The organism is Klebsiella sp. EMBS2024 (assembly GCF_036233805.1).
GTDB classification, from domain to species: domain Bacteria; phylum Pseudomonadota; class Gammaproteobacteria; order Enterobacterales; family Enterobacteriaceae; genus Klebsiella; species Klebsiella pneumoniae.
In genome coordinates, this window is record NZ_JAZARW010000001.1 from 2783895 (window position 1) to 2841117 (window position 57223).

48 protein-coding genes, 3 pseudogenes and 1 riboswitch (1 of these 52 running past the window's edge) are annotated in these 57223 nt (G+C 59.2%); of the genes and pseudogenes, 19 read left to right on the forward strand and 32 right to left on the reverse strand.

The window, feature by feature from the left end; genetic code table 11:
- From VZP09_RS12830 to dalD, 4 genes are all read right to left on the reverse strand, one after another.
- Positions 1 to 506 (reverse strand): HAD family hydrolase (locus tag VZP09_RS12830; protein ID WP_328795191.1); only part of this gene is annotated, 506 nt, incomplete at its 3' end.
- A 48-nt stretch (positions 507 to 554) separates the two neighbouring features.
- A complete protein-coding gene (dalT, locus tag VZP09_RS12835) occupies positions 555 to 1832 on the reverse strand; it encodes a D-arabinitol transporter (protein ID WP_002912654.1) in 1278 nt (425 codons plus the stop codon).
- 70 nt (positions 1833 to 1902) lie between these two features.
- Positions 1903 to 3366: a xylulokinase gene (gene xylB, locus VZP09_RS12840; protein ID WP_032415246.1), complete on the reverse strand. Its 1464-nt coding sequence runs from the start codon at positions 3364 to 3366 to the stop codon at positions 1903 to 1905.
- A gap of 9 nt (positions 3367 to 3375) precedes the next feature.
- Positions 3376 to 4743 (reverse strand): D-arabinitol 4-dehydrogenase, encoded by a 1368-nt coding sequence (gene dalD / locus VZP09_RS12845; protein WP_032104264.1) that lies wholly within the window; start codon positions 4741 to 4743, stop codon positions 3376 to 3378.
- A 206-nt stretch (positions 4744 to 4949) separates the two neighbouring features.
- Between dalD and VZP09_RS12850 the strand changes: the two genes are divergently transcribed.
- Positions 4950 to 5891: a sugar-binding transcriptional regulator gene (locus VZP09_RS12850; RefSeq protein WP_032415247.1), complete on the forward strand. Its 942-nt coding sequence runs from the start codon at positions 4950 to 4952 to the stop codon at positions 5889 to 5891.
- A gap of 22 nt (positions 5892 to 5913) precedes the next feature.
- On the opposite strand, the gene VZP09_RS12855 is transcribed toward VZP09_RS12850, so the two are convergent.
- Entirely contained in the window at positions 5914 to 6915 is a 1002-nt protein-coding gene (locus tag VZP09_RS12855) for a LacI family DNA-binding transcriptional regulator (RefSeq protein WP_029884347.1), read from the reverse strand.
- Between the two features lie 254 nt (positions 6916 to 7169).
- Between VZP09_RS12855 and VZP09_RS12860 the strand changes: the two genes are divergently transcribed.
- The 3 genes from VZP09_RS12860 (at position 7170) to VZP09_RS12870 (ending at position 10918) form a co-directional block, all read left to right on the forward strand.
- Positions 7170 to 7919 carry an SDR family oxidoreductase gene (locus VZP09_RS12860; protein WP_328795192.1) on the forward strand — a complete coding sequence of 250 codons (750 nt, stop codon included), beginning with the start codon at positions 7170 to 7172 and terminating at the stop codon, positions 7917 to 7919.
- A 26-nt stretch (positions 7920 to 7945) separates the two neighbouring features.
- Positions 7946 to 9553, forward strand: coding sequence for an FGGY-family carbohydrate kinase (locus tag VZP09_RS12865; RefSeq protein ID WP_048332205.1), 1608 nt, complete (start codon positions 7946 to 7948; stop codon positions 9551 to 9553).
- A gap of 81 nt (positions 9554 to 9634) precedes the next feature.
- Positions 9635 to 10918, forward strand: coding sequence for an RbtT/DalT/CsbX family MFS transporter (locus VZP09_RS12870; RefSeq protein WP_328795193.1), 1284 nt, complete (start codon positions 9635 to 9637; stop codon positions 10916 to 10918).
- A 58-nt stretch (positions 10919 to 10976) separates the two neighbouring features.
- Here VZP09_RS12870 and fbaB read toward each other — a convergent pair whose 3' ends face one another.
- The 3 genes from fbaB to thiM form a co-directional block, all read right to left on the reverse strand.
- Positions 10977 to 12029 (reverse strand): class I fructose-bisphosphate aldolase, encoded by a 1053-nt coding sequence (gene fbaB, locus VZP09_RS12875; protein ID WP_002912704.1) that lies wholly within the window; start codon positions 12027 to 12029, stop codon positions 10977 to 10979.
- A 147-nt stretch (positions 12030 to 12176) separates the two neighbouring features.
- Positions 12177 to 12977, reverse strand: a complete 801-nt coding sequence (gene thiD / locus VZP09_RS12880) for a bifunctional hydroxymethylpyrimidine kinase/phosphomethylpyrimidine kinase (RefSeq protein WP_002912707.1) — start codon at positions 12975 to 12977, stop codon at positions 12177 to 12179.
- A complete protein-coding gene (gene thiM, locus VZP09_RS12885) occupies positions 12974 to 13747 on the reverse strand; it encodes a hydroxyethylthiazole kinase (protein WP_032415249.1) in 774 nt (257 codons plus the stop codon). The genes thiD and thiM overlap by 4 nt, the downstream gene beginning before the upstream one ends.
- Before the next feature lie 34 nt (positions 13748 to 13781).
- Positions 13782 to 13879, reverse strand: a riboswitch (TPP riboswitch).
- 185 nt (positions 13880 to 14064) lie between these two features.
- On the opposite strand from thiM, the gene VZP09_RS12890 reads away from it, so the two are divergent.
- On the forward strand, positions 14065 to 14487 hold the full coding sequence (locus VZP09_RS12890) for a universal stress protein (RefSeq protein WP_004189084.1): 423 nt from the start codon (positions 14065 to 14067) through the stop codon (positions 14485 to 14487).
- Here the strand turns inward: VZP09_RS12890 and VZP09_RS12895 are convergent.
- Entirely contained in the window at positions 14484 to 15398 is a 915-nt protein-coding gene (locus VZP09_RS12895; protein WP_004175111.1) for a LysR family transcriptional regulator, read from the reverse strand. The genes VZP09_RS12890 and VZP09_RS12895 overlap by 4 nt on opposite strands.
- A 120-nt stretch (positions 15399 to 15518) precedes the next feature.
- On the opposite strand from VZP09_RS12895, the gene VZP09_RS12900 reads away from it, so the two are divergent.
- A complete protein-coding gene (locus tag VZP09_RS12900) occupies positions 15519 to 17330 on the forward strand; it encodes an adenine deaminase (protein ID WP_032415250.1) in 1812 nt (603 codons plus the stop codon).
- A 2-nt stretch (positions 17331 to 17332) separates the two neighbouring features.
- Complete coding sequence (locus tag VZP09_RS12905; protein WP_002912743.1) at positions 17333 to 18676, forward strand: NCS2 family permease; 1344 nt, start codon at positions 17333 to 17335, stop codon at positions 18674 to 18676.
- Here the strand turns inward: VZP09_RS12905 and VZP09_RS12910 are convergent.
- Positions 18666 to 19565, reverse strand: a complete 900-nt coding sequence (locus VZP09_RS12910; RefSeq protein ID WP_004149074.1) for a LysR family transcriptional regulator — start codon at positions 19563 to 19565, stop codon at positions 18666 to 18668. The two genes, VZP09_RS12905 and VZP09_RS12910, sit on opposite strands and share 11 nt — an antisense overlap.
- A 183-nt stretch (positions 19566 to 19748) precedes the next feature.
- On the opposite strand from VZP09_RS12910, the gene VZP09_RS12915 reads away from it, so the two are divergent.
- Both VZP09_RS12915 and VZP09_RS12920 read left to right on the forward strand, forming a co-directional pair.
- Positions 19749 to 20066, forward strand: coding sequence for an RcnB family protein (locus tag VZP09_RS12915; protein WP_032104243.1), 318 nt, complete (start codon positions 19749 to 19751; stop codon positions 20064 to 20066).
- Positions 20038 to 20502: pseudogene (locus VZP09_RS12920) on the forward strand (GNAT family N-acetyltransferase). Before VZP09_RS12915 ends, VZP09_RS12920 begins: the two are co-directional and overlap by 29 nt.
- Here VZP09_RS12920 and apbC read toward each other — a convergent pair.
- Positions 20499 to 21608 (reverse strand): iron-sulfur cluster carrier protein ApbC, encoded by a 1110-nt coding sequence (apbC, locus tag VZP09_RS12925; protein ID WP_328795194.1) that lies wholly within the window; start codon positions 21606 to 21608, stop codon positions 20499 to 20501. The pseudogene VZP09_RS12920 and the gene apbC sit on opposite strands and share 4 nt — an antisense overlap.
- Positions 21609 to 21761: 153 nt before the next feature.
- Here apbC and metG point away from each other — a divergent pair, with 153 nt between their 5' ends.
- Positions 21762 to 23795, forward strand: coding sequence for a methionine--tRNA ligase (gene metG / locus VZP09_RS12930; RefSeq protein ID WP_328795490.1), 2034 nt, complete (start codon positions 21762 to 21764; stop codon positions 23793 to 23795).
- A 114-nt stretch (positions 23796 to 23909) separates the two neighbouring features.
- Here the strand turns inward: metG and VZP09_RS12935 are convergent, their stop codons facing one another.
- From VZP09_RS12935 to VZP09_RS12945, 3 genes are read right to left on the reverse strand one after another with little or no spacing between them, the layout of a single operon-like run.
- The gene (locus VZP09_RS12935) at positions 23910 to 24380 is read right to left on the reverse strand and encodes a DUF1456 family protein (RefSeq protein WP_002912756.1); all 471 of its coding nucleotides are present in this window, start codon (positions 24378 to 24380) and stop codon (positions 23910 to 23912) included.
- A gap of 47 nt (positions 24381 to 24427) precedes the next feature.
- The gene (btsR, locus tag VZP09_RS12940; protein WP_004144215.1) at positions 24428 to 25147 is read right to left on the reverse strand and encodes a two-component system response regulator BtsR; all 720 of its coding nucleotides are present in this window, start codon (positions 25145 to 25147) and stop codon (positions 24428 to 24430) included.
- Positions 25141 to 26829 carry a sensor histidine kinase gene (locus VZP09_RS12945; RefSeq protein ID WP_328795195.1) on the reverse strand — a complete coding sequence of 563 codons (1689 nt, stop codon included), beginning with the start codon at positions 26827 to 26829 and terminating at the stop codon, positions 25141 to 25143. The genes btsR and VZP09_RS12945 overlap by 7 nt, the downstream gene beginning before the upstream one ends.
- A 229-nt stretch (positions 26830 to 27058) precedes the next feature.
- Between VZP09_RS12945 and VZP09_RS12950 the strand changes: the two genes are divergently transcribed.
- Entirely contained in the window at positions 27059 to 27172 is a 114-nt protein-coding gene (locus VZP09_RS12950; RefSeq protein ID WP_002912762.1) for a protein YohO, read from the forward strand.
- On the opposite strand, the gene VZP09_RS12955 is transcribed toward VZP09_RS12950, so the two are convergent.
- The 5 genes from VZP09_RS12955 to bglX form a co-directional block, all read right to left on the reverse strand.
- Positions 27147 to 27884, reverse strand: a complete 738-nt coding sequence (locus VZP09_RS12955; protein ID WP_004180609.1) for an ABC transporter permease — start codon at positions 27882 to 27884, stop codon at positions 27147 to 27149. The two genes, VZP09_RS12950 and VZP09_RS12955, sit on opposite strands and share 26 nt — an antisense overlap.
- The gene (locus VZP09_RS12960; RefSeq protein ID WP_004149083.1) at positions 27868 to 28815 is read right to left on the reverse strand and encodes an ABC transporter ATP-binding protein; all 948 of its coding nucleotides are present in this window, start codon (positions 28813 to 28815) and stop codon (positions 27868 to 27870) included. The genes VZP09_RS12955 and VZP09_RS12960 overlap by 17 nt, the downstream gene beginning before the upstream one ends.
- Positions 28808 to 29965, reverse strand: a complete 1158-nt coding sequence (locus tag VZP09_RS12965; RefSeq protein WP_104457069.1) for an ABC transporter permease — start codon at positions 29963 to 29965, stop codon at positions 28808 to 28810. Before VZP09_RS12965 ends, VZP09_RS12960 begins: the two co-directional genes overlap by 8 nt.
- A gap of 7 nt (positions 29966 to 29972) precedes the next feature.
- Entirely contained in the window at positions 29973 to 30890 is a 918-nt protein-coding gene (gene osmF, locus VZP09_RS12970) for a glycine betaine ABC transporter substrate-binding protein OsmF (RefSeq protein WP_328795196.1), read from the reverse strand.
- A 136-nt stretch (positions 30891 to 31026) separates the two neighbouring features.
- Positions 31027 to 33324 (reverse strand): beta-glucosidase BglX, encoded by a 2298-nt coding sequence (gene bglX / locus VZP09_RS12975; protein WP_004890744.1) that lies wholly within the window; start codon positions 33322 to 33324, stop codon positions 31027 to 31029.
- A 194-nt stretch (positions 33325 to 33518) separates the two neighbouring features.
- On the opposite strand from bglX, the gene dld reads away from it, so the two are divergent.
- Both dld and VZP09_RS12985 read left to right on the forward strand, forming a co-directional pair.
- Positions 33519 to 35264, forward strand: coding sequence for a D-lactate dehydrogenase (gene dld, locus VZP09_RS12980; RefSeq protein WP_002912827.1), 1746 nt, complete (start codon positions 33519 to 33521; stop codon positions 35262 to 35264).
- 85 nt (positions 35265 to 35349) lie between these two features.
- Complete coding sequence (locus VZP09_RS12985) at positions 35350 to 35904, forward strand: GNAT family N-acetyltransferase (RefSeq protein WP_002912829.1); 555 nt, start codon at positions 35350 to 35352, stop codon at positions 35902 to 35904.
- 164 nt (positions 35905 to 36068) lie between these two features.
- Here the strand turns inward: VZP09_RS12985 and VZP09_RS12990 are convergent.
- The 3 genes from VZP09_RS12990 to VZP09_RS13000 form a co-directional block, all read right to left on the reverse strand.
- A protein-coding gene (locus tag VZP09_RS12990; protein WP_328795197.1) for an IS3-like element ISKpn1 family transposase occupies positions 36069 to 37432 on the reverse strand; the annotation gives its coding sequence in 2 pieces (ribosomal slippage) (positions 36069 to 36964 and positions 36964 to 37432; 1365 coding nt in all).
- A gap of 259 nt (positions 37433 to 37691) precedes the next feature.
- Positions 37692 to 38642 (reverse strand): D-alanyl-D-alanine endopeptidase, encoded by a 951-nt coding sequence (gene pbpG, locus VZP09_RS12995; protein ID WP_004180615.1) that lies wholly within the window; start codon positions 38640 to 38642, stop codon positions 37692 to 37694.
- A gap of 188 nt (positions 38643 to 38830) precedes the next feature.
- The gene (locus VZP09_RS13000) at positions 38831 to 39418 is read right to left on the reverse strand and encodes a Yip1 family protein (protein WP_002912831.1); all 588 of its coding nucleotides are present in this window, start codon (positions 39416 to 39418) and stop codon (positions 38831 to 38833) included.
- Between the two features lie 154 nt (positions 39419 to 39572).
- On the opposite strand from VZP09_RS13000, the gene VZP09_RS13005 reads away from it, so the two are divergent.
- Positions 39573 to 40142 (forward strand): DedA family protein, encoded by a 570-nt coding sequence (locus VZP09_RS13005; RefSeq protein WP_002912833.1) that lies wholly within the window; start codon positions 39573 to 39575, stop codon positions 40140 to 40142.
- Positions 40143 to 40175: 33 nt separating this feature from the next.
- On the opposite strand, the gene mdtQ is transcribed toward VZP09_RS13005, so the two are convergent.
- Positions 40176 to 41615: a multidrug resistance outer membrane protein MdtQ gene (gene mdtQ, locus VZP09_RS13010; RefSeq protein WP_004149095.1), complete on the reverse strand. Its 1440-nt coding sequence runs from the start codon at positions 41613 to 41615 to the stop codon at positions 40176 to 40178.
- A 169-nt stretch (positions 41616 to 41784) separates the two neighbouring features.
- On the opposite strand from mdtQ, the pseudogene VZP09_RS13015 reads away from it, so the two are divergent.
- Positions 41785 to 41889: pseudogene (locus VZP09_RS13015) on the forward strand (SAM-dependent methyltransferase); the annotation flags it as partial.
- Here VZP09_RS13015 and VZP09_RS13020 read toward each other — a convergent pair.
- The 5 genes and pseudogenes from VZP09_RS13020 to dusC all read right to left on the reverse strand — a co-directional run bounded on the left by VZP09_RS13020 (position 41886) and on the right by dusC (position 48943).
- Positions 41886 to 43280, reverse strand: a complete 1395-nt coding sequence (locus VZP09_RS13020; RefSeq protein WP_023301154.1) for a glycoside hydrolase family 1 protein — start codon at positions 43278 to 43280, stop codon at positions 41886 to 41888. The pseudogene VZP09_RS13015 and the gene VZP09_RS13020 sit on opposite strands and share 4 nt — an antisense overlap.
- A gap of 15 nt (positions 43281 to 43295) precedes the next feature.
- Positions 43296 to 45270 (reverse strand): annotated as a pseudogene (gene bglF, locus VZP09_RS13025) (PTS beta-glucoside transporter subunit IIABC).
- 30 nt (positions 45271 to 45300) lie between these two features.
- Entirely contained in the window at positions 45301 to 46134 is an 834-nt protein-coding gene (bglG, locus tag VZP09_RS13030; protein WP_002912842.1) for a transcriptional antiterminator BglG, read from the reverse strand.
- Between the two features lie 155 nt (positions 46135 to 46289).
- On the reverse strand, positions 46290 to 47654 hold the full coding sequence (locus tag VZP09_RS13035) for a carbohydrate porin (protein ID WP_004175080.1): 1365 nt from the start codon (positions 47652 to 47654) through the stop codon (positions 46290 to 46292).
- A 356-nt stretch (positions 47655 to 48010) separates the two neighbouring features.
- Positions 48011 to 48943 carry a tRNA dihydrouridine(16) synthase DusC gene (dusC, locus tag VZP09_RS13040; protein WP_002912862.1) on the reverse strand — a complete coding sequence of 311 codons (933 nt, stop codon included), beginning with the start codon at positions 48941 to 48943 and terminating at the stop codon, positions 48011 to 48013.
- A 357-nt stretch (positions 48944 to 49300) separates the two neighbouring features.
- Between dusC and VZP09_RS13045 the strand changes: the two genes are divergently transcribed.
- The 4 genes from VZP09_RS13045 to sanA all read left to right on the forward strand — a co-directional run bounded on the left by VZP09_RS13045 (position 49301) and on the right by sanA (position 52395).
- Positions 49301 to 49699 (forward strand): CidA/LrgA family protein, encoded by a 399-nt coding sequence (locus tag VZP09_RS13045; protein ID WP_002912865.1) that lies wholly within the window; start codon positions 49301 to 49303, stop codon positions 49697 to 49699.
- Positions 49696 to 50391: a CidB/LrgB family autolysis modulator gene (locus VZP09_RS13050; RefSeq protein ID WP_002912867.1), complete on the forward strand. Its 696-nt coding sequence runs from the start codon at positions 49696 to 49698 to the stop codon at positions 50389 to 50391. Before VZP09_RS13045 ends, VZP09_RS13050 begins: the two co-directional genes overlap by 4 nt.
- Before the next feature lie 127 nt (positions 50392 to 50518).
- Entirely contained in the window at positions 50519 to 51403 is an 885-nt protein-coding gene (gene cdd, locus VZP09_RS13055) for a cytidine deaminase (RefSeq protein ID WP_002912869.1), read from the forward strand.
- A gap of 275 nt (positions 51404 to 51678) precedes the next feature.
- Positions 51679 to 52395 (forward strand): outer membrane permeability protein SanA, encoded by a 717-nt coding sequence (gene sanA, locus VZP09_RS13060; protein WP_004211527.1) that lies wholly within the window; start codon positions 51679 to 51681, stop codon positions 52393 to 52395.
- A gap of 70 nt (positions 52396 to 52465) precedes the next feature.
- Here sanA and mglC read toward each other — a convergent pair whose 3' ends face one another.
- The 4 genes from mglC to galS all read right to left on the reverse strand — a co-directional run.
- On the reverse strand, positions 52466 to 53476 hold the full coding sequence (gene mglC / locus VZP09_RS13065) for a galactose/methyl galactoside ABC transporter permease MglC (RefSeq protein ID WP_002912871.1): 1011 nt from the start codon (positions 53474 to 53476) through the stop codon (positions 52466 to 52468).
- Between the two features lie 15 nt (positions 53477 to 53491).
- On the reverse strand, positions 53492 to 55012 hold the full coding sequence (gene mglA / locus VZP09_RS13070) for a galactose/methyl galactoside ABC transporter ATP-binding protein MglA (RefSeq protein WP_002912876.1): 1521 nt from the start codon (positions 55010 to 55012) through the stop codon (positions 53492 to 53494).
- A gap of 118 nt (positions 55013 to 55130) precedes the next feature.
- Positions 55131 to 56129: a galactose/glucose ABC transporter substrate-binding protein MglB gene (gene mglB / locus VZP09_RS13075; protein ID WP_002912878.1), complete on the reverse strand. Its 999-nt coding sequence runs from the start codon at positions 56127 to 56129 to the stop codon at positions 55131 to 55133.
- 296 nt (positions 56130 to 56425) lie between these two features.
- On the reverse strand, positions 56426 to 57223 hold the 3' portion of the coding sequence (gene galS / locus VZP09_RS13080) for an HTH-type transcriptional regulator GalS (protein WP_002912919.1). 225 nt of this gene lie beyond the right edge of the window; the window shows 798 of its 1023 coding nt (coding positions 226–1023); the start codon falls outside the window, past its right edge; the stop codon is at positions 56426 to 56428.

Below are 57223 nucleotides of genomic sequence, written 5' to 3' on the forward strand. Positions count from 1 at the left end.
CTATCCTCAATCACCAGACACTGGCTGGCGTTGAGATTGAGCTTCCGCAGCGTCGTGAGGTACACCGCCGGGTGCGGTTTGCCGCGTGGTTCATCATCCGCGCTGGAGATCGCGTCAAAAAAGTGCCAGAGCGAAAGCTTGTTCAGCACAGCGGCAATAACCTGACGAGATGATGACGTGGCGAGCGCAATCTTATAACCCGCTTCGCGAAAATAGCGTAACGCCTCCTGCACCCCGCGCATCGGTTCGCCTTTCGCGGCAATCAGGCGGGTGATGCGCTGCAGGATGGCGTCTTCAAGCCGCTGCGGAGCGAGATCAAGCTGAAAATAGCGGCACCAGGTGCCGGCAATGTCGTCGAGGCGTTTGCCTTTGGTGAGGGTTTCACACTCATCCACGCTCGCCGTTGCGCCCCACTGCGCGAGGGCGTCAATCTGCGCCTGGCGCCACAGCGCCTCGGAATCAATAATCACGCCATCCATGTCAAAAATAACCGCCTGCATACTCATTCGTTCACCTCATTAAGGCTGGCATNNNNCGNATGCCAGCCGCATCACCTAAGAGAATTCAACCTGCTCGCGGGCGGTTGCTTCCTTGTGGGAGAACCCCGGCTGCTCCACGCGGATAAAGGCGCAGAGGAAAAAGGCCACCACGTACAATGCGGTATAGGCGATCACCACCCCGATGGTGCTGAAGAACGGCAGCAGCACCACGGCAATCGCCGGCGCGAGAAAGTTCGACATCCCCGCCGACAGGTTATAGACCGAAATGGCCGCGCCTTTATGCTTCGGCTCCAGCGCCGGGAACACGGCCGCCAGCGGCACGAAGGCGGCGACAAAGATCCCGAGGGCGATGGCGGGGATCAGCGCCATCGCAAAGCTATGGCCAAAGTGCTGAGGAATGTAGTAAAACGCCAGGCTGGAGAGCGCCATCCCGATGCAGCCGAACCAGCGCACCACCTTCATCCAGCCCAGTTTTTCCCCGAGGATCCCCCACAGCACGTTAGAGAAAATGGTGGTGAAGAAGAAGACTGCCCATACCTGGAGCCATTCTGAAGTGCTGAAGCCCAGCTCATCGACAAACATCATCGGCATAATCACCGCAAAGCCGAACAGCGAGAGGGTATTGATAATCCTCACCATGCTCGACAGCAGAATATTGCGGTTGGTATAGAGCAGCGTCGCGGCGCGTCCCAGCTCGGAAAACTTCTCACGGGTGGTGAGATTCTGCATATGCTGCGGCGTTTGAATATGGCGCAGGGAAACCAGGGCAATCACGCCCCCGGTAAGGCAGAAGGCCAGCGCCAGCCACAGGGTGCCCATTTCGCCAATGTGCGGAATGGTAAAGCTCGGAATATAGCTGCCGAAGACCCCGATGCCGATGGAATACACCGCCCAGAACCAGCCGATGGCCGAGCTGGCGTTGTCGCTTTTGACGTTATGGACAATCGCCACGATAAACGAGTAGAGGAACAGCGGATAGGCGAAGCCGCGGATGCCGTAGAAAAGCAGGATCAGCGCATAGTTGGCGTGACCGAGGCCGAAAACGAGGAACAGCACGTGGAATACGCACCACAGCACGAAGCCAATCATCATCGTTTTCAGCGGGGTGATAATTTCCGCCACCACCCCGGAAATCCACGCCGACAGCGCAGCGGCCAGGCCGTAGAGGGTAAAGGCAAAGGAGGCCTCCGCCGGAGAGAAGCCGAGCGCTTTGATATAGTGCGACAGAAAGGCTAATTCAAAACCGTCGCCGGTCATAAATACGGCAATGGCGATGTATCCCCAGAGCAGGTTCAGGGGTAAACCGAGCCACTGTTTATTATTGATAGACATAATGACCTCGTTTTCAGGGTACAGGGTGGCCGCTCCGCGACGTGCAACGAAGCGGCGGTTATGATGAAAATCAGTGCTGTCGATAGTGCAGATCGTTTAAATACAGGGCCTTAAACTGCGCGTAGCGTTGCATCAGGGTGTGGTGGCGAATGGGATCCGCACGCCAGGTCTGCCAGACTTCCGGTTTTTCACACACCGCGGCAATGGGTTTGCCCGCCGCCAGGCAGGCCAGCCGCGCCGCGCCCAGCGCGCCTCCGGTCTCTCCGCCTTTGTGGGTCACCACCGGCATAGCGAGAATATCGGCCAGCAGCTGGGCCCAGAACGGGCTGCGGGCGCCCCCGCCCACCAGCGAGCACTGCGCGATCGGCGTCCCGCTCTCTTTCAATGCCTGCAGGCCGTCGTTGATCCCAAAGCTCACCCCCTCCAGCACCGCGTAGCCGAGCTGCGCGCGCAGGCTGGCGTGGGTCATGCCCCAGAAGATGCCGCGGGCGTCAGGATCGTTATGCGGGGTTCGTTCCCCGGAGAGATAGGGCAGGAAGAACGGCGCGTTGGCTTTATCCTCCTCGCTTAGCTCGGCAATCTCCGCCAGCAGCGCCACCTCCGTGGTGCCGGTCAGGCGGCAGAACCACTGCAAACAGCTGGCGGCGCTCAGCATGACGCTCATCTGGTGCCACAGGTTCGGCAGCACGTGACAAAACGCATGTACCGCCGACTGCGGCGCCGGACGATAGGCATCGGTCACCACAAACAGCACCCCGGAGGTGCCGAGCGAAATAAACGCATCTCCCGGCGAGACCGCGCCGACGCCAATGGCGCTGACCGCGTTATCCCCCCCGCCCCCGGCCACCATTACCGAGGCGTTCAGCCCCCAGCGCGCAGCCACCTGCGGGTCAAGGGTGGCGGAAACCTCGCAGCCTTCGACCAGCTTCGGCATTTGGCTACGCGACAAGCCGCACTTGTCCAGCAGAGCGTCGGACCAGTCGCGCTTCGCCACGTCCAGCCACAGCGTCCCGGCGGCGTCCGACATATCGGAGACTTTCTTCCCGGTCATCCGGTAGCGCAGATAATCCTTGGGCAACAGCACCGTGGCGGTGCGCTGAAAGTGTTCCGGCTCATGACGGCGCACCCACAACAGCTTCGGCGCGGTAAAGCCCGGCATCGCCAGGTTGCCCGCCACCTGATGCAGCTCCGGCGCCATCGCCTCCAGCTCGGCGCACTCTGCGGCGCAGCGGGTGTCGTTCCACAGAATGGCCGGACGGATCGTCTCCCCCTCTGCATCCAGCAACACCGCGCCGTGCATCTGCCCGGAGAGGCCAATCGCCTTAATGGCCGGCCAATGCTGCGCGCATTTTTCCCGTAGCGTGGCCATCAGGTACTCCGTCGCCTCCCACCATAGCTCCGGCGCTTGTTCTGACCAGTGCGGATGAGGCCGCTGAATACTCAGCGGCGCGCTATGGCTGGCGATAACCTCATGGTTCTCATCAATGACCAGCGCTTTGACTTCCGATGTGCCGAGATCGATACCCAGATACATAGCCACCTCTTAATTAATCAGCGTGTAAACGGCGGCGACTTTCTCGCGCATCAGCGCCAGGAAATCCGCGTTGTTGGCGAGATCACCAAACAGGGCTTTATCACGGGCGTAGACAGCCACCGGATCCTGAGCCTCGAACATCTCATGCACCGCCTGCGCATCCAGGATGCCGTCCTGGTACTGATATGGCAGAGTTCCCTTGTGCCACTGCTCCATAAAGACGAAGAACAGCGCCGGCAGCATGGCGGTCGCTTCCGGGCGGACGCCGCGCTGGTAGCACTCCTGCAAGGTTGGCGCGATCATCGCCGGAATTTTCGAGAAACCGTCGGCGGCGACGCGCTGGTTGGTGTCCTGGATATAGGGGTTGGTAAAGCGCTTAAGCACCACATCCCGGTAGGTCGGCAGATCAATGCCGTTATCGCCGAGACACGGAATAACGTCCTCCGTAACGTAGCGGTCGGCAATGGCGTAGATAACATCGGTCAGCGTGCTTTCATGAATATACTGCTGGCCGATTAAGGTTCCCGCCCAGGCAATGCAGCTGTGCGACGCGTTCAGAATGCGAATTTTCGCCTCTTCATACGGGATGACCGACTCCACCATCTCCACGCCGACCGCCTCCAGATTCGGGCGGGCATCGCGGAAGTTGTTCTCCACTACCCACTGGATAAAGGTCTCCCCCATCACCGGCGCTTTGTCATCAATTCCGGTTTGCGCTTTGATGCGGGCCGGCAGATCGGCCGCCGGACGCGGGGTGATGCGGTCCACCATGGTGTTCGGACAGGTGGTATTGGCCGCCATCCAGTCAATCACCGCCTGTCTGCCGGTGAGCTGCAGGAACTCGACCATACCGTCGTGGAAACGCTCGCCGTTATGACGCACGTTATCGCAGTTGAGCAGGGTCAGCGGCCCGGCGTTGTCGGCCATGCGCTTTTCCAGGATCCGCGCGAGGGTGCCGTAAATGGTTTTGCACTCGCCTTGCAGGTCGGCCTGCAGATCGGGGTTGCTGGTTTCCAGCCGATGGCGAGTGTTCAGGTAGTACCCCCCTTCCGTCACGGTAAAGGCGATAACTTTGGTCTGCGGGTTTGCCCCTTCGTTAATCAGCGGCTGTAGCCCGGCCTGCCACGGCAGCAGTTTCTGGATTGAGGTGATCTCTTCATATTCGCGCTCCCCTTCCGGGCTGACGGTCTCGAGGACGTAACGTCCTCCCTGCGCCGCCAGCGCCTGGACCACCTGCTCGGCGTCGTTGCGAATATTCCCCGCCGCGATGCGCCAGCGATTATCCCCGGAAGCAATCAGACGATGCAGATACCACGCCTGATGCGCGCGATGAAAAGAACCCAGACCGATATGAAGCCATGTGAATTGATTGTTCATGTTCTGCTCTCCTTGAGTTGATGGCGCCACTGTAATTGATCATTTGACCCAAATAAGAGCCATAGATCACAAAAGAGCAATTACCCAATTAAATTACAAATGACCAGAAAAGAGCAAAAGCTTGCCAGTTATGCCAACCACGGCGAGAATGCGGGTATTCGCCGGGCCAATTGCGTGCCCTGGCCAGCAACTTAGGGCGGGAAACCATGAGTAAAGAAGACGATATCCGGTTGGATCAGAAGGTGCGTGCCGCATGGATGTACTACATCGCCGGCCAGAATCAGAGCGAGATTGCCAGCCAGCTGGGCACCTCCAGACCGGTGGTGCAACGGCTGATCGCCGCCGCGAAAGAAGAAGGGATTGTGTCGATTAATCTGCACCATCCGGTAGCGAACTGCCTCGATTATGCGCAGTTGCTGCAGGAAAAATACCGCTTGATCGAGTGCAATGTGGTCCCCGCCTTTAGCGAAGAAAGCACCCTCGACAGTGTGTCATTTGGCTGCTATCAGCTGATGGCTCGCTATCTGCAGGATGATAAAGAGAAAATCATCGGTCTGGGCTCGGGCCTGACCCTGAAAAAAGCGCTGCAGCGCATCGATTTTGACAGCCTGAATACCCGCTGCGTGGCGTTGATCAGCGCCATGAACGCCAACGGGCAGTGCAATTATTACGATGACGTGCCCCTGCTGCTGACCCGCAAAATTAAGGCCAAGTACTATCAGTGGCCGGCGCCGCGCTACGCCCAAAGCGCGGATGAGTATGAAATGTGGTGCACCAATCGCTTATTCCGCAGCGTCTCCGGCGTCGCCCGCGAGGCGGACGTGATTTTTGTCGGCATTGGTCCGCTGGGCACGCAAAGTCCGATCTTTAAAGATGGCTTTATCAATCAGGCGCAGATGGATGAGCTAACCGCCCGCGGCGGCATTGGGGAGATCCTCGGGCGGTTTATTGATGCGCAAGGCGACGTGGTAGACAGCGAGATCAACCGCATGATCACCAGCTATGATATCCGCCAGAGCCACTGCCCGCGGATTGCCGCTGCCTGTGGAGAACATAAACGACCGGCGATCCTGGCCGCCCTTAAAGGCGGCTGGATTAATGGCCTGGTGACCGATGAGCATACCGCCCGCTGGCTGCTGACGCGGTAACGTCGAACAGCCAGACAGCGACTCAGCTGCTGCTCATCAGTCGCGGGGGAATTTCAATCCGCTGCTGGCTGGCTTCGCCGGCGTCAATAATCGAAAAAACAGCGTCCAGCATCGCCGGCACGTCCTGCTGCACCATGTCGATATCGTGCCCCAGCAGATAGACAAACGGATCCCAGTCGAAGCAGCCCATCGGTGGCTGCTCGCTGCCGGTCAGACCCACCTGCGACAGCCAGCGCACAACCCCTTCCAGGGATATCGTCGAGTTAACAAATATCCCCTGCAACAGCGTCTTCGCGCTGCTAAACCGCTCCTGCAGACAGGCCTCAACGTGGCCTTTCGAATAGCCGGGAGCCAGAATATTCTCCTGCGGCACGCTAAGCCCCAGCTCGCGATGCGCATCGTGGAAGCCGCGTAAACGCTCGCTGGTGTTATGGTCGCTGCTGCGCCCGCCGATAAAGGTCAGCGGCGCCAGCTCTCCGCGGCGGCGGGCGCTATTAGCCAGGATCTTATGAGTCAGCGCTTTCGCGCCGCCGTAGTTATCCGAAATCACCGACGGCGAGAGAGAGCCCGGCAGGTCGAGATTGACCGTTGGCACGCCCGCCTGCTGGCATAGCGCGGAAATTTTATCCGGATTGGTCGCCCCGGTCGCGACCACCCAGTCAACCTGCCAGGAGAGCATCGCCTTTACCGCTTCGATCTCCAGTTCCGGACGCCGGCGCGTACAGGTGATAATCGGCAGCAGGCCGCGCTCGCGGGCCATCTCCTCAAAGCGTTCGGCGATGGAACCGAAGTAGCGGTTATCATATTTGGGGATAATCATACCGATGACGTGTGATTTTTTACTGCGCAGCATGCTGGCCTGACGGTTAATCGCATAGCCCTGCTCCTCGGCAATCCGCGTCACCTTTTCCGCAAGCTTGGCGCTGATGCGGCGCTTTTTCCAGTTACCGTTGAGGATAGCGCTCACCGCGCTCGCCGAAACGCCGGAAAGTTCCGCCAGGTCGTAAATCGTTATCTTCTTCATTTTTCCAACTTGCGTCACAAAATCATGTCGCTGTTAATTTCCCCACTTGCTCAATCGATGAAGCGAGAGCAACATAGCTTCATCGATTGAGCATCCTTTTCACGCCAGGAAGTACGCGCGCATACCGCCTCAACATGCCAGCAAGCCTGAATTAAGATGCTGATATTCAATATGTTACCAGGTTTAGTCTATCACCTCGAACGTGATGCCCTCGCGTTCGATAGTTTTAACCAGACACGGCAAAGGATTATAAAATGAAGCACTCTGTCTCCTCTATGAATACTTCCCTCAGCGGTAAAGTCGCCGCGATCACCGGCGCGGCGTCCGGTATCGGCCTCGAGTGCGCGAGGACCCTGCTGGGAGCTGGCGCAAAAGTGGTACTGATCGACCGCGAAGGCGAAAAGCTCAACAAACTGCTCGCCGAACTTGGCGAAAACGCCTTCGCCCTGCAGGTCGACCTGATGCAGGCGGACCAGGTCGATAACCTACTGCAGGGCATTTTGCAGCTTACCGGGCGTCTCGATATCTTCCACGCCAACGCCGGCGCCTATATCGGCGGGCCGGTGGCCGAGGGCGACCCGGACGTCTGGGACCGCGTGCTGCACCTTAATATCAACGCCGCCTTCCGCTGCGTGCGCAGCGTCCTGCCGCATCTGATCGCGCAAAAATCCGGGGATATTATCTTCACCAGCTCGATCGCGGGCGTGGTGCCGGTGATCTGGGAGCCTGTCTATACCGCGTCGAAATTCGCGGTGCAGGCATTTGTGCACACCACTCGTCGCCAGGTGGCGCAGTATGGCGTGCGCGTCGGCGCCGTACTGCCGGGCCCGGTGGTTACCGCTCTGCTGGACGACTGGCCAAAAGCCAAAATGGACGAAGCGCTGGCCAACGGCAGCCTGATGCAGCCGATTGAAGTGGCGGAGTCGGTGCTGTTTATGGTGACGCGTTCGAAAAACGTCACCGTGCGCGACATTGTGATCCTGCCGAACAGCGTGGATCTCTGACCCTGGCCAACCTGTGAGAGGATGTGATGCAAAACGATACGCAAAACATTATTGGCGTGGATGTCGGTTCGGGCAGCGTGCGCGCCGGGGTATTCAATCTGCGGGGCGAGCTCCTCGCCCACGCGACCCGGGAAATAACCCTGTTTCGCAGCGCCGGAAACAAGGTCGAGCAGTCGAGCCGTGAGATCTGGCAGGCGGTGTGCTACTGCATTAAAACGGCGGTGGCCAACGCCGGCGTTTCGCCGTCGTCGATAGCCGGGATCGGCTTCGATGCCACCTGCTCGCTGGTGGTGATTGGCGATAACGATGCGCCGCTGGCGGTCGGGCCTTCGGGCGATGCGGACCGCAACATTATTGTCTGGATGGATCATCGCGCCACCGGGCAGGCGGAAAAGATCAATGCCACGGGCCACCCAGTACTGCGGTACGTTGGCGGCAAAATCTCGCCGGAGATGCAAACGCCGAAAATTTTGTGGCTGAAAGAGAATCGCCCGCACATCTATCAGCAGGCGCGCCACTTCTTCGACCTCGCCGATTACCTCACCTGGCGCTCAACCGGCGATGAAGCCCGCTCGGTCTGCACGGTGACCTGTAAATGGACCTACCTGGCGCATGAACAACGCTGGGATGCCGGTTACTTCCGCCAGATTGGCCTCGCAGAGCTGGCGGATGAAGATTTTGTCCGCATCGGCCAGCGGATTGTCGATCCAGGCACCCCCTGCGGCGAGGGCCTTTGCGCCACGGCGGCAGAGGAGATGGGCCTGCCGATCGGTACGCCGGTGGCGGTGGGGATGATTGACGCCCACGCGGGCGGCATCGGTACCGTCGGCGTGCTTAACGGCGCGGTCAACAATATGGCCTATGTCTTCGGCACTTCTTCCTGCACCATGACCACCACTCAGGAAGCGGTATTCGTCCCGGGCGTCTGGGGCCCTTACTATTCGGCGATGGTGCCGGGCTACTGGCTAAGTGAAGGCGGGCAAAGCGCCGCCGGCGCGGCTATCGACCAGCTGCTGAGCTTCCATCCGGCGGCGGCGCAAGCGCGCGAGCAAGCGAAAGCCGCAGGCGTCCCTCTACCGGTCTGGCTGGCGGATCGCGTTCTGACGCAAGTTGCTTCCCCTTCTGAGGCGGTAACGCTGGCCGCCGGTCTGCACGTCGTTCCGGAGTTTCTCGGTAATCGCGCGCCGCTTGCCGATCCCCACGCGAAAGCGCTGATTGCCGGGCTGGGGATGGAGCGGGACCTGGATAACCTGACCGCGCTGTACGTTGCCGGGCTATGCGGGATTGGCTATGGTCTGCGACAGATCATTGACGCCCAGCGCGCCTGCGGAATTGAGAGTGAAAATATCGTCATCAGCGGCGGAGCCGGGCAGCATCCGCTGGTGCGTCAGCTGTTGGCCGACGCCTGCGGCGTTAGCATCGTGAGCACCGCCAGCCGCGAGCCGGTGCTGTTAGGTTCCGCCATCCTCGGCGCGGTGGCGGGCAGAGTCGCGGCTTCGCTGCCGGAGGCCATGAAGCAGTTTACTCAGGTGGATGCCACCTATCACAGCGAGACGGCGTTTAGCCCGCTTCATCAGCGCAGGTATGCGGCCTATAAGGCGCTACAACAGGCCGGCAGGCTGATTCGCGAATAACATACCTCCTTATTTTATAACAATAATGCTCCGCTGCTGTGCAGCGGAGACACTCATCTGCACTCTGAAATCGAGGTCAACATGTCCGTTAATAACAAACAGTGGTACGGTCTACCGCTCAACCTCATCTGGGGATATGTCGCCATCGCCGTGTTTATGACCGGCGACGGCTTTGAGCTGGCTTTTCTGTCGCACTACATCAAAGCACTCGGATTCACCCCGGCGCAGGCTTCCTTTGCCTTTACTCTCTACGGTCTGGCTGCCGCCCTGTCGGCGTGGGTCTCCGGCGTGGTGGCGGAAATCATTACCCCACGTAAAGCTATGCTGATTGGCTTCGTGCTGTGGTGTGTATTCCACGTACTGTTCCTCGTCTTCGGCCTCGGTCGCGCCAACTATGCGCTGATCCTGCTGTTTTATGGCATCCGCGGCCTGGCCTACCCGCTGTTCCTCTACTCCTTTATCGTCGCCATTATCCACAACGTCCGCAGCGACAGTTCCAGCTCCGCGCTGGGCTGGTTCTGGGCGGTCTACTCGGTGGGTATCGGCGTGTTCGGCAGCTATATTCCGAGTTTTACCATTCCCCACATTGGCGAAATGGGCACCCTGTGGCTGGCGCTGCTCTTCAGCGCCACCGGCGGCATTATTGCGCTGGTGTCGATGCGTCATACCGAAACGCCGCGCCATATGCAGAACCTGACCACTCGTGAAAAATTCGCCGAACTGGGGCGCGCCGCGACGCTGCTCTATACCAACCGCAGCATTCTGTTCTCGAGCATTGTGCGCATTATCAACACCCTGTCGCTGTTTGGTTTTGCGGTGATCATGCCGATGATGTTTGTTGATGAGCTGGGATTTACCACCTCGGAATGGCTGCAGGTATGGGCGGCATTCTTCTTCACCACGATCTTTTCGAACGTTTTCTGGGGGATTGTGGCGGAGAAAATGGGCTGGATGAAGGTTATCCGCTGGTTCGGCTGCATCGGGATGGCGCTTTCCAGCCTGGCGTTCTATTACCTGCCCCAGCACTTCGGCCATAATTTTGCCATGGCGCTGGTACCGGCTATTGCCCTGGGGATTTTTGTCGCCGCGTTTGTGCCGATGGCGGCGGTGTTCCCGGCGCTGGAGCCGAACCATAAAGGCGCGGCGATTTCGGTCTATAACCTGTCAGCCGGGCTGTCGAACTTTCTGGCGCCGGCGATTGCCGTGGTACTGCTGCCCTATTTCAGCACTATCGGCGTGGTAATAGCCTATACCGCCTTATATATTCTGGCCTTCTTCCTGTGCCCGTTAATCCGCGTTGAACAGCCTGGCTTTACCAGCGATCAGCATGCGAAACCGTTTACCGCCAACGCGGCAGAGTCTTAATAAACCGCATCTGGTACAAACAACGAGCAATCCGGGCGGTGCCGCCCGGATTTTTGCCTTATGCGATAGTCACTTTGCCATCCAGATAAACATCCTGCACGGCATTGATCAGCTTCACACCGTCGGCCATCGATTTCTTAAACGCTTTGCGGCCCAGGATCAGCCCCATGCCGCCGGCGCGTTTATTGATCACCGCCGTGCGCACCGCGTCGGCAAGGTCGGTCTCCCCGCCCGCCGCGCCGCCGGAGTTGATCAGCCCGGCGCGGCCCATATAGCAGTTGGCCAGCTGGTAGCGCACCAGATCGATGGGGTTATCGCTGGTCAGTTTGCTGTATACCCGATCGTCGGTATAGCCGAAGTTAACCGCTTTGTAGCCGCCGTTATTCTCCGCCATCTTTTGCTTAACGATATCGGCGCCGATGGTGGCCGCCAGGTGGTTGGCCTGACCGGTCAGGTCAGCGGAAACATGATAGTCGACGCCGTCTTTCTTGAACGCCGAATTGCGCAGATAGGCCCACAGCACGGTGACCAGGCCCAGCTCATGGGCCCGCTCAAAGGCGGCGGAAATCTCTTCTATCTGACGACGCGATTGTTCCGAGCCGAAATAGATCGTCGCTCCCACGGCCACCGCCCCCATATTGAACGCCTGCTCAACGCTGGCGTAGAGGGTCTGGTCGTATTCGGTGGGATAGCTCAGCGTTTCGTTATGGTTGAGCTTCACCAGGAAAGGGATGCGATGCGCGTAGCGGCGCGACACCGAGGCCAGCACGCCGTAGGTCGACGCCACGCAGTTACAGCCGGCTTCGATCGCCAGCTCGACGATATTTTTCGGATCAAAGTACAGCGGGTTGGCGGCAAAGGAGGCGCCCGCCGAGTGCTCCACGCCCTGGTCAACCGGCAGAATGGAAAGGTAGCCGGTTCCCCCCAGGCGTCCGGTATTGTACAGGGTCTGCATATTGCGTAGCACCGCCGGTGGTCGGTTGTTATCCACCATCACCCGATCAACATAATCTGCGCCAGGCAGATACAGCTGGTCGGACGGAATGGTTATACAACGGTGCTGCAACAGGCTCTCGGCATCTTTGCCCAGCAACTGCGTAATATCAGTCATAGCAATCTCCCGTAAGGCCGGCCGAAGCCGGCATGCATTATCCCAACCCAATTTTTTTGGGCAGGTTAAGCCTGGTACCGACTTAGCCTATTTTCCAGCCGGGGGGCCATTTTTTCAGGAGATTCTGCTGTCCCGTTGCGCTGCCATTTACCACCAGGCGTGGAAATGGTGCACCGGCCCGATACCGTGGCCCACCTCCAGAGAGTCGGCCTGCGCCAGAGCCGCCGACAGCCAGGCCTTCGCCTCGATAACGGTGGCCGCCCAGTCCGCGTGACGCGGGCGCAGCGCCGCCAGCGCGGCGGAGAGCGTACAGCCGGTGCCGTGGGTATTTTTGGTCTGCACTCGCGGCGCGGTGAACCGCTGTTCCCCTTCTCGGGTGAAGAGCCAGTCCGGGCTTTCGGCATCGTCGAGATGGCCGCCCTTCATCAATACCGCGCCGCAGCCCAGCGCCAGCAGCGCCCGCCCCTGCTCCAGCATTTCCCGTTCGTTACGCGCATGGGGGGCATCGAGTAGCGCGGCCGCTTCCGGCAGGTTCGGGGTGATCAATGACACCTGCGGCAACAATCGTTGACGCAGGGTCTCCACCGCCGAAGCCGACAGCAGCGGATCGCCGCTTTTCGCCAGCATGACGGTATCCAGCACCACGTTGGCCACCCGGTAGCGCGCCAGCCGCTCGGCCACGGCTTCCACAATATCGGTCTCCGCCAGCATGCCGATTTTGGTGGTATCGATACGCACATCGCTGAACACCGAGTCGAGCTGCGCGGCCACAAAATCCGGTTCGATGCGATAGACCGACTGTACGCCGCGGGTATTCTGCGCCACCAGGGCGGTGATCGCCGAGCAGCCATAGGCCCCCAGCGCGGAGAAGGTTTTCAGATCGGCCTGGATACCGGCCCCGCCGCTGGGATCGGTGCCGGCGATGGTCAGGGCGTTGATGCGTTTCATCCCTGCACCTCCTGATACAGCGCGTCGAGAAACGCCGGAATAAAGCTGCCTGGGCCTCCCTGACGGGCGGCGATCTCCCCGGCCTGCTTCATCAGCCCGCAGGCGGCGGCCACGTTTTCCAGCCGGTCTCCCGGCAGCGCCGCGCTCGCCGCCACCACCGCCGACAGCGCGCAGCCGGTGCCCACCACCCGGGTCATCAGCGGATTGCCCCCCGCCACGCTGAGCACCCGCTCGCCGTCGGTGACGTAGTCCACCTCGCCAGTGACCGCCACTACGGTGGCCAGCCGACGAGCCAGCGCCTGGGCCGCCGGCAGCGCCGCGGCGGCCGTATCGGTGGTATCCACCCCGCGCCCGCCGGCGCTCATCCCGGCCAGCGCCAGAATTTCAGAGGCATTGCCGCGAATGGCCGCCGGCTGGAGGGCCAGCAGCTCGTGACAAAAGGCCGTGCGCACGGTCAGGGCGCCGACCGCCACCGGATCCAGCGTCCAGGGCTTGCCGGCCTGACGGGCGTGCTCCACCGCAGCACGCATCGCCACGGCGCGATCTTCGGTCAGGGTACCGACGTTAATTAACAGCGCATCGGCGATAGCGGCAAACTGCGCCGCTTCGCTGGGATCGATCACCATCGCCGGCGAGGCGCCGACGGCCAGCAGAACATTGGCGGTAAAGGTCTGCACCACGTCATTGGTCATGCAGTGCACAAGGGGGGAATGGGCGCGCAGCAGATGGCGCAGGTGCGCGACAGGCGCGGGATTCAACAGCTCAGGCATAGTTTGCTCCCGCCAGACGAGGTAGAAGCAATGACCCTGCGGTCTCTGACTTCCCTACGCTGGCATTATCCAGATCAGGTGGTACGGGTATTTCTCAGCCTTCAACGAAGAAGGGCACCCCGAGTCAAAATAGTGAAATTGTTAAGCGTTGTGGAATTTACCGCAACTCACCGGTTCATACAACAAGCCTTTAGCCCTGGATACGACACCTTCGCGGCCATCATGCTCATCAGGCGACCGGGCGGGATTGCATTCCGCTGCTGGCGGGCGGAAAATAATGACATCATGCGCTATTTAGCCTACCGAGGATATACGCCATGGCCGTTTATCACCATGCGCTGGTACTGATTAACAGCAGTCAGGACGGCGTCCCGCTGCTCCAGCATGCCGCCAGAATGGCAGAAGAGAACGGCATGCGCATCACCATCGCCCACATCAGCACCGATTACCGGGCGCTGAACTATGTTTCCGACAGCCTGCGCGACGATCGGGTCTCGCAGGAGGTGATCCAGGCCAAAGCCCTGCTCAACGAGCTGGCCTGCACCGTCTCCCTGCCGGTGGATACCCTCTCGCTGGTGACCACCCGCCGGTTTGAAGACGTGGAAACCTGCGTTCGGCAGCGGCAGATCGATTTAATTATTGCCGGGCACCATAACCGGCTGCTGGGCGTCCTCTCCTCACACTCGCTGGAGTACATCAACCACTTAACCGTAGACGTGCTGATCAAGCACCTGCCCTAGCGCAAGGCGGCCTGCAGCAGAGAAAAACAGTCTTCAATAAGCGGGGGCAGCGCCTGCGGGCCGCGCATCAGGGCCACTGTGCGGGCGAGCGCCGGCTGCTGCAGGTGGGCGACCCTGAGCGCCGGGTCCTGCAGATGGGTGGTGTACAGCGCCGGCAGAATCGCCACCGCTAAGCGCGAGCGCACCAGACCATACAGGGTTTCGATATAGTCCACCTGGTAGCGGGTGGTCAGCGTCAGGCGATGGCTCTCCACTAATGCCGCCACCAGCCGCTGGATATTGCCCTTCGAGAACACAGCAATATCCCGCCCCACCAGCTGTTTCCACGGCAGATGTGCCTGCGCGGCCAGCGGATCGTCGCGGTGCAGCACCGCCACGAAGGGATCTTCGCGCAGCGGATAGACCAGCAGTTCTGCGGGCAGTGAGCTGTCGATCGCCCCGATGCCGAAATCAATCTCGCCGCGCTGCAGCGCCTGGATAAGCGCATCGTTGGTCTGATCGTGAAATTCAATGCGCAGACGCGGAAAGGCCTCAGCCAGGGTCTGCGGCAGCAGCGGAAACAGCAGCGAACTGACCGACGGCACCAGACCGATACGCACCGTCCCGTCGCCACCCGCCTCGACAATCTGCTGCATATCGGAAAAGGCCGCCTGCGCCACGCTGAGGATCCGCTGGGCGTGGGGTAAAATCGCCGCCCCCAGTTCAGTCAGAGTGACCGTCGCAGCGGTACGGTTGACCAGCTTACCGCCGAGTACCGTTTCAATCTGCCGCAGGGCGCTGCTCAGCGCCGGCTGGCTAATCGCCAGCCGACTGGCGGTATCGGTAAAATGGCGCAGCTGGGCCAGGGTGACGAAATACTGAAGCTGTTTAAGAGAGAGCGCGGGCAGCCGCTGCCAGGGTTCGTTCATCATCGGGTTCGCTACGGTGGTCCTGCACAATAACCCGAGCTTATCGGGTGATAAATTTATTCATCTGGGCAAACGTTTGCTGTGCCCCTAGAGTATCCGCATTATCCTTGTGCCGGAGTGGTTATGTCCAGCAATGCTCAAGTCCGCCGTCGCGCCGTGCAGGCCGCGCGCGGTGAATCCCCGTTTGATCTGCTGCTGATCGATGCGCAGATCATCGATATGGCCACGGGCGAAATTCGCCCCGCTGACGTCGGTATCGTCGGCGAGATGATCGCCAGCGTCCACCCGCGCGGCAGTCGCGAAGACGCCCATGAAGTGCGTTCCCTGGCCGGTGGCTACCTGTCCCCCGGCCTGATGGACACCCACGTGCACCTCGAAAGCTCGCACCTGCCACCGGAGCGCTATGCGGAAATCGTCCTCACCCAGGGCACCACCGCGGTGTTCTGGGATCCGCATGAGCTGGCCAACGTCCTCGGCGTCGCTGGCGTGCGCTATGCGGTGGACGCCAGCCGCCATCTGCCGCTGCAGGTGATGGTCGCCGCGCCGTCCAGCGTTCCCTCCACGCCGGGTCTCGAAATGTCCGGCGCCGATTTTGCCGGCGCGGAGATGGAGACCATGCTCGGCTGGCCGGAAGTGCGCGGCGTGGCGGAGGTGATGGATATGCACGGCGTGCTGCACGGTAGCGAGCGGATGCAGGAGATTGTCCAGGCCGGTCTCAACAGCGGCAAACTGATTGAAGGCCACGCCCGCGGCCTGAGCGGCGCTGACCTGCAGGCCTACCTCGCCGCCGGCGTCACCTCCGATCACGAACTTACCTCGGCGGACGACGCGCTGGAAAAACTGCGCGCCGGGCTGACGATCGAGATCCGCGGCTCGCACCCCTATCTGCTGCCAGATATCGTCGCGGCGTTAAAAACGCTGCCGCACCTCTCCTCGCAGATCACCGTCTGCACCGATGACGTGCCGCCGGATATGCTGCTGGAGAAAGGCGGCATCATCGCCCTGCTTAACCTGCTGATCGAGCACGGTTTACCGGCGGTCGATGCGCTGCGATTCGCCACCCTCAACGCCGCTATTCGCCTGCAGCGCCACGATCTCGGGCTGATTGCCGCCGGGCGGCGCGCCGATCTGGTGGTGTTTGATTCCCTGGAGAAACTGGTGGCCCGCGAAGTCTACATAGGCGGTAAGCTGCTGGCCCGCGCGGGCAACCTGCTGACACCGATCGCGCCCGCCGCGGGCGTCACGCCGCCGCGCGATACTTTGCAGATCGCCCCCCTCCGCGCCGATGACTTTATTCTGCGCGTCCAGGGCATTCGTCACGGCATCGCCCGCCTGCGCCATATCCGCGGCGCGCGCTTCACCCAGTGGGGCGAAGTGGAAGTGCAGGTTCGTGACGGGATAGTCCAGCTGCCCGCCGGCTTCAGTCTGATCTGGGTCAAGCACCGCCACGGCCGCCATCAGGCGACGCCGCAAATCGCCCTGCTTGAAGGCTGGGGTGAGCTGCGCGGCGCCATCGCCACCAGCTACTCCCACGACTCGCATAATCTGGTGGTGCTCGGGCGCGACGCTAATGATATGGCGCTGGCGGCCAACCAGCTTATCGCCTCCGGCGGCGGGATGGCGCTGGCGCAACAGGGCGAGATCCTCGCCCATGTGGCGATGCCGATTGCCGGCATGCTGTCGGATCTCCCGGCCGCGGAACTGGCGCGTCAGTTCCGCGAGCTGCGCGATCTGAGCAGCCAAGTCGCCGACTGGGAGCCGCCGTACCGGGTCTTCAAGGCCATTGAAGGCACCTGCCTTGCCTGTAACGCCGGGCCGCATTTAACCGATTTGGGTCTGACCGACGGCGGCAGCCGCCAGATAGTCGACCCGTTGATAGCCTGCCGGGAGATCCCGGAGCCAACCGATCACAACAATAATCCTCAGGGAGCCTGAGCATGGCCGATAACACACTTCACTCTTCCGCCCGCGCTAACTGGCTGGAGCGCCGCTTTGCGCTGCGCTCGCGCGGCGGCACGCTACGCACCGAATGCCTGGCCGGGATCACCGGCTTTCTCGCCGCCGCCTATTTACTGGTGGTTATCCCGGGGCTGCTGGCGATCGGCGGGATGGATAAAGGCGCCGCCACCACCGGCACCATTCTGGTCTTCGTCGTCGGCTCGCTGCTGATGGCGTTTTATGCCAACCTGCCGTTTATCGTCGGCCCGGGCATTGGCGGCTCGGTGCTGGTGGGGGTGACGCTGGCCGGTAGCGAAGGGATTGGCTGGCAGACTGGCCTCGGAATTGCCTGCTGGTCGGGGATCCTCTTCTTCCTGCTGACCCGCTTTGGCCTGCGCGAAGTGGTCACCCGCTCGGTGCCGCAGTCGATCAAGCTGGGATTGACGGCCTCCATCGGCCTGTTTGTCGCCGTCCTCGGTTTTCGCAATGCCGGGCTGGTGCTGGCCAATGCGAAAACCAACGCCCTGATGCTCGGCGACTTTCTCGCCCCCGGCGCGCTGGTGGCGCTGTGCGGCCTGTTCCTGGCGATAGCCCTGCAGGCGCGTAAGGTACCGGGCGCCATTTTGTGGGCTATTTTGTGCGCCACGCTGGTGGGTATCCCGTTCGGCGTGACTAAACTGCCGACGCATTTTATCGATGCCCCCCACTCGCTGGCGCCGGTGCTGGGACAGGTTGACCTGCTGGGGGCGTTAAACATCGCCTTCCTGCCGTTCCTGTTCGTCTTTTTCGCATCTGAGTTTTTCTCCACCATGGGGACAACGCTGGCGGTGGGCGGCGAGGCGGGTCTGCTGGATGAAGAAGGCAACATGCCGCAGATTAATCGCCCGTTCATGGTCGATTCGATTGCCGCCGCGCTCGGCCCGTGGGTGGGCATTCCGGCGGCGACGGCGCTGATTGAATCTTCGGCGGCAGCGGAAGCGGGCGGCAAAACCGGCCTCACCGCGCTGTCAGCGGCGGTAATGTTCCTGCTGATGTTGCTGTTCACGCCGGTGGCGTTAATGATCCCGAAAGAAGCCACCGCCCCGGCGCTGATCCTGATTGGCCTGAACATGTTCAGCGGCCTGCGCAAAGTGGATCTTGCCAACTTCACCGACGGGCTGCCGGTGCTGATGATGGTGATGATCACCCTTATCGCCAACAGCTTTGGCACCGGGATTGCCGGCGGGCTGCTGTTTTACATTGTGATCAAGGCTATCGCCGGTAAGTGGCGGGAGATCCCGATTGGCCTGTGGGTATTGGCCGTCCCGCTGGTGTATTACTTCGCGACCTTAGTCAGGCATTAAGCCCTTCACAATGTGATTTCACCTCTTCATATAACAAACGCACCGCGGCAGAGAGCTGTTTGCGGTGCGGACAAATCAGATTCAACGGCACTACATCCCCCTGATAACGCGGCAGCAGGCGCCGCAGGCGCCCCGCCCGCAGATCGTCGCTGACGTCGAGCATCGATTTATAGGCAATGCCCTCCCCGGCGATCGCCAGCCGACGGATCACCTCGGCGTCGTCGCTCATCACCGTGCCGGAAACCTTCTGCTGCTGAACCACGCCGTCGAGGCTCAGCGACCAGCGGTCGAACGGACGGCCGCGCAAAATGTAGATCAACGCATTGTGCTGGCTGAGTTCCTCGAGGGTCTGCGGTTCGCCATGGCGGGCGATCCACTCAGGCGAGGCCACCAGCACCCGACGATTTTCCGGCGCCACCGGCAGCGAGATAAACGAGGCATCGTCGTTATTGCCATAGCGAAACGCAACGTCCACCGGATCTTTAAACACGTCGGTCAGCTGATCGGAAAAGAGCAGCCGCAGGCGCAGCGCCGGGTGGCGTTGGCGGAAATCGCGGAACAGGGTCAGGAGCAGGTTACGCCCGAGGTCCGACGGCACGGCAATCTGCAACATGCCGCGAACTTCATCATCCGGGGTCTGGATCTTCTGCAGACCGGCCTCGAGGGTATCGAGCATCTGGGTGGCGTAGGGCAGCCAGGTCTCCCCCTCCGGCGTCAGGCGCAGGCTGCGGGTCGAACGGGCAAACAGGCGAATATTGAGGATCGTCTCCAGACGCTTAATTGCCGCGCTGACCTGCGCCGGCTGCTGCCCGGCCTCGCGCGCCGCGTCGCTAAAACTGCCCAGCGCCGCGGCGCGGACAAATAAGGTCAGATCTTCCAGCCTGAACATGCTGATTCTCCCCTGCTTCAGATTGCTCCCAAAATACGCATCACCGTCGCTGCAACGCAAGCGGCACAAGACTTGCGCCGCGTTTTGCTTACACTTTTTAAAAATCCAGTGCTTGCCATTTCAGCAACGCATCAGGAATGATACGAGGCTGCTATTTTGAGTCCAGGTAATATTGAGGAAACTATGCGTAAAACAAAAATGATGCTTCTGGGCGTACTTCTTGCCACCGCTGGCGCCAACTGGACGGCTACTGCCGCGGGGATCGATCAGTATGCGCTGAAAGAATTCACCGCCGATTTCACCCAGTTTCACATCGGCGACACCGTTCCGGCGATGTACCTCACCCCGGAATACAACATTAAACAGTGGCAGCAGCGTAACCTGCCTGCGCCGGACGCCGGCAGCCACTGGACCTATATGGGCGGTAACTACGTGCTGATTACCGATACCGAAGGCAAAATCCTCAAAGTGTATGATGGCGAGATCTTCTACCATCGTTGATCCGCGCAATCTCCACGTCCGCCCCGGCGAGCCAGCGGACTCTCCGGCGCTGCGCCAGATCTTCCTGCGGGCGCGCAGTTTATCGTGGACCTGGCTTCCCGCCGCGGCGTGGCGGCTGGAAGATTTCGATGCCGCCACCGCGGATGAACAGCTGTGAGTCGCGGAATGCGACGGCCAGCCGGTGGGCTTTGCCGCCGTATGGACCGCCGATAATTTCCTTCACCATCTGTTTGTCGACCCCGACTGGCAGGGCAAACATATCGGCAGCGCGCTGCTGGCGCAGGTCGAACGGACCTTTACCGCCAGCGGAACGCTGAAGTGCCTGATGGAAAATAAAAACGCCCTGCGCTTCTACCAGCGTCATGGCTGGACCATCGAAGCACAGGGCGCGTCGCCCAAGGGCAGATACTGGCTGATGCGCTCGCCGCGGCCTTAAAAGGCGCGGAAGGCAATCTCACCCGGGATCACTTCTCCCTGCCAGTACATCTGGGCCGCCACCCGGCCCGCCAGCTGGCGGTAGATGTCGGTAAATTCGCTGTCCGGACGCGCCACCACCGTCGGCGTGCCGTTATCCAGATCTTCCCGCAGCGTAATATGCAGCGGCAGCTGGCCCAGCAGCTGGGTGTGGTATTTCTCGGCCAGTTTTTGCGCACCGCCGGTGCCGAAGATAGGCTCGTGGTGCCCGCAGTTGCTGCAGATATGCATGCTCATGTTTTCCACGATCCCCAGCACCGGCACTTCCACTTTCTCGAACATCACGATGCCTTTTTTGGCGTCGATCAGCGCGATGTCCTGCGGCGTGGTGACCACCACCGCGCCGGTCACCGGAATGTTCTGCGCCAGGGTCAGCTGGATGTCGCCGGTGCCCGGCGGCATATCCAGCACCAGGTAATCAAGATCCGGCCACAGCGTCTCCTGCAGCATCTGCATCAGCGCCTTGCTGGCCATCGGCCCACGCCAGACCATGGCGTTGTCGTCGGTCACCAGGTAGCCGATGGAGTTGGTTGCCAGACCATATTTCATGATCGGCGCCATATGAGTGCCGTCCGGCGAGGTCGGGCGGCTGTCTTCCGCACCCAGCATGGTCGGAATCGACGGACCATAGATATCGGCATCCAGAATGCCCACCTTCGCCCCTTCCGCCGCCAGGGCCAGCGCCAGGTTTACGGCAGTAGAAGATTTACCGACGCCGCCTTTGCCGGAGCTGATGGCGATAATGTTTTTCACGCCGTTGACCCCGGGCTGGTTTTTCACCCGCTTGAGGGTCGCGATGCTGTGGGTCAGCTTCCAGTCGATGGCCTTCGCGCCGGTGATGCGCAGCAGTTCGGCACTGCACTGCTCTTTCAGCGCTTCGAAAGCGCTGCTCCAGACGAACGGCATTTGCAGTTCAATATGGACGGTATCGTCCAGCCAGGCGACATGGTGCAGCGCCTTAAGGGCGGTGAGATTATGCTTCAGGGTTGGGTGCTGGAAATTGGCCAGCGTCCCGGCGACCATCGCACGTAGGCGCTCAGGGGATTTGGCCTGGGATTGCGAATTCATCCCGACTCCTTTGTTGTTTTGAGATGCTTTCAGTAATCACAGAGTTTATCACAGGTAACGATTATCCATATATGGGCAGCCATTTATGGCGCACCCACAGCCCTTTTGGTAATATCGGAAGCCCTTTTTACAACAGAAGATGTAATGCTCACTATGACTCAAGTCGCGAAGAAAATTCTGGTAACGTGCGCCCTGCCGTACGCCAACGGCTCCATCCACCTCGGCCACATGCTGGAGCACATCCAGGCTGATGTCTGGGTCCGTTACCAGCGAATGCGCGGCCACGAGGTCAACTTCATCTGCGCCGACGACNCCCACGGCACGCCGATCATGCTCAAAGCGCAGCAGCTCGGTATCACACCGGAGCAGATGATTGGCGAAATGAGTCAGGAGCATCAGACCGATTTCGCCGGCTTCGACATCAGCTATGATAACTATCACTCGACGCACAGCGACGAGAACCGCGAGCTGTCGGAGCTTATCTACACCCGCCTGAAAGAGAACGGTTTTATTAAAAACCGCACCATCTCTCAGCTCTACGATCCGGAAAAAGGCATGTTCCTGCCGGACCGTTTTGTGAAAGGCACCTGTCCGAAGTGCAAATCTCCGGACCAGTATGGCGATAACTGCGAAGTGTGCGGCGCGACCTACAGCCCTACCGAGCTTATCGACCCGAAATCGGTGGTCTCCGGCGCCACGCCGGTGATGCGTGACTCCGAGCACTTTTTCTTCGACCTGCCGTCGTTCAGCGAAATGCTGCAGGCGTGGACCCGCAGCGGCGCGCTGCAGGAGCAGGTCGCGAACAAGATGCAGGAGTGGTTCGAATCCGGCCTGCAGCAGTGGGACATCTCCCGCGATGCGCCGTACTTCGGCTTCGAAATTCCCAACGCGCCGGGCAAATATTTCTACGTCTGGCTGGACGCGCCGATCGGCTACATGGGCTCCTTCAAGAACCTGTGCGACAAGCGCGGCGACACCACCAGCTTCGACGAATACTGGAAGAAAGATTCTACGGCCGAGCTGTATCACTTTATCGGCAAAGACATTGTCTACTTCCACAGCCTGTTCTGGCCGGCGATGCTGGAAGGCAGCAACTTCCGTAAGCCGACTAACCTGTTCGTGCACGGCTACGTGACGGTTAACGGCGCCAAGATGTCCAAGTCGCGCGGCACCTTTATCAAGGCCAGCACCTGGTTAAATCATTTCGATGCCGACAGCCTGCGCTACTACTACACCGCCAAGCTCTCTTCACGCATCGATGACATCGACCTGAACCTGGAAGATTTCGTGCAGCGCGTGAACGCCGACATCGTCAACAAGGTGGTTAACCTCGCCTCACGCAACGCCGGCTTTATCAGCAAGCGTTTCGACGGCGTGCTGGCCGCTGAGCTGGCCGACCCGGCGCTGTACAAAACCTTCACCGACGCGGCGGAAAGCATCGGCGAAGCGTGGGACAGCCGCGAGTTCGGTAAGGCCATCCGCGAAATCATGGCCCTCGCCGACGTGGCCAACCGCTATGTCGATGAGCAGGCGCCGTGGGTGGTGGCGAAACAGGAAGGCCGCGACGCCGACCTGCAGGCCATCTGCACTATGGGCCTGAATATGTTCCGCGTGCTGATGACCTGGCTGAAGCCGGTCCTGCCGCAGTTGGCCGCGCGTGCGGAGGCATTCCTCAACAGCGAACTGAGCTGGGACGCCATTCAGCAGCCGCTGCTGGCGCATAAGGTGAATCCGTTCAAGGCGCTGTACAACCGCATCGAGATGAAACAGGTGGAAGCCCTGGTGGAAGCCTCTAAAGAAGAGGTGAAAGCCACCGCGGGGCCGGTCATCGGTCCGCTGGCGGACGATCCGATTCAGGAGACCATCACCTTTGACGATTTCGCCAAAGTCGATCTGCGCGTGGCGCTGATTGAAAACGCGGAATTCGTCGAGGGCTCCGACAAGCTGCTGCGCCTGACGCTGGATCTCGGCGGCGAAAAACGCAATGTCTTCTCCGGCATCCGCTCCGCTTACCCGGATCCGCAGCCGCTGATTGGTCGCCTGACGGTGATGGTCGCCAACCTGGCGCCGCGCAAAATGCGCTTCGGCATCTCCGAGGGCATGGTGATGGCCGCCGGCCCTGGCGGGAAGGATATCTTCCTGTTAAGCCCTGACGACGGCGCCAAGCCGGGTCAGCAGGTGAAATAGCAAAAAAGCCGGAGAGTATCTCCGGCTTTTTTTTGCCCGGCGGCGCTATGCTAGCACGCGCCCGGGGGCAGTCGTTGTAGGCCGGGTCAGGCGAAGCCGCCACCCGGCAAAAAATCATGCCTTCGGGTTATGCACCCGCTGGGTCAGTCCGCGCAGGAAATTGCGCAGAAACTGGTCGCCGCACTCGCGGTAGTTTTTGTGGTCAGGCGAGCGCATCATGGCGGTGATCTCCGGCACCGACACCCGGTATTTCTGCTCGCTCATAATCGCCTGGATATCGTCCGTTTTCAGCGAGAAGGCGATCCGCAGCTTTTTCAGCACCGTGTTGTTATTCACCCGACGCTCCAGCGCCAGCTCCGGGGCCGAATCATCTTTGCCGCGCTTGTCATAGATAAGGCCGTTAAGGAAACCCGACAGGATAATGTCCGGGCAGCGAACAAAGCCCTCTTCATCCTCTTTCGTCGTCCAGGTGTCGAAACTGGCGGCGGTGGATTCCATAGCGGAGAGCGCGAGAATGCGCACCATATCGTTATTATTGACTTTCAGGGTGTAGCGCAGGCTACGAAGAATATCATTACTGAGCATGAGGGCCTTTTACTGTCGATGATGCAATGGGGCGCAGTGTACCAGCTTTACAGGCCAATCGCCTCTTTCAGGCTTTTTAAATAGCGTCGGCTCACCGGCACCGTTTGCCCGGCGCGCATCAGCAGCTCCGCCTGGCCATTCTCCTCCAGGCGAATCTCCTTCAGGTGCGCCATATTCACCAGATACTGGCGATGGCAGCGCAGCAACGGCGTGCGGCTCTCAAGGGTGCGCAGGGTCAGTTCGGTAAAGCCCTCCTTGCCCTCGCGGTCGGTCACGTAGATGCCGCTCATCCGGCTGCTGACGAAGGCCACATCCTCCATCTGCAGCAGCCAGATACGACTGTGGCCGGTACAGGGAATGTATTTCAGCGTCTGCTGAGCATCATCCAGCAGCGACACATCCTGCAGATTACGCTCCTGGCGCAGGCGGGCGAGGGTTTTCTCCAGCCGGGCAGCTTCAATCGGCTTCAGCAGATAGTCAAAGGCATGCTCCTCAAAGGCTTTCACCGCGTATTCATCAAAGGCGGTGAGAAACACGATATAGGGGCGGTGCTCCGGGTCGAGCATCCCGACCATCTCCAGACCGCTGATGCGCGGCATCTGGATGTCGAGAAACAGCACATCGGGACGCAGCTTATGCACCGCGCCAATGGCCTCCACCGCGTTGCCGCACTCGCCGACGATCTCGATATCGCGCTGTGTCTCCAGCAAAATGCGCAGGTTTTCCCGCGCCAGCGGCTCATCATCGACGATCAATACTCTCAGCATGCATTCTCCTCCAGGGGCAGACGTAGGGTGACACGGGTAAAGCGCTCCGGCTNGCAGGTGACGCTGATGCCGCAGTCGGCGCCAAAACGCGCCCGCAGCCGCCTGTCCACCAGATTCATCCCCAGCCCGCTGGCCTGGGGGTTGGCCCGGTACAGCCCGGCGTTATCTTCGATATCCAGCTGCAGCCAGCGATCGTCCTGGCTGGCGCGGATGGTAATTTCGCCGACGCCAAGATGTTGCGATGTACCATGCTTAATGGCGTTCTCCACGATCGGCTGCAGGGTAAAAGCCGGCAGCTGGTGATGCGCCAGCCCTTCCGGCACCGCCATCTGGATCTGCAGGTTAGCCTGAAAGCGAGCCTTCTCAATCTGCAGATAGGCGTTAACATGCTCGATCTCATCGGCAAGAGTGACAATTTCCGTCGGCCGTTTCAGGTTCTTGCGAAAGAAGGTCGACAGATACTGCACCAGCTGGCCGGCCTGATCGCTGTCGCGGCGGATCACCGCCTTCAGCGTGTTAAGCGCGTTAAACAGGAAGTGCGGGTTGACCTGGGCGTGCAGGAGCTTGATTTCGGATTGCGTCAGCAGCGCCTTCTGCCGCTCGTACTGTCCGGCGAGGATCTGCGCCGACAGCAGCTGGGCAATCCCCTCCCCGAGGGTGCGGTTGATCGAACTGAACAGGCGATTTTTCGCCTCATACAGTTTAATGGTGCCTATCACCCGTTGGTTCTCGCCGCGCAGGGGGATCACCAGCGTCGACCCCAGCTTACAGTGCGGATGAATCGAGCAGCGGTAAGGCACCTCGTTGCCGTCGGCGTAGACCACCTCCCCGGTCTCAATCGCCCGTTGCGTATACGAGGAGGAAATAGGCTTGCCCGGCAGATGGTGGTCGTCGCCGATGCCGGTAAACGCCAGCAGCTTGTCGCGATCGGTGATCGCCACCGCGCCGATGTCCAGCTCCTGGATCAGCACCTGGGCCACCTTCATGCTATTCTCTTCGTTGAATCCCTGACGCAGGATCCCCTCGGTGGACGCCGCCACCTTCAGCGCCGTGGCGGAAAAGGCGGAGGTGTACTTCTCAAACATCGCCCGTTTATCCAGCAGAATGCGCATAAACAGCGCCGCTCCGACGGTATTGGTGACCATCATCGGCGCGGCAATGCTCTGCACCAGATGCAGGGCGTCCTGGAACGGGCGGGCAATCAGCAGAATGATCATCATCTGCACCAGCTCGGCCACGAAGGTGATCGCCCCGGCGGTCAGCGGGCTAAAGACTTTGTCCGGCCGGCCGCGTTTTACCAGCACGCTGTGCACCAGACCGCCCAGCAGCCCCTCAACGATGGTGGAGACCATGCAGCTTAAGGCGGTCATTCCCCCCAGCGAGTAGCGGTGCAGGCCGCCGGTGAGCCCTACCAGCCCGCCGACCACCGGCCCGCCGAGCAGGCCGCCCATCACGGCGCCGATGGCGCGGGTGTTGGCGATGGAGTCTTCGATATGCAGACCGAAATAGGTCCCCATAATGCAGAAAATGGAGAAGGTGACGTAGCACAGCAGCTTGTGCGGCAGGCGAACGGTGACTTGCATCAGGGGGATAAACAGTCGGGTTTTGCTCATCAACCACGCGATGACCAAAAATACGCACATCTGCTGAAGCAGCAGCAACACCAGATCAAACTCGTACATACCCGCAAACCACACATGCCTGAAAGCGCGTACCATACCCTGCCTGGCGAAAACTTTCTTTGAAGCCCTGCATAAAAATGAAAAATGACGGCCAGGATCACACTTTTTTGCGGCGCGTTGCGCAGCAAACGCGGCAAAAAGCCCGGCGCGGCGCGCTAAACCGCAATTAATGTTTCATTAACACCTGCGCTTCACCGTATAATCCCCCTGTTAACATCAGGAGCCTATTATGAAGCCAGCGAAAATCGCGGTCGTCACTCTCTTCTTACTTATGGCCATCGGCGGGATCAGCGGCGTAATGCTGGCCGGCTATTCCTTTATTGTGCGTGGCGGTGTCGGCTGATCCAGCGGGTCAGACGCTCAAACGCGCGGTCGACGATAATCGCCGCCAGGGCCACCAGCAGCGCCCCCTGAACAATATAGGCGGTATTAAAGCCGCTCAGGCCGATGATGATCGGCGTCCCGAGCGTACTGGCCCCAACCGTCGAGGCAATGGTCGCGGTACCAATATTGACGATGACCGAGGTGCGGATCCCCGCCAGGATCACCGGGGCCGCCAGCGGTAGCTCCACCTTATACAGACGCTGCCAGCCGGTCATTCCCATCCCTTCAGCCACACCTGACACCCCCGGCGGTATCGAACCCAGCCCGGCCAGCGTCCCCTGCAGCACCGGCAGTATGCCATACAACGCGAGGGCTATCAGCGCCGGCAGCCAGCCAAAGCCCAGCACCGGCACCGCCATCGCCAGCACCGCCACCGGCGGAAAGGTCTGCCCGATAGCGGCGATGGTCTCCACCAGCGGACGAAACGCGCCGCCGGCGGGCCGGGTGACCGCCACCCCAGCCCCCAGCCCGATTGCCGTTGCCGCGAGGCTGGACGCCACCACCAGCCAGCCGTGATCGAGAGTGAGCGCCCAGAAGCTCTCCTGCTGGTAGACCGGCCGCGGCAGCTCCGGGAACAGCCGACTGAACAGCGGCGCGCTGTAGGGCAGCCCTGCCAGCAGGCCGATAAACAGCGCGATAAGCCACCACAGCGGCTCACGAAGCGCCTTCATGGCTCATCTCCTGACGCAGCAGATCGGCAAAATGCAGCGTACCGCAGGGCCTGCCTTCGGCATCGACCACCGGCAGCGTCTCGCAGCGCCGGGCGACAAACTGCGACAGCGCTTCCCGCAGGGTCATGGTGACGGTCAGCCCCTCGCCCGCCAGCCGTTCGTCGGGACGCAAATAGTCCCCTACCTCGCGCAGCGACAGCAGGCGCACGCCCAGCTCGCTGCGGCCAAAAAAGGTCTGTACAAAGCTATTTTTCGGTCGCAGGAGCATCTCCAGCGGCGCCCCCTGCTGGACCACCTCGCCCCCGTCCATCAGCACCAGGTGGTCCGCCAGACGCAGCGCTTCGTCAATATCATGGGTCACCAGCACAATCGTCCGTCCCAGCAGACGGTGGATGCGCAGCATCTCCTGCTGCAGCGCCTCGCGGGTCACCGGGTCGAGGGCGCCGAAGGGCTCATCCATCAACAGCACCTCCGGATCTGCCGCCAGCGCCCGCGCCACCCCCACCCGCTGCTGCTGGCCGCCGGAGAGCTGATGCGGGTAACGGTCGCGCAGCGTCGCCTCCAGCCCCAGCAGCGCCATCAGCTCGTCGATCCGGTCGGCGATCCTTGCCCGCGGCCATCTTTGCAACTGCGGCACGGTGGCGATATTCTGCGCCACCGTCCAGTGGGGAAACAGGCCGATGGACTGGATGGCATAGCCCATCCGCCGCCGCAGGGTCAGGACCGGCTGCTGGCGAATGTCCTCGCCGGCAAAGCGAATGGTGCCCCGGTCCGGCTCCAGCAGACGGTTGATCATCTTCAGCGTCGTCGACTTGCCCGAGCCGGAAGTCCCCACCAGCACCGAGAAAGCGCCTTCGCGCAGCTCCAGGGTCAGGTCCTTCACCGCCGGGTGGCCGGCAAACACTTTGCTGACCCCTTGAAATTCAATCATTGGCCTCTCCTTTTAGCCAGGCGCCCCACAGGGCGAACAGGGCATCCAGCACCACCGCCAGGGCAATGGTCGGCACCACGCCCAGCAGCACCAGATCCAGCGCACTGCTCAGCAGCCCCTGAAAAACCAGCGCGCCAAAGCCGCCGGCGCCGATCAGCGCGGCCACTACCGCCATGCCGACGGTTTGCACGCTGACCACCCGCAGGCTGCGCAGCAGTACCGGCATCGCCAGCGGAAGCTGCACCTGACGAAAGCGCTGCCCGGCGCTCATGCCCATTGCCGTCGCGCTTTCCAGGGCATCCTGCGGCACCTGCTGCAGGCCGGTCACCACCCCGCGCACCAGCGGCAGCAGCGCATAGAGAGTGAGAGCGATCAGGGCTGGCGCCACGCCGGTCCCGGAGACGCCCAGCTCGCCCAGCGTCGGGAAATAACGCGCCAGACCGGCAAGCGGCGCAATCAGCAGGCCAAAAAGCGCTACCGACGGAATAGTCTGGATCACATTGAGCGCGGTGAAAGCCGGCGCCTGCCAGCGCGGACGCCGCCACAGCCATACCCCCAGCGGCAGGCCAATCAGCAGGCCCGGCAGAAGGGTGCCGAACAGCAGAAGCAGATGCTGGCGCAGGGCGTCATCAAATACCTCCTGACGGTTGGCATACTCCTTCAGCAAGGAGAGCTGATCGAGCGCCCCGATAGCGAGCAGGATGATCGGCAACAGCCAGACTTGCGCATTGAGCAGCCAGCGCCAGAGCGGCCGGACGGTAAGATGACGGATGGCCTCGCTGGCCAGCAGCAGACAAAGCGCCAGCGACAGCCACAGGCCGCTGCCGGGCGAGGTGCGCGCCAGCGGCGAGCCGTGGCGGGAGAGCTCAAGCGCCGCCTGGCCGCTGCCCCAGATAAGCAGCGGGAAGATCAGTTCGGCCAGCAGCAGGTGGAGAAACGGCACGATCCTGCCCGGCAGCCAGCAGAGCAGCATCCCGGCAAGAGCCGCTGCCAGCTGAACGCCGGCGAGCCAGGGCAGCGCCTGCCACAGCCCGCGCCCTTCCCCGGAGAGTAAGCGATTCGGCGCATAAGTGACAAACGGCAGCGCCAGCGTAACCAGCAGCAGACCTGTCAGCAGCAGGCCGACGCGGTGAGTACAGCGAATGGTCACCGGTGGATTACTTCAGCAGGCCTTTCTGCTGCAGATAATCTGCCGCCACGCGCTTCGCATCCTGGCCCTCCACCGCAATGCGGGCATTCAGCTGCTGCAGCGTTTTTTCATCGAGGCTGGCGAAGACCGGCTGCAGCCAGTCGGCAATCTGCGGGTAGGCCTTGAGCACCGCCTCGCGCACCACCGGCGTCGGGGCATATATCGGCTGCACGCCCTGCGGGTCGCTCAGCGTCTGTAACCCCAGGGCCGCCACCGGGCCATCGGTGCCGTAGGCCATCGCCGCGTTAACGCCGGAGGTCTGTTGCGCCGCCGCTTTGATGGTCACCGCCGTATCGCCCCCGGCCAGCGACAGCAGCTGGTTCTGGTTGAGGTTGAAGCCATACGCTTTTTCAAACGCCGGCAGCGCGTCCGGGCGCTCAATAAATTCCGCCGAAGCCGCCAGCTTAAATTCGCCGCCCTGCTTCAGGTAGCGACTGAGGTCGGCCAGCGAGGTCAGCTTATTTTTCTCCGCCAGGTCCTGGCGCACGGCGATAGTCCAGGTGTTGTTGGCCGGCGCCGGGGTGAGCCATACCAGCTGATGTTTCTCCTGATCGAGGCGCTTCACCTTCTCATAGCCCTGTTGGGCATTCTTCCACGCCGGGTCGTTTTCATCTTTGAAGAAGAAGGCGCCATTGCCGGTATATTCCGGGTAGATATCCAGCTCGCCGGCGACAATCGCCCCGCGCACCACCGGCGTGGTGCCGAGCTGGATTTTATTAATCGTTTTTACGCCGTGGCTTTCCAGCACCTGCTGGATCATATTGCCCAGCAGCGCGCCTTCGGTATCAANTTTCGAGCCGACCTTCACCGGCTCCGCCGCCTGCAGCGGTAAACTTATCAGGGCGGCCAGCGCCAGCGCGCCGGACCATGTCGTTGCCATCTTCATCCCGCATCCCTCAGTTCTTTTGCGCTTCGCTTACAGAAGCTTAAGAGAAAAGCGTAGCCCATTTGCCAGCGATGCGAAAAAGAAAAGGCCGATTAATCGGCCTTTAAAGCGTGACGTTGGACTTAAGAGCGATGCCTTACAGCAGCTCAAACTCGCTCTGCTTCACCCGGGCGGAGTCCACGCCGATAAAGACATTGAATTTGCCCGGCTCAGCAACGTATTTCATCTGCTGGTTCCAGAACTTCAGCGCGTCGACGTCAATCGGGAAGCTGACGGTTTGCGTTTCGCCCGGCTTGAGGTTGACCTTTTTAAAGCCGCGCAGCATTTTCACCGGCCGGCTCATGGAGGCGGTGACGTCCTGCAGGTAGAGCTGGATCACCGTCGCCCCTTCGCGATTGCCGGTGTTGGTCACCTGCACGCTGGCGGTCACGCTGCCATCGCGCGGCATGGTGGCCGACGACATGGTGACATCGGAGACGCTAAAGGTGGTGTAGCTCAGACCGTAACCAAACGGATACAGCGGGCCATTGGCTTCATCGAAGTAACGCGAGGTGTACTTGTTCGGCTTCTCCGGATTATACGGCCGGCCGGTATTCAGGTGGCTGTAGTAGGTTGGGATCTGGCCCACCGAGCGCGGGAAAGACATCGGCAGCTTGCCCGACGGGTTGTAGTCGCCAAACAGCACGTCGGCGATGGCGTGGCCGCCTTCGGTGCCAGCAAACCAGGTCTCCAGCAGCGCATCGGCTTGCTGATCCTCTTTCACCAGCGCCAGCGGACGCCCGTTCATCAGCACCAGCACCAGCGGTTTGCCGGTGGCTTTAAGAGCGGCAATCAGATTGCGCTGGCTCTGCGGCAGGGTGATATCGGTCCGGCTGGAGGCCTCATGCGCCATGCCCTGCGCCTCGCCCACCACGGCGACCACCACATCGGATTGCTTCGCCGCCGCGACCGCTTCGTCGATCATTTCCTGCGGCGAGCGTGGGTCAACCTGCACCGCGTTCTCATACAAATTGAGGAAATCGACAATGCCTTTGTCATCGGTAACGTTCGCCCCTTTGGCGTAAATCACTTTGCCGTTATCGCCCAGCGCTTCTTTGATGCCGGTCAGGACGGTCACCGACTGGTCGGCCACCCCGGCCGCGGACCAGCTGCCCATCATGTCGCGCTTGCTGTCCGCCAGCGCGCCCACCACCGCGATAGTGCCGGATTTTTTCAGCGGCAGCGTATCAAGACGGTTCTTCAGCAGCACCAGGCTCTCGCGAGCCACTTCGCGCGCCTCTTTACGATGCAGACGACTTTCCGCATTGGTGTCCTGCGGGTCAGAATCTTTCGGTCCCAGGTGGCTGTAGGGATCGTTGAACAGTCCCATATCATATTTCACGTTGAGCACGTGTCGGGTGGCATCATCCAGCTCGGCCATGGTCACCTTGCCGGACTTCACCAGCCCCGGCAGGTACTTACTGTAATACTCGTCGCTCATGCTCATGTTGATGCCGGACTTCAGCGCTACGCGCACCGCGTCTTCCGGGTCGGAGGCCACGCCGTGCTTAATCAACTCTTTGATGGCGCCGTGGTCGGAAACGGTGATGCCTTTAAAGCCCCACTGGTCGCGCAGGACGTCTTTCAGCAGCCAGGAATCAGAGGTCGCCGGGGTGCCGTTCAGCGAGTTCAGGGCTACCATCACCGCGCCGCTGCCGGCATCAAGCCCGGCTTTATACGGCGGCATATAGTCGTTGAACAGGCGCTGCGGGCTCATGTCGACCGTATTGTACTCTTTCCCGCCCTCCACCGCGCCGTAGGCGGCGAAATGCTTGACGCTGGTCATCACCGAATAGCGGTCCGCCGGGCTCTTGCCCTGCATCGACTCCACCATCGCCTGGCCCATCATCGTGGTCAGATAGGTGTCTTCCCCGAACCCTTCGGAAGCGCGTCCCCAGCGCGGGTCGCGGGAGACGTCGACCATCGGCGCCCAGGTCATGTTCAAGCCGTCATCGGCGGCTTCATAAGCTGACACGCGGCCCACGGTCTTCACCGCATCAAGGTTAAACGACGAGGCCAGGCCGAGGCTTATCGGAAACACGGTGCGCTGACCGTGCAGCACATCGTAGGCAAAGAACAGCGGGATCTTCAGGCGGCTAAGCTGCATCACCTGATCCTGCATTACACGGATATCCGGGCGGGTAACGGTGTTAAAAATCGCCCCCACCTGACCGTTCTTGATCATTTCACGGATCGCCTCTTTCGGGTTATCCGGGCCAACGCTTATCAGACGCAGCTGGCCGATTTTCTCGTCCACCGTCATTTTTTTCAGCAGGTCGGTGACAAAGGCATCCCGCGCCTGCGGGGTCAGGGGGTGGTTACCAAACAGTTCATCCGCCAGCGCGGGTTGCAGCGCCAGACTCACGGCGACGCCTACAGTGCAGAGCCATTTCATTGTTATCTCGCTTTATCTCAGACGGGGACTCGGTAAAACATAATAAAAACCGCAGTTTGCCATATATATAAACAACGCGCCCGCAGAATGCTAAGGTTCTTCTCTGATTTTTGCGAAACATTCATGCATCAAATTGTCATACAAAGCGCTATGCTTATCCTCGATATTTCGCGCACCACCACAAGGAGTGGAACATGTCATCTGCACCCACTGACACCCATAAAACGTTTCTGGCTGACCTGGCGCGCCTGGTTGGCCCTTCGCATCTGCTGACCGACCCGGCAAAAACCCAGCGCTACCGCAAAGGCTTCCGCTCCGGTCAGGGCGAGGCCCTGGCGGTTGTCTTTCCCGGCACCCTGCTGGAACTCTGGCGCGTGCTCAACGCCTGCGTAGACGCCGATAAAATTATTCTGATGCAGGCGGCCAACACCGGCCTGACCGAAGGTTCGACCCCCAACGGCAATGATTACGATCGCGAGATCGTGATTATCAGCACCCTGCGCCTGGACAAACTGCATCTGCTGGACAAAGGCGAGCAGGTGCTGGCCTGGCCCGGCACCACCCTCTATTCGCTGGAAAAAGCGCTCAAACCGCTGGGACGCGAACCGCACTCGGTGATCGGTTCGTCATGCATCGGCGCATCGGTCATCGGCGGGATCTGCAACAACTCCGGCGGCTCGCTGGTGCAGCGCGGGCCGGCCTACACTGAGATGTCGCTGTTCGCGCAGATTGACGCCGACGGCAAGCTGAAGCTGGTCAATCATCTGGGCATCGATCTCGGCAGCACGCCGGAGCAGATCCTCAGCCGCCTCGATGACGAACGGATTAGCGATAGCGATGTGCTGCACGACGGCCGCCACGCCCACGATCACGACTATGTCACCCGCGTGCGCGATGTCGATGCCGACACCCCGGCGCGCTATAACGCCGACCCGGACCGCCTGTTCGAATCCTCCGGCTGCGCCGGCAAGCTGGCTGTTTTCGCCGTGCGTCTCGATACTTTCCCGGCGGAAAAGCGCCAGCAGGTGTTTTACATTGGCACCAACCAGCCGCAGGTATTGACCGAGATCCGCCGTCATATCCTCGCTGAGTTCCAGCATCTGCCGGTGGCGGGGGAATATATGCACCGCGATATTTACGATATCGCCGAGAAGTATGGCAAAGACACCTTCCTGATGATCGACAAGCTCGGCACCGACAAAATGCCGTTCTTCTTCACCATGAAGGGGCGCACCGACGCGATGCTGGAGAAAGTCTCGCTGTTTAAGCCGCACTTTACCGACCGCTTTATGCAGAAACTCGGCCACGTCTTTCCGGCGCATTTACCGGAGCGGATGAAAACCTGGCGTGATAAATATGAACATCATCTGCTGCTGAAGATGGCTGGCGACGGCATCGAAGAAGCGCAGCGTTGGTTGACGGAGTACTTTCAGCAGGCCGAGGGGGATTTCTTCGCCTGTACGCCGGAGGAAGGCAGCAAGGCGTTCCTCCATCGCTTTGCCGCCGCCGGCGCGGCGATCCGCTATCAGGCGGTGCATGCCGACGAAGTCGAAGATATTCTGGCGCTGGATATCGCCCTGCGGCGTAACGATACCGAGTGGTTCGAACATCTGCCGCCGGAGATCGACAGCCAGCTGGTGCATAAGCTCTACTATGGCCACTTTATGTGCCATGTGTTCCATCAGGATTACATCGTCAGGAAAGGGGTCGACGCCCACGCGCTGAAGGAAAAAATGCTGGAGTTACTGAAAGCGCGCGGCGCCCAGTATCCGGCGGAGCATAACGTGGGTCATCTGTATGAGGCCCCGGAGAGCCTGCAGCAGTTCTATCGCCAGAACGATCCCACCAACAGCATGAACCCGGGGATTGGTAAAACCAGCAAGCAGAAATACTGGGGTGAAGCGGCCCCGACGCCAGCCTCTCCGGCGGATCCGCAATAATCGACGGCAGGACTATTCAGCCTGGCGCTTCTGTATTACGCTGCACGCCGGAGAATGTTTCTCCGGCAGATTCAGGAGCGCCGCCATGCCCGCAGAGGCCCCGTTACTCGACAGTGATTTAGAAATTCGCGAAGCGCTGCCCGACGATGCGCACGCCATCGCCGCGCTGTATGTCTGGCACGTACTTAATGGCCGCGCCTCCTTCGAAGAGATCCCCCCCACCGTTGACGAAATGCGTAAACGGATCCAGACCGTGCGCGACAACGGGCTGCCGTGGCTGGTAGCACTGTGGCGCGGGGCTATCGTCGGCTACTGCTATGCCACCTTCTATCGCCCGCGTCCGGCCTATCGCTACACCCTCGAGGAATCGATATACGTGGAATCCGGAATGGGCGGACGCGGCATCGGCAGCGCGCTGCTGTCCAGGCTAATCGCTGAGTGCGAGAAAGGCCCGTGGCGGCAGATGCTGGCGATCATCGGCGATGGCCATAACAATGCCGGCTCGCTGGCGATCCATAAAAAGTTCGGCTTTACCGTGGCGGGTCAGCTGCGCAGCGTCGGCTACAAGATGGGCGACTGGCGGGATACGTTGATTATGCAGCGCGCGCTGGGTGACGGCGACTGGACGCTACCGGAGTGATATCCGGCGCCAAATCCCCGGCTCGCGGCGTAAACGCCTTAGCCGGGCTACCGTTCAGCGCGGTTCCGTAGAGGCGTCAGCCGCCATCCTGCACAAACACCGGCACTCGGCCTGATTGCCCGGCGGCGCTGCTGGACTGACCCCATAAAGTTGGATGGTTCATATTAAGCGGCTCTCAGAGCCTGGGTTCGGTACTCTACCGGACTCAGGCCTTTTAATTTCAGGCTTATCCGCTCGTTGTTGTAGTAATGGATATAGTCCTCTACGGCTTTTCTTAGCGCACTGACACTCCTGAACTCCCTCAGATAAAAACACTCCGATTTCAGGGTCCCGAAGAAGTTTTCCATCACTGCATTATCCAGGCAGTTTCCTTTACGCGACATACTCTGCGTCATCCCATGCGCCTTTAAACGTTCCTGATAGCTCCTCATCCTGTAATGCCAGCCCTGATCCGAGTGCAGCAGCGGAGCATCTCCCGGTCTGAGCTTCGGGAACGCACCGTCCAGCATCGTATTCACCATCTCCATCACCGGCCTTTCCGACAGGCTGTAGGCGATAACCTCCCGGTTAAACAGATCGAGAACTGACGACAGGTAAAGCTTTTTTCCCTGTACCGGGAACTCTGTCACATCTGTTACCCATTTTTCGTTGGCTTTTGACGCACCGAAGTTCCGGCTCAGGATATTGGGCGCGGCCTCGCCCGTTCTCCCTTTCCAGGCACGATATTTTTTCGCCCTTATCACAGACCGGAGTGACAGTTCTGCCATCAGCCGCTGCACTGTTTTATGGTTTATCCGCAGCCCCTGTTTTCTCAGTGCGAGCGTGATCCTGCGGTAGCCATAACGACCTTTGTGATAGTGGTATATCTTCCTGATGTTCTCTTTAAGACCCGCATACCTGTCCCCTTGCTTCAGTGCATTCATATTGTAATACCACGTGCTACGGGACATACCGGCCGCCCGCAGAAGGTCCCGCAGAGCGTGTTCATGCCTTAGTTCACTGATTATCANGGCTTTTTGCCATTTTTTTCGCTCTGAACCAAGGCTTTCAACTTTTTTAGATAGGCATTCTCTGCCCGCAGATAACGCAGTTCGGCCCTGAGCTCTTCGGGGGAGAGTTTTTCCAGCTCTTTATCTGTCAGTGGTGGGATATTTTTTGGCTTTGTCATTTGTCCGGGCCGTCCGCATTGCATGTTTAAAAGACCTTCCGCTCCGGCATCGTTGTACACGTCGAGCCAGCGCCGGACAAGTATTTCTGCGGAGAGATTAAACCGGGCAGCCGCTTCACGCATCGTCAGGCGGTCACTGATAACCGCCCGGACGACCACGAGTTTAAATTCATCGGAATAATGATTATTTTTTGCAGTCAGGCCTTCTGCACCGTGGAACTGCCATGCCCTGACCCAGCGACGGACAGATGTTCTTTCAATACCAAAAAGGTCGGCTGTACTCTGTTCTCCGTCTTTACCGGACAAATAATGATTAACCACAGCCAGTTTTGTTTCAGGGGAATACTTTGGTTTAGCCATAAAACTGCACCTTACTCAGTTGGGTGTCCAACTTTTGGGGTGCAGTCCACTGCGCTTGCCGGGCCTNCGAANGGGNNGAACCCGNNGCCAAATCANGTAGNCCGGATAANGCGCGAGCCNCCATCCGNCACAAACACCGGCACTCGGCCTGATTGCCCGGCGGCGCTGCGCTTGCCGGGCCTNCGAANGGGNNGAACCCGNCGCCAAATCACGTAGNCCGGATAAGGCGCAATGCGCCGCCATCCGTGAGACATGCAGATTAATCGTTCTGCGCGGTCTGCGCGCCGCCTTTCAGCATCGCCTCCGCCATCTGCGCTTCGCGCTGCTTTTTATAGCTCAGCGCCGAGGCGGGTACCGGCATTACCTTCCCGGTTTCAATCCAGGTCCGCAAGCGGCTGGCGTCAGCGAAGTGGGTATATTTGCCGAAGGCATCCATCACCACCAGCGCCACCGGACGTTGGTTAATCACCGTGCGCATAATCAGGCAGTGGCCGGCAGCGTTGGTGAAGCCGGTTTTGGTCAGCTGAATGTTCCAGTTATCGCGATACACCAGATGGTTGGTGTTGCGGAACGGCAGGCTGTAGGCCGGATGGGCGAAGGTGGCGGTCTCTTCTTTGGTGGTGCTCAGCTGGCCGATCAGCGGATACTGCTCGCTGGCGATCAGCAGTTTGGTCAGATCGCGGGCGGTGGAGACGTTATGCACCGACAGGCCGGTGGGCTCCACGTAGCGGGTATGGGTCATGCCCAGCGCCTGGGCTTTGGCGTTCATCGCGCGAATAAAAGCGTCGTAGCCGCCCGGATAGTGATGCGCCAGGCTGGCGGCCGCGCGGTTCTCGGAAGACATCAGCGCCAGCAGCAGCATATCGCGGCGACTAATCTGGCTGTTGAGGCGCACGCGGGAGTAGATCCCCTTCATTTCCGGCGTATGGCTGATATCCACCGTCAGCATCTCATCCAGCGGCAGATGGGCATCGAGCACCACCATGGCCGTCATCACTTTGGTGATCGACGCCATCGGGCGCACCAGATCCGGCTGGCTGGCATAAATGATTTTTTTCGTGGCCAGATCGACGATCATGGCGCTTCCGGAGGCAATTTCCGGCTGCGAGGCGGTCACCGCCGTCGGGGTTTTTGCTAACGCCTGGGGCGCAAAAGGCACAGCCAGCAGCAAGGTCAGGCTGAGCAAAGAGACTCGAAATTTCGGCATCATGGGCATTCTGAAAAGTATTTTTGCACGTTATGGAACGTACGCCGCGAGGTTAAGTGGGCAACTTCGCTGGCAAACGCCATCATACCGCGCCGTAAGGCCCTGTGCCTAATAAGAATCGTGAAGAAATGCTGCATTGCCGACATAAAATACATATTTGCCGGCAATGCATATTTACCCGTGTCGCCCGATCAGAAGAGTCGGTAGCCATACCCCCAGAGCACCACGGTGATGGCCAGCAGCACTTCCAGCACCAGTACCCCAATAGCTAGCGTCGAGCTGGCAAAGCTTAACCCCTCTTCCCGATTAATGCTCAGGAAGGTCGGAATGCCGAGATACAGCAGATACCCGGTATAGAACAGCGCAATAGTACCGACCAGCGCGCACAGCCAGACCAGCGGATAGAGCGCCACAATCCCGCTCAGAAACAGCGGGGTGGCGACGTAGCCGGCAAACACCATGCAGCGTTTCAGGGAAGGCTGCTGCGGATACTGCCTCGCCATCCACCAGATGACCCGCCCCATGATCGCCACCCCGGCGAGCATCACGGCGTAAAACAGCACCGCCAGCGCCAGTCCGGTCAGCATCGACAGTTTAATCACGGTGCCATCGCCGAAATTCCAGCCCAGCTGCGTGGTGCCGATAAAGGCGCAGATTACCGGAACCGCCGCCATCAGCAGCACATGATGCGTATAGTGATGAGAAATGGTTTCATTCTCGCTCTTAATCACGCTCATTTCCCGGTTGGGATGAGCGAAGAGCCCCCAGACATGGTTCATAGCGTCCCCCTTGTCACGGCTTCGTACTGCACTGATCCAAGTATAATTCACCCTGTAGATTATTTTATGTACAGCACAGAAAATTCTGCGTCGCCGCGTTTTGGTCAGCAGGGTGTATGATTAAGAGGTGATGAGGTAAGGAGAAAAGCTTTTTATGGATATCAATCACCTGATTTCCCAGTATGGCTACGCGGCGCTGATCGTCGGCAGCATGGCGGAAGGTGAGACAATTACCCTGCTGGGCGGCGTCGCGGCGCATCAGGGGCTACTGAAATTTCCCCTGGTGGTGATCGCCGTCGCCCTCGGCGGGATGATTGGCGATCAGCTGCTCTATCTGGTCGGTCGCCGCTTCGGGGGACGCATCCTGCGCCGTTTCGCCAGTCAGAAAGCGCGGATCCGTAAAGCGCAGCGTATGATCCAGCACCGGCCGTGGCTGTTTGTCATCGGCACCCGCTTTATGTATGGCTTCCGGGTAATCGGCCCCCTGCTGATCGGCGCCAGCCGCCTGCCGCCGCGCATTTTCCTGCCGCTGAATATTGTCGGAGCGCTGGTGTGGGCCCTGCTGTTTACCACCATTGGCTATCTCGGCGGCGAGGTGGTTGGCCCGTGGCTGCACCATCTGGATGCCCATCTGAAGCACTGGATCTGGCTGATCCTCGCGGTGGTGGTGGTGGTGGCCGCCCACTGGTGGCTCAGGCGGCGCGAGAGTAAGAAGAAAGACTAAGCGGCGCGCCCGCGGGCGCACCGTGGTTGGCGGTTACTTCACCGTCTGGTGGTAGCCGCCGCCGAGGGCCGAGGTCAGTTGAATGCTAGCGTCAATCCACTGGCCGTGCAGGCGCAATGCGGTGATCCGCTCCTGCAGCGCCGGGAGCTTCGCCATACTGACTCTGGAGCCAGGTAAGATCCCCGCCGCCATTCGGGCCTGCGCCAGATCTACTACCCGTTGAGCGTCTTTTTCAACCTGCTGCTGCTGCTGGCTTTTGGCCATTAATGTTTCGACCTGGCTGGCGGTTTTCGCCACCTGGTTAACGGCATCCACCACCGCTTTGTTGTACTGGGCGATCGACAGGCTATTCTGCGCGCTGGCGATATCCAGGTTGGCGTTAAGGCGGCCGCTGTCAAAGATCGGCAGCGTCAACCCGGCAGTAACGCCCATCTGCTGCGCCGAATGGCGGAAAAGATCGCTTAAGTGCAGGGCATCCTGCTGCAGGAACGCCATCAGATTGATGTCCGGATAAAATGCCGCTTTCGCCGCGTCCACTTCGCTCAGGGACGCCTCAATATACCAGTGGGCGACCTGCAGATCCGGGCGGCGCGCCAGCAGCTCATAGCCGAGGGTATCTGGCAGCTGCGCGCTGACCGTTGGCAGGCTGGCGGGTTTGAGGTTTAGCGACTGGCTCTGGCTGTTGGTCAGGGCCATCAGCCGCGCTTCAATCTCTTTCATCGTGCCCGTCACGTCCGCCAGCTGCTGGTCGGTTTTGCTGACGTTAATATCGTTCTCCGCCCCTTCGGCGGAGTTAGTGATCCCGCGCTGATACAGGGCCTTGTCGACCGTCACGATATTATTTTGCTCGTTTTTCACCTGCTGCAGCACCGCTTTGATCGCCGCTTCCGTCTGCCACTGCCAGTACAGACGCGCCACGCTGCCGGAGAGCAGCTCACGGGTCTGGGCCTGTTCAGCAACCTGGGCTTTCAGCTCGCCGATACGCGCTTTCACCAGCGCACGGTTTTTTCCCCACAGATCGAGATCCCAACCGGCGGTCAGGCCAAAGGTACCGTTGGTGTACCACGGGCCGGTATTGCCGTCGGTGTCGGTAGCAAACGGTCCCATCAGGCCTTCGGCCGACATGCGCTGGCGTTCAATATCGGCGGAGAAATCCATCTCCGGGCCAAGATTCGCCTGCGACATTCGCGCCTGCGCTTCGGCAAGCCTGATGCGCTGTTCGGCAATCTGCATATCCGGCGCGTTGGCCAACGCTCGCTGAATCAGATTATTAAGCTGTGGGTCATGGTAATCTTTCCACCAGTCAGTCTGCGGCCAGCCATTTTTCACGGCGGCAGGGAGATCCATGGAAACATGGGAGGCTGGAATTTGCTGCTGCGGCGGATTAGCAACCTCATGAGATGGCGCGCAGCCAGCCAGCGCGATGGCCAGGGGCAATGCCGCCAGCACGCTTTTATTTAATATCAATTTCATTGGACAGGTCAGATAACTTAATCAGGTTGGTTATCATAAGTTAATTGAATTAAACGCGTTTAGTAAAGCGTGTGACTAAATTATTAGTTTGCTAAAAATAAACAACCTTATCAATTCAGGGGGTGAATATGAGCAGACATCTTTTAACGAGCCGCACCTCTTTACCACCCTACCCGCTCTGGATGAAGAGAAAGAACGTCCGATGACCTTTTTACTGCGCGCGCGTAAACCNNCTAACCCCCCGCCCGGCGATGGCCGGGCGGGCATTCTTTAGGCTTTCAGGCTGGCGCCGCGGCTGGCAATCACCTCTTTATACCAGCTAAAGCTCTTCTTCTTACTGCGCGCCAGGGTGCCGGTACCGTCATCATGGCGGTCGACATAGATAAAGCCGTAGCGCTTCGACAGCTCCGCCTTTGAGGCGCTCACCAGGTCAATCGGTCCCCAGCTGGTAAAGCCCATCAGCTCAACGCCATCGTCAATGGCTTCCCGCGCCTGCACCAGGTGGTCGTTCAGGTAACTGATGCGGTAGTCATCGTTAATGCTGCCGTCGGCTTCCACCTTATCTTTGGCGCCCAGACCGTTTTCCACGATAAACAGCGGCTTCTGGTAGCGATCCCACAGCACGTTCAGCAGCGTGCGCAGGCCCAGCGGGTCTATCTGCCAGCCCCACTCCGAGCTCGCCAGGTGCGGGTTCGGCACCATGCTGAGAATATTGCCGCGCGCCTGCTGGTTCAGCGCCTCGTCGGCGGTGACGCAGCCGGTCATGTAGTAGCTGAAGGAGATAAAGTCGACGGTGGTTTTTAGCGCTTCACGATCGGCGTCGGTGATGGTGAGCGTGATGCCGTTGTCACGGAAATAGCGCTGCATATAGCCCGGGTACGCGCCGCGCGCCTGTACGTCGCCGAAGAACTGCCAGCTGCGGTTCTCCTGTAGCGTCTCAAACACATCCTCCGGTTTGCAGCTCAGGGGATACATCAGCCCGCCGAGCAGCATATTGCCGATTTTGCCCTCAGGCACCAGCTCATGACAGGCTTTGACCGCCAGCGCGCTGGCCACCAGCTGGTGGTGAATCGCCTGATACACCTCGCCTTTGCTGCTGCCGGCCGGCAGGCCGACGCCGGTCATCGGGGCATGTAGCGACATATTGATTTCGTTAAAGGTCAGCCACAGTTTGACCTTATTTTTATAGCGGCTGAACACCGTCCGGGCGTAGCGCTCAAAGAAGCCAATCACCTCCCGGCTGCCCCAGCCGCCGTAGTTTTTTACCAGCGCCCATGGCATTTCATAATGCGACAGCGTCACCAGCGGGGTGATGTTGTGCTTCGCCATCTCGTCGAACAGCTTGTCGTAGAACGCGAGGCCGGCTTCGTTCGGCTCGGCGTCGTCGCCGTTGGGGTAGATGCGGGTCCAGGCGATAGAGACTCGCAGGCAGTTAAAGCCCATCTCGGCAAACAGGGCGATATCTTCCGGATAGCGATGGTAAAAATCGATCGCCACATCTTTTATGCCGCTGTCGCCTGGTACGCGCTCGACCACTTCGCCGAAAACGCCGTGCGGCTGCACATCGGAGGTGGATAAGCCTTTGCCATCTTCCAGATAAGCACCTTCCACCTGATTGGCCGCGGTCGCGCCGCCCCATAAAAAATCCGTCGGGAATGTTTTCATCTTTTTCTCCTGTGATTAATGGCTGACTGACAACAGCGGCTGACCGGCTTCGACGGTGCTGGACGCCACCGTATCAATCTCCCGGTAGTCGTCGCTGTTGCTGATAATGATCGGGGTCGCCAGGTCGTAGCCGGCGTCCAGAATCGCCTGGCGATCAAACTCAATCAGCAGATCGCCGGCCTGTACCCTGTCGCCCTCTTTCACATGCGCGGTAAAGGGCACGCCGTCGAGTTTGACCGTGTCGATGCCGACGTGGATCAGCAGCTCAATGCCGCTGTCGCTTTGCAGTCCGATGGCGTGTTTAGTCTGAAACAGGGAGGCCACTTCGCCCGGGAACGGGGCAATCACTTGGCCCACCGCCGGGATAATGGCGACCCCTTTACCCAGCAGGCCGCTGGCGAAGGTGCTATCCGGCACCTGCTCGAGGGCGATAACGCTGCCGCTCATCGGCGCCAGAATATCGTTTGCCGAGGCCGGGGCTACCGTCACGGCGCCCGGTGCAGCGCTGGCGCGCGGCAGGCCGGCGAAGAAGGTCAGCACGCAGGCGAGCACGAAAGCCACGCCGGTGCCGATAAGCCCGCCCCAGACGCTGGCGTCAATCCCGCCGGGCGGGATCATCTGCGCCGGGAAAAAGATATTCGGCACGCCGAACGAGTAAGCATGACTATTACTGAAGGCGGTGATCGCCCCGCCGATGGCGCCGGCGATACAGCCGAAGATAAACGGACGACGCAGCGGCAGGGTCAGACCATAGATAGCCGGCTCGGTGATGCCAAACAGCCCCGCAGAGAAGGCGGAACCGGCCAGCATCCGCTGACGCGCATCGCGGGTGGCCAGCAAAATCCCCAGAACCGCCCCCACCTGGGCAATCACCGCCGGAAGAATAATCGGCAGCATGGAGTCGTGACCAAGTACCGTCATGTTGTTGATCATCAACGGCACCAGCCCCCAGTGCAGGCCGAAAATAACGCACACCTGCCACATGGCGCCCAGTACCGCGCCCGCCAGCCATGGGGCAAACGCATAAATGAACTGGTAGCCGTTGGCCAGCAGATGGCTCAGCCAGGTGGCGACCGGGCCAATCACCAGGAAGGTGAGCGGGACCACCACCGCCAGGCAGATCGCCGGGCTGAAGAAGTTTTTCATCGATGACGGCAACAGCGCATTGCTCTTGCGCTCCAGCCAGCAGGAGACCCATGAGGCGAGAATAATCGGGATCACTGATGAGCTGTAGTTGATAAAGGTCACCGGAATGCCGAGAAAGTGCTCCACCGCCGCGCCCGGCGCCTGGCTGGCCTCAAAGGCCTGAATCATCAGCGGGTGGGTTAACGCCCCGCCAATCACCATCGAGATAAACGGGTTGCCGCCAAACTTCTTCCCGGCGGTATAGCCAAGAAACAGCGGGAAGAAAAAGAACAGCGCATCGCTGGCGGCAAACCAGATTTTATAAGTCCCCTGCTCCGGCGTAAGCCAGCCGCAGGTCACCGCCAGCGCCAGCAGGCCTTTCAGCAGACCGGTTGCCGCCATCACGCCGATAAACGGTGTAAAGATGCCGGAGATGATGTCGATAAGCTGGCTTAACACCGATCCTTTGGCCGCTTTTTCCTCGGCAACCGGTTCGCTGTCATCGCTTAACCCCGCCTCCTGGCGCACCGCCAGCCAGACGTCGTGAACGTGGTTGCCAATCACCACCTGAAACTGGCCGCCGCTCTCCACCACCATAATCACGCCCGGATTGGCCTTCAGCCCTTCGGCATCGGCTTTGCCGTTATCCTTCAGTTTAAAACGCAGACGTGTCGCACAGTGAACCAGACTCACAATGTTCTCTTTGCCGCCGACGCGGTTGAGAATATCCTGCGCGAGTGCTTTATATTCCATGCTCTTTTCCTTACTGCCGCTGCCCGCAGACAACCGGCGACTGAGTAGTAAAAAATAAAAAAACCCGAGAACCACGCCGGTGGGCGTCGCGCTCAGGTTTTGCCTGCATCATGCAGTAACAATCCAGTTTTGTTGGGGAGAATTAACGCCCCTCTTTTCTTACCCGTTCGATATGAATGGCAAGAAACATAATTTCTTCGGTGGTCAGCGACCGCTGATACTGCTTTTGCAGATGCGTCGCCACCGTTTCCGCACACTTCCACGCTTTGGCGTAGTTATCTTTCACCGCGCTGTGCAGCGAGACGTCGTCATCTTCCACCACCGTGCGCGTCAGCATCCGCTGGGCGAAAAACTTCAGGTGGGTGACGAAACGCTGATAGCTCAGCGACTCTTCATCGTAGTTAAGCTGCAGCTGATACTTCACCAGCTGCAGGATCTCCTGCATCACCCGGGTCACGTGCATGACCTCCGGCATTTCGCTGTTGAGCTGCGCCGTCACCAGATGCAGGGCGATAAATCCGGCTTCGTCCTCCGCCAACTCCACGCCGAGCCTTTTGGCAATGATGGCCCTTGCCTCCTGGCCCAGCGCGAACTCCTTCGGATACAGCCGCTTAATCTCCCACAGCAGCACGTTACGCAGTGCGATGCCCTTTTTCTGCCGCTCGATAGCAAAATGACAGTGATCCGTTAACGTGATGTACAAACTTTCCTGTAACTTGCCCAGCCGTCCGCGTGCCAGGTCGATAATGCGATCGCAGGTGGTCATCACTTCTAACGGTATCTGACTGAGCAGCTCGCCTAAGCGGCCGACCAGCTCATCGCTTTGTAAGGCGAAAACTTTTTCAATTTTACTGTCGTCCAGCACGTCGCCCGGGCGTTTCTGAAAGGCCAGCCCTCGCCCCATCACCACCTGTTCGCGCCGGTGCTCGTCGAGAACCACCACCACATTGTTATTGAGTACTTTGGCGATTTGCATATAGACCCCAGAAACAAAAAAACCTGACCCCCGACGAAACGCCAGGTGATCAGGTTTTGCCTGCCGCAGCAGTTGCAATCCAACACCCGCACTGTAACAACTTCTGCTGCGCGCTCAACCTGACAAGTGAAAAAACGTGATTAAGATCGCGACTATCAGAAGGTCACGACGGTTTTCCACTCCACTACCCACGCGTCCTGGGTCTGCGCGACGCCGCCCGGACGGTGCCAGTACTGCAGGCCCGGCTGCAGCTCCAGCCAGGAGACCGGGCGGAAGCGATAATAGAGTTCACCGTTCAGCGAATGACCGGCCACCGGCTGGTAAGCCGGATCGTTATAGTCGGTGGCGCCGCTTATCTGATTCATATAGCGCTGATTACGTGCGTAGTGGCTGCTCATGTCGATCCACGTCAGGCCGAAGCCAATCCAGTCCTCCGGGCGGGCGTCAAACAGACCGCGGTAGCGCATGGAGGCGGCGACGGCGGAGTGGATATAGTTGCTGCGCTGGTCGCTGAGGCTGCCGCTCAGTGAGACGCTCATCCCCCGCAGCGGGTCGTCGGCGTGGCGGGTGATCTGCTGGTTCAGGCCGGCGTACATAAACCAGGTGCTATCGTGCTCGGCGTAACCTTGCGGATCGGTCGCCCCGGCGCCGCCGGATTTACCGCTGTAGAGGTCGCTCTGCGGCGCGTTAGTCCAGACCACGCCAAGGTTATAGGCTCCCGGCAGGCCATTAATCAGCGGACGGGTTTCGATCTCCATCGGCAGTAAGATGCCTTTGCTACCCTTCGTCGACCAGCTCCACGCGTGGCTGCGCGCGGTAGCCTGCGGGTTTTGCTCCATCACCCCGCCTTTCAGGGTGACCGTCGGCGTCAGCTTGTACTCCAGGGTGGTGCCCCAGGTGTGAATGTTCCAGTTATTCCAGGTCAGCGAGTTGGCCGATTTCCCACCGCACTGGGTCAGCAGCTGAAAATCGCAGGGAATGATCTGGTCGAAGGTTTGCACCTTGTTCATCATGCCGATGCGCCAGGTCAGGCGGCGGTCGTCAAAGCTGCGGGCAAAGGTGAGCCAGCCAAGGCGGGTAATCGACCCGCCGCCCCAGCTCTCCTGCGATAGATCGTTGAAACTCACCCGCGGATCCTGCAGCCGTTTCGTGGTGAGATTATCATCGTGGTTGCGGTTGACGATGTTGCCTTCGAGACGCGCATCCGGTATGCCGGTCCAGCGCTCCAGATCCTGGGTAAAGGTCAGCGCCACCTGGTCAATATAGGCCAGGTGTTTATCATGGTCATAACCGCCGCCGGCGTTGTAGGCCATCTCGTTAAGATAGCCGAGATTATAATGAAAGCCGTTTTCTTCAAGGATCGGACGAATGCCTAGCATATCGCCCAGCAGCCCTTGCTGCCCGGCTTCAAACCCCAGCGCGCTGCCGTTCCACGCCGGGATGTCCGCGGCGCTCACGGCAGGCGCCATGGCCGCCAGCATAGCGCCGATCAAAAGCTGATTTATTTTTTTGTTATGCATTGTGATATCCACCGTGACTGAATAAAAACAAAGGGGATCCCCAGGCTATTTATTTACCCGTTTTCTTTTTTTTAAAATGAATGGCAAAAAGCGTCCGTCGGTAATAAAACCGCGACAATGCCAGAGAAATCGTTATTCACATCTCATTGTTTTACATCATCATTTTATCCACCCTGAATTTTTACCAAAAAAAAACCTAAGCACTTTGCGCCACGAATGACGAAAGTGCTTAGGTTTTGCCTGAGTTCAGTAGCAATCCTGAATTGATTGACCGCACATTATCACTTTATTCAACCCATGCCTATCATCAACAGGCATGCAAGTAATAATATGTGAAGCGAATAACAGTATGGCGGTTAATAGCGGCCGATCGCCGCCGCTATTTCAGCAGACGTTTGCAGGGCGCGAATTTCATTAAACAGGGTCAGCGCCTCGGTATATTCCTTGCGTAAATAGCCTAACCACTGCTTAATTCTCGCCACATGATACAGACCGGTATCACCCTGCTTTTCCAGGCGGGTATATTTTTGCAACAGCTGGACCACCTGCGGCCACGGCATGCGCGGTTCATTGTATTTGATCACCCGGCTGAGGTTCGGCACATTGAGCGCCCCGCGGCCAATCATCACCGAATCGCAGCCGGTGACAGCCATACAATCCTGGGCGCTTTGCCAGTCCCAGATTTCACCGTTGGCGACCACCGGGATAGTCAGGCGCTGGCGGATCTCGCCGATCGCCTGCCAGTTGATGCGTTCGGCTTTGTAGCCATCTTCTTTGGTACGGCCGTGAACCACCAGTTCGCTGGCCCCCGCCTGCTGCACCGCGTCGGCGATTTCAAAGCGCCGTTCACCGCTGTCCCAGCCAAGACGAACTTTCACCGTCACCGGCAGATGCTCGGGAACCGCCTCTCGCATGGCTTTCGCGCCGCGATAGATCAGCTCCGGATCTTTCAGCAGCGTTGCCCCGCCGCCGCTGCCGTTTACCAGCTTCGACGGACAGCCGCAGTTTAAATCCACCCCCCATGAACCCAGCGCCACCGCGCGGGCGGCATTTTCCGCCAGCCACTCGGGATATTGTCCCAGCAGCTGGACGCGCACGCGGGTGCCGGACGGCGTGCGGCTCTGGTGATGCAGTTCCGGGCATAGCCTGTAGAACGATTTTACCGGCAGCAGTTGATCCACCACGCGCAGAAATTCGGTGATGCAGAGATCGTAATCGTTAACCTCGGTCAGCAGCTCGCGCACCAGCGAATCGAGCACGCCTTCCATCGGCGCCAGTAGAACACGCATATCGTTACCCGGAAAAAAAAGAGGCGCTATGGTAGCGCCTCCGGGCGCTGGTTGAAAGCGCTCAATGCGTCGGACCAGACGCACGCCGTTCCCCGCACGCTCGATGCGGCAAAGCGGCGAGATAATCTCTATGCTTTACAGAGGTCTGTGGCGTCCCATTCGCCTTTATTTGCCGCGCCTCATTCAGCAAGGTAGCGTGGGGAGCGATCCCGCCTGAGCCGCAAGGTGTCGGGCCCTGACGGGTGAGACTATGGTTCCCGTAAGCTATCAGCGCTATGCATAGAATTCATGATGTGATCGGTAGCACATTTTAGGGATTAATTGTATGATGAATGCACTTCATCAAGGGTTATTACCATGAGTAAATCGCTGACTATTATCTGGCAGTACCTGCGGGCTTTCGTCCTGATTTACGCCTGCCTGTACGCCGGAATTTTTATCGCCGGGCTGCTGCCTATCACTATCCCCGGCAGCATCATCGGCATGCTGATCCTCTTCGTGCTGCTGGCGCTGCAAATTATGCCGCCGCAATGGGTCAACCCCGGCTGTAATATCCTGATCCGCTATATGGCGCTGCTGTTCGTGCCGATCGGCGTTGGGGTGATGCAGTACTGGGATCTGCTGCGCGCCCAGCTGGGGCCTGTCGTTATCTCCTGCGCCATCAGTACGCTGGTGGTGTTTGTAGTGGTGAGCTGGAGCTCCCATTTGGTGCATGGCGAACGTAAAGTGATTGGCCAAAAAGGAAAAGAAGAATGATGCATGAAATCTGGTGGTCGCTACCGCTAACCCTGATCGTCTTTTTTCTCGCCCGCAAACTGGCGGCCCGCTTTAAGTTCCCGCTGCTCAACCCGCTGCTGGTGGCGATGGTGGTGATTATTCCATTTCTTCTGCTGACCGGGATCTCCTATGAGCGTTATTTTGCCGGCAGCAAAGTCCTGAACGATCTGCTGCAGCCGGCGGTAGTGGCCCTTGCGTTCCCGCTGTATGAACAGCTGCACCAGATCCGCGCCCGCTGGAAATCTATCATTACCATCTGCTTTATCGGCAGCTGCGTGGCGATGATCACCGGCACCACCGTCGCTCTGCTGATGGGCGCCACGCCGCAAATCGCCGCCTCTATTCTGCCTAAGTCAGTCACTACGCCGATTGCTATGGCGGTTAGCGGCAGCATCGGCGGCATTCCGGCCATCAGCGCCGTGTGCGTAATTTTTGTCGGCATCCTCGGCGCGGTATTTGGGCATACGTTGCTTAACCTGATGCGCATTCGCACCAAAGCGTCGCGCGGCCTGTCAATGGGCACCGCCTCGCACGCCCTCGGCACCGCCCGCTGCGCCGAGCTGGACTATCAGGAAGGCGCGTTTAGCTCACTGGCGCTGGTGCTGTGCGGGATCATCACCTCGTTGATGGCGCCGTTCTTATTTCCGCTGATCCTCGCAGTGGTAGGTTAATAGTGATTTAAATCACATTTTTTAATGCAACAAATCAGAGTTGCATAAAGAATGAGATATTCATCACATATGGAACCGCTGGCCGCCCGTACACTGGCTTCCCATTACACTGTTATGAGGCAACGCTATGCACTCACGTTTTCAAGCTGCTTTGACGACTCTGGCAGCAGATCTGCAGGCGGCCATCGCCCCGATGCTCGCCGACCCGCATTTCCCGGCGCTGCTCGAAGCCGATCAGGTGGCAACGCTGCAGCATGCGACAGGTCTGGACGAAGACGCGCTGGCTTTTGCGCTACTGCCGCTTGCCGCTGCCTGCGCGCGCCCCGACCTTTCTCATTTTAACGTCGGGGCTATCGCCCGCGGCGTCAGCGGCCGCTGGTACTTTGGCGGCAATATGGAGTTTCTCGGCGCTACCATGCAGCAGACCGTTCACGCGGAACAGAGCGCCATCAGCCACGCCTGGCTGCGCGGCGAGACCTCCCTGCGCGCTATCACGGTGAACTACACGCCGTGCGGTCATTGCCGTCAGTTTATGAACGAACTGAACAGCGGGCTGGCGCTGCGCATTCATCTGCCGGGTCGCGAAGCGCATGCCCTGGAGCACTATCTGCCGGACGCCTTTGGCCCGAAAGACCTGGAGATCAAAACCCTGCTGATGGATGAACAGGACCATGGCTTCCCGGTCAGCGGCGATGCCCTAACCCAGGCAGCTATTCAGGCCGCCAACCGCTGCCATGCGCCCTACAGCCACTCGCCTTCCGGCGTGGCGCTGGAGCTGAAAGACGGTACCATTTTCAGCGGTAGCTATGCGGAAAACGCAGCGTTCAACCCGACGCTGCCGCCGCTGCAGGGGGCGCTGAATCTCCTGAGCCTCAACGGCTATGATTATCCCGCTATCCAGCGGGCAATCCTGGCGGAGAAAGCCGACGCGGCGCTGATCCAGTGGGATGCCACCGTCGCCACCCTGAAGGCGCTGGGCTGCCACAATATTGAGCGCGTCCTGTTAGGTTGATCAGCCTGAGCAGATTGCCGGACGGCGTCTTCGGCTTATCCGGCCGACTTTTTATACCGTTAGGTGTCGGGTGGCGCTACGCTTACCCGACCTACGGTTCGCGCCATGGCGACCTGAAGATCCCTATGCCGGGTGTCGGCTCACGCCTTACCCGGCCTGCATTCGGCGATCTGTCTATATTGCTGAAAATCCCCGCAATCAAACGAGGGTTTCTTGCGCTTACCCGGCGGGTAAAGTAGCCTGAAGACTCCGTTGTCTATTATTGAGCCAAGTTCATGTTAAAGCGTGCGTTCTACAGCCTGTTAGTCCTGCTCGGCCTGCTGCTGTTGACCGTGCTGGGCCTTGACCGCTGGATGAGCTGGAAAACCGCGCCCTATATCTATGATGAACTGCAGGACCTGCCCTACCGTCAGGTCGGTGTGGTGCTGGGCACCGCCAAATATTACCGCACCGGCGTCATCAATCAGTATTACCGTTACCGCATCCAGGGTGCGCTGAACGCCTACAACAGCGGCAAGGTCAACTATCTCCTGCTGAGCGGCGATAATGCTCTGCAAAGCTACAATGAACCGATGACCATGCGTCGGGACCTGATTAAAGGCGGCGTCGATCCCGCGGATATCGTACTGGACTATGCCGGTTTCCGTACCCTCGACTCGATCGTCCGTACCCGGAAAGTGTTCGACACCAACGACTTTATTATCATAACCCAGCGCTTCCACTGCGAACGGGCGCTGTTTATCGCCCTGCATATGGGGATCCAGGCCCAATGCTACGCGGTGCCGTCGCCGAAGGATATGTGGAGCGTGCGGCTGCGCGAGTTCGGCGCCCGCTTTGGCGCGCTGGCGGACCTCTATATCTTCAAACGGGAACCGCGTTTTCTCGGCCCTCTCATCCCGATTCCGGCGCAGCAGCATGACGTGCCGGATGACGCCCAGTCCTACCCGGCCGTCACCCCGGAGCAGCTGCTGGAGTTGCAGAAAGGAAAGTAGCCTCCATCAACGCATTCGTTTCAGATATAAAAAAACCCGCGCCAGGCGCGGGTTTTTGATGCGTTCAATCTTATTTCTTACGGGCGTATTTCAGGGAGTCCAGCGCCACGGCGAAGATAATAATCGCCCCCTTAATAATGTACTGCCAGTAAGGGTTGACGCCGATATAGGTCAGGCCGTAGTTGATGACGGTGAAGATAATCACCCCGGTCACCACGCCGAATACGGTCCCTACCCCGCCGCTGAACGATACGCCGCCCACCACACAGGCGGCGATGGCGTCCAGTTCGTACATAAAGCCGAGGTTATTGGTCGCCGAACCGATACGACCGGCTTCCAGCAGGCCGCCGAAGGCGTAGAACACGCCGGAGAGGGCATAGATCATCAGCAGGTTTAACGCTACGTTAACCCCGGAGACCTTCGCCGCTTCCGGGTTACCGCCGATAGCGAAAATGTTTTTGCCAAAGCGCGTCTTGTTCCACAGGATCCAGACAAAGAAGACGGCAATCAGCGCGTAGAAGGTAATGTAGGACAGGCGGAAGGAGCCCAGCGCCACAAACCCCTGCGCGAAATGGGAGAAGTGGCTGTCGAAGCCGGAGATCGGCGACGCGCCCACGAAGTCGTAGTACAGCGAGTTAATGCCGTAGACGATAATCATGGTGCCGAGAGTGGTAATAAACGGCGTCACGTTCAGGTAGGCAATGACGATCCCGTTAATCAGGCCGATGACCGCCCCGATGGCGCACACCAGCAGGATCACCAGCGGGATCGGCATGGTCGCCATATCCGGGAATACCTTATTGGCATTATCCACCGCCTGCAGCATGGTGGCGGCAATCACCGCCGCCAGACCCACCTGACGGCCGGCGGAGAGGTCGGTCCCCTGCGTGACGATAAGTCCGGCCACGCCGAGGGCAATAATAATACGCACCGAGGACTGGGTCAGAATATTACTCAGGTTGAGCAGACTTAAAAATGTCGGATCCTGGAAAATAATAATGGCCAGCAGGACCAGAAGGACAACATATATCCCACCCTCTTTCAGGTAAGTGAGAAAACTCTTTTTATTTAACGCACTCATGTGAAGCCCCTGATCTTAAAGGTGCAATGACGCAAGACGCAGTATTTCGTTTTGCGTAGTGGTTTTAGTCTCAACAATGCCCGCGACCAGGCCGTTGCTCATCACCAGAATGCGGTCGGTAATCCCCAGCAGTTCCGGCATTTCGGAAGAAATAATAATGATCCCTTTGTCTTTTTTAGCCAGTTCGGCAATCAGCTGATAGATTTCAAACTTGGCGCCGACGTCGATACCGCGCGTTGGCTCATCCAGCATCAGGATCTCCGGCTGGGTCAGCAGCCAGCGGCCTATAATGACCTTTTGCTGGTTACCACCGGAAAGCGAGCCAATCTGCGTATGCTGACCGGGGGTTTTGACGCGCATCGAGTCAATAACCCATTGGGTATCGCTCTTCATTCGCGAGTTATCCAGCAAGCCGACGCTGTTTTTATATTTCTTAATATTGGAGATCAGCGAGTTAAACCCGATATCCAGATAGGCGTAAATCCCGGTAGAGCGCCGCTCCTCGGTCACCAGCGCAAAACCGTGGTTAATCGCCTCGTTGGCGCTGTGGTTGTTGATCTTCTTGCCGTGCAGCGTGATGGTGCCGCTGGCCTTCTCACGGATGCCGAACAGGGTCTCCACGATGTCGGTGCGTTTAGCGCCCACCAGGCCGGCGATACCGAGAATTTCGCCCTTATGCAGGTCAAAGGAGACATCGCGAATGGAGGGCTGGCGCAGCGAGGTGAGATTGCGCACCTGGAGGATCACTTCGCCCGGAGTGTTTTCGCGATCCGGAAAACGCTGGTTAAGCGAACGCCCGACCATCATGGCGATGATCTTATCCATATCCAGCCCTTCCAGCGGCTGGGTGGCGATCCACTGGCCGTCGCGCAGGATGGTTATTTCATCGCACAACTGGAAAATTTCTTCCATTTTATGCGAGATATAGACGATACCGCAGCCGCGATCTTTCAGCTTACGGATGATCTTAAACAGATGGTTGACCTCTTTTTCCGTCAGCGATGACGTCGGCTCATCCATGATGACGATTTTGGCGTCATAGGAAAACGCCTTCGCGATCTCAATCATCTGCATCTGAGATACCGATAAGGTACCGACGCGGGCGCGCGGATCGATATCAATATCCAGCTCATCAAAAATGGCCTTGGTATCCCGGTACATTTTGTCCTGATCGACAAACATGCCTTTAGTTGGATAGCGCCCGAGCCACATGTTATCCATGACCGAACGCTGTAATACCAGGTTTAATTCCTGATGCACCATCGAAATACCGTTTTCCAGGGCTTCTTTCGCCGAATGGAAATCGATCTCTTTTCCCTGAAAAAGAATGCTACCGGAATCTTTTTGATAGATCCCAAAAAGGCATTTTAATAATGTCGATTTACCGGCGCCGTTCTCACCCATTAACGCATGAATGGAGTGCGGACGAACCTTCAGGTTGACATTATCAAGAGCCTTGACGCCAGGAAACGATTTGTTGATATTGCTCATCTCCAACAAATATTCGCCTGACCGTTCGCTATTATTGCTGACCATAGTTATACCTGGCTGCGTTCATGCAAGCTCCGTCCGGCGCACTAGCGCCAGCAGGAGTCTGGTTCTGTATCAGGAATAATCGGGCGTGGATAACCCACGCCCGCAACTCACATCACGATTATTTGCCGGTAAACTGGCTCAGGTTGTCTTTATCGACGCCCACGTAGGGGACGCGAACAATCTTGTTGTCAATTTTCCAGTTGGTGCCTGCCGCGGCGTCTTTCCCGTCGGCAAGGTTTTTCGCCAGCTCGAAGGTCGCTTTCGCCTGATTGTTGGCATCGTTCAGCACAGTACCGGCCATCGCGCCGGATTTCACCAGCGCCAGGGCTTCCGGCAGGGCATCAACGCCGAACACCGGAATGCTGCTCTTGTTGTGCGCTTTCAGCGCTTCAACCGCGCCCATCGCCATGGCGTCGTTGTTAGCGATCACCACTTCAATCTTGTTGGCATTCGGGCCGGAGAGCCAGGCGTCCATTTTGTCTTTCGCCTGGGCGGTATCCCACATCGCGGTATCCAGCTGCAGCTGCTGGGTCTTCAGACCTTTATCATTCAGCTCTTTAATAACGTAAGTGGTACGCGCTTCCGCATCCGGATGGCCCGGCTCGCCTTTCAGCAGAACGTACTGGATCTGACCGTCTTTATTCAGATCCCAGTTCGGGTTGGCTTTCCAGTGCTTGGCGATCAGATCGCCCTGAATAATCCCCGACTCTTTCGAGTCGGTACCGACGTAATAAGCCTTGTCATAACTATCCAGCGCTTTGCGGGAAGGCTCTTTGTTGAAGAACACCACCGGAATATTCTGCCCGCGCGCCTTTTCAATCACCGTACCTGCGGCGGCCGGGTCAACCAGGTTAATCGCCAGCGCCTTCACGCCTTTCGCCAGCAGCACGTCAATCTGATCGTTTTGTTTCGACTGGTCGTTCTGCGAATCATTCATCAACAGCTGGACGTCTGGCGCGGATTTGCCATCTTTTTCAATCGCCTTACGCACTACCGACATAAAGTTGTCGTCATATTTATAAATCGTCACGCCGATACGGGTATCTGCTGCGTGTGCGGCGGCGCCAAATAACAGACCAGCCATTACAGCAGACAGGGTAAACACCTTCTTATTCATGGAATCTCCGGTTTTATTATGCAGGGTCATTATTGTGAGAAAATGCAGGCGGGATTTGTTGCATTAGTGTTACCGCACAACGCATTTCACGACGAAAATTCGGTCTTCCGTGTCGGGTAACGCTCCAGAAAAATACGACTGTAAAACTCGTTTAACGCCTTGTTCCTACTAAATAAAGTGAGGAATATCCATCACCTCGTGGTTCAGACTGGTAAACGCTGCCATCATAATCAGGCGAATGTTAATATACTGTGAATTTACTCACAAATTGAAAGCGGTTACATCCCGCGATCGCGTCAGTTAGTGATCGGGCCCACAGTTTGCCGCTGGGCAACGGAATGACGGCGCACCAGCGTCGGCATAAAGCAGTGCGTCGCCTCGCGATCCAGCTTGCCGGCCGCCCCCAGCAGCGCCAGCTCGGTGGCCAGCTTTGCCATCGACATTACCGGATAGCGCACGGTGGTGAGCTGAGGATCGGTGTAACGGGAAATAGGAATATCATCAAAGCCAATCAGCGACAGATGCTGCGGCACGACAATGCCGTTGTCCTTCAGCGTCGTCAGCGCGCCGGCCGCCATGCTGTCGTTATAGGCAAACACCGCGGTGAGGCCGAGATTGCGCCCCAGCAGTTCGACCATCGCCGCTTCACCGCCCTGCATATCCGGGGAGCCGGAACCGATCCAGCTGTCCGGGGCGATGATGCCTTGCTCCTGCAGCGCTTTGCTCCACCCTTCCCGGCGCATATCGTCATCTTCAATGCCGTGGTTTGAGGAGAGATAGCCGATGCGCTGGTGACCATGATTGAGCAGCATACGGGTGGCCATCAGCGCGCCGCTGACGTTGTCGAGTCCGACGCAGCGATGGGCATACCCCGGCACGATGCGGTTGATCAGCACCATCCCCGGGATATGTTGCATAAAGTCGCTCAGTTCATCATCGCTCAGCGCTTTCGAATGGACGATCAGCGCCGAGCAGCGCTGACGGATCAGCACCTCGATGGCGTGACGCTCTTTTTCCGCCTCGTGATAGCTGTTGCCGATCAGCACATATTTCTGATGCTGCTGAGCAACGGTATCCACTGCTTTCACCAGCGC

What these genes read in the sequence shown, in the direction of transcription:
- btsR (WP_004144215.1), bottom strand. Translation starts at nt 25,147, where the DNA reads ATGCTGAGAGTATTGATCGTCGATGATGAGCCGCTGGCGCGGGAAAAC.
- dld (WP_002912827.1), top strand. Translation starts at nt 33,519, where the DNA reads ATGTCATCTGCACCCACTGACACCCATAAAACGTTTCTGGCTGACCTG.
- xylB (WP_032415246.1), bottom strand. Translation starts at nt 3,366, where the DNA reads ATGTATCTGGGTATCGATCTCGGCACATCGGAAGTCAAAGCGCTGGTC.
- bglX (WP_004890744.1), bottom strand. Translation starts at nt 33,324, where the DNA reads ATGAAATGGCTCTGCACTGTAGGCGTCGCCGTGAGTCTGGCGCTGCAA.
- VZP09_RS12950 (WP_002912762.1), top strand. Translation starts at nt 27,059, where the DNA reads ATGAAGCCAGCGAAAATCGCGGTCGTCACTCTCTTCTTACTTATGGCC.
- mglA (WP_002912876.1), bottom strand. Translation starts at nt 55,012, where the DNA reads ATGGTCAGCAATAATAGCGAACGGTCAGGCGAATATTTGTTGGAGATG.
- VZP09_RS12895 (WP_004175111.1), bottom strand. Translation starts at nt 15,398, where the DNA reads ATGATGAACGAACCCTGGCAGCGGCTGCCCGCGCTCTCTCTTAAACAG.
- dalD (WP_032104264.1), bottom strand. Translation starts at nt 4,743, where the DNA reads ATGAACAATCAATTCACATGGCTTCATATCGGTCTGGGTTCTTTTCAT.
- VZP09_RS12890 (WP_004189084.1), top strand. Translation starts at nt 14,065, where the DNA reads ATGGCCGTTTATCACCATGCGCTGGTACTGATTAACAGCAGTCAGGAC.
- VZP09_RS12900 (WP_032415250.1), top strand. Translation starts at nt 15,519, where the DNA reads ATGTCCAGCAATGCTCAAGTCCGCCGTCGCGCCGTGCAGGCCGCGCGC.
- VZP09_RS12935 (WP_002912756.1), bottom strand. Translation starts at nt 24,380, where the DNA reads ATGCTCAGTAATGATATTCTTCGTAGCCTGCGCTACACCCTGAAAGTC.
- VZP09_RS13005 (WP_002912833.1), top strand. Translation starts at nt 39,573, where the DNA reads ATGGATATCAATCACCTGATTTCCCAGTATGGCTACGCGGCGCTGATC.
- cdd (WP_002912869.1), top strand. Translation starts at nt 50,519, where the DNA reads ATGCACTCACGTTTTCAAGCTGCTTTGACGACTCTGGCAGCAGATCTG.
- VZP09_RS13045 (WP_002912865.1), top strand. Translation starts at nt 49,301, where the DNA reads ATGAGTAAATCGCTGACTATTATCTGGCAGTACCTGCGGGCTTTCGTC.
- pbpG (WP_004180615.1), bottom strand. Translation starts at nt 38,642, where the DNA reads ATGATGCCGAAATTTCGAGTCTCTTTGCTCAGCCTGACCTTGCTGCTG.
- sanA (WP_004211527.1), top strand. Translation starts at nt 51,679, where the DNA reads ATGTTAAAGCGTGCGTTCTACAGCCTGTTAGTCCTGCTCGGCCTGCTG.
- mglC (WP_002912871.1), bottom strand. Translation starts at nt 53,476, where the DNA reads ATGAGTGCGTTAAATAAAAAGAGTTTTCTCACTTACCTGAAAGAGGGT.
- VZP09_RS12870 (WP_328795193.1), top strand. Translation starts at nt 9,635, where the DNA reads ATGTCCGTTAATAACAAACAGTGGTACGGTCTACCGCTCAACCTCATC.
- VZP09_RS12960 (WP_004149083.1), bottom strand. Translation starts at nt 28,815, where the DNA reads ATGATTGAATTTCAAGGGGTCAGCAAAGTGTTTGCCGGCCACCCGGCG.
- VZP09_RS12955 (WP_004180609.1), bottom strand. Translation starts at nt 27,884, where the DNA reads ATGAAGGCGCTTCGTGAGCCGCTGTGGTGGCTTATCGCGCTGTTTATC.
- VZP09_RS12860 (WP_328795192.1), top strand. Translation starts at nt 7,170, where the DNA reads ATGAAGCACTCTGTCTCCTCTATGAATACTTCCCTCAGCGGTAAAGTC.
- VZP09_RS12855 (WP_029884347.1), bottom strand. Translation starts at nt 6,915, where the DNA reads ATGAAGAAGATAACGATTTACGACCTGGCGGAACTTTCCGGCGTTTCG.
- VZP09_RS12850 (WP_032415247.1), top strand. Translation starts at nt 4,950, where the DNA reads ATGAGTAAAGAAGACGATATCCGGTTGGATCAGAAGGTGCGTGCCGCA.
- bglG (WP_002912842.1), bottom strand. Translation starts at nt 46,134, where the DNA reads ATGCAAATCGCCAAAGTACTCAATAACAATGTGGTGGTGGTTCTCGAC.
- VZP09_RS13035 (WP_004175080.1), bottom strand. Translation starts at nt 47,654, where the DNA reads ATGCATAACAAAAAAATAAATCAGCTTTTGATCGGCGCTATGCTGGCG.
- mdtQ (WP_004149095.1), bottom strand. Translation starts at nt 41,615, where the DNA reads ATGAAATTGATATTAAATAAAAGCGTGCTGGCGGCATTGCCCCTGGCC.
- VZP09_RS12905 (WP_002912743.1), top strand. Translation starts at nt 17,333, where the DNA reads ATGGCCGATAACACACTTCACTCTTCCGCCCGCGCTAACTGGCTGGAG.
- apbC (WP_328795194.1), bottom strand. Translation starts at nt 21,608, where the DNA reads ATGAATTCGCAATCCCAGGCCAAATCCCCTGAGCGCCTACGTGCGATG.
- VZP09_RS12915 (WP_032104243.1), top strand. Translation starts at nt 19,749, where the DNA reads ATGCGTAAAACAAAAATGATGCTTCTGGGCGTACTTCTTGCCACCGCT.
- VZP09_RS13050 (WP_002912867.1), top strand. Translation starts at nt 49,696, where the DNA reads ATGATGCATGAAATCTGGTGGTCGCTACCGCTAACCCTGATCGTCTTT.
- mglB (WP_002912878.1), bottom strand. Translation starts at nt 56,129, where the DNA reads ATGAATAAGAAGGTGTTTACCCTGTCTGCTGTAATGGCTGGTCTGTTA.
- dusC (WP_002912862.1), bottom strand. Translation starts at nt 48,943, where the DNA reads ATGCGTGTTCTACTGGCGCCGATGGAAGGCGTGCTCGATTCGCTGGTG.
- fbaB (WP_002912704.1), bottom strand. Translation starts at nt 12,029, where the DNA reads ATGACTGATATTACGCAGTTGCTGGGCAAAGATGCCGAGAGCCTGTTG.
- thiD (WP_002912707.1), bottom strand. Translation starts at nt 12,977, where the DNA reads ATGAAACGCATCAACGCCCTGACCATCGCCGGCACCGATCCCAGCGGC.
- VZP09_RS12910 (WP_004149074.1), bottom strand. Translation starts at nt 19,565, where the DNA reads ATGTTCAGGCTGGAAGATCTGACCTTATTTGTCCGCGCCGCGGCGCTG.
- VZP09_RS12865 (WP_048332205.1), top strand. Translation starts at nt 7,946, where the DNA reads ATGCAAAACGATACGCAAAACATTATTGGCGTGGATGTCGGTTCGGGC.
- dalT (WP_002912654.1), bottom strand. Translation starts at nt 1,832, where the DNA reads ATGTCTATCAATAATAAACAGTGGCTCGGTTTACCCCTGAACCTGCTC.
- VZP09_RS13000 (WP_002912831.1), bottom strand. Translation starts at nt 39,418, where the DNA reads ATGAACCATGTCTGGGGGCTCTTCGCTCATCCCAACCGGGAAATGAGC.
- VZP09_RS12985 (WP_002912829.1), top strand. Translation starts at nt 35,350, where the DNA reads ATGCCCGCAGAGGCCCCGTTACTCGACAGTGATTTAGAAATTCGCGAA.
- VZP09_RS13020 (WP_023301154.1), bottom strand. Translation starts at nt 43,280, where the DNA reads ATGAAAACATTCCCGACGGATTTTTTATGGGGCGGCGCGACCGCGGCC.
- thiM (WP_032415249.1), bottom strand. Translation starts at nt 13,747, where the DNA reads ATGCCTGAGCTGTTGAATCCCGCGCCTGTCGCGCACCTGCGCCATCTG.